Here is a 57,008-nt window from a genome sequence, read left to right as displayed (position 1 = left end):
GCGGGCGCTGAAACTGTGGGCCTGCACCGCATGCGCCACGCTGTCCAGCAGCGCTGAGGGGAAGTCCGGAAAATCCTGTTGCAGAATGCGGCGCGTCTCTTCCGCCGCGTAAGTCGAAGCCAGATGGCGCTCCGGATGGTTTTTCGGCAGGTTCACCACATCGTGGAAATAGCAGGCGGTCAGCACCACCAGCGGATCGGCATTGGTGTTTTGCATAATGCGGGCCGCGCTCATCCAGACGCGGCGCAGGTGCGCGATATCATGGGCTTTATCATCGTGCAGCCAGTTCAGCTGCAGCCAGCTTTCGTAACGGTGTTGCCAATGGGTCAGTGACATCGTGCTTCTCCTGTTATTGCTATTATTTCGCACCGGGTACGGCTTGCGCCCATCATAGCGGCCCGGTGATGACACTTTCTTTACACCCTTCCCGGATGTCCAGCGCAAAAAAATGCGATCCCGATCATGTTATAGCGCTGTTAAAGCCGCTTGCCCAGTCGCGATGCGGTTTTCAGTATTTCCTTAACCTGTTTTAGTTAAGCCACTCTGTTTAATTTCGGTGATGCATTTCCCGCTGGGTGAATTTCCAGCATCGCCAAAGGTCCAGTTTAGCCTGTCGCAACCCCAGCATTAAAACGCCCTTTTGCATAGCGACATAATCTGAAAAGATTCCCATTGCGGCCGTTATAACGTACTGTATAGGGGAAATTTACGGCTCTCACCTGTACCCGAAGCCTTCGTCAGCACACTGTTTGCTTATGAGCCATTTTTAATACCGGAAGCGGCAGTTATTGCCCGATAATAAGGCGACAAATTATTAAGCAAATTGATTCAAACCCATTATGCTAATGCTCTCATCCGAGGATACGGATGTTTCGTCGAAGTTCTCCGGGTACGTGATACAACATGAGGTACATAATGAAAGAACGGCCGATTCTTTTTTCCGAACAGCGGGTGCGCGCCCTGCTGGTTGGCCAGCAAACTCAGACCCGGCGCATTATGAAAACTCAGGCGTTTGGCCCGGGACAGGATCATCATGAAGGCGTGCACGCGTTTGATGTCAGTGCTAATCATCTGCACGGCTACAAGCTGATGTCGATGGCGGACATTGGCGCCCAGTGCCCGTTTGGCCAGGTCGGCGATCGCCTGTGGGTGCGTGAAACCTGGCGGGGTCCGATTGTGCCTGAGGCGCATCTGGCGGAATACGAGCGCGATCCGCTGCCGTTCCGCAATCCGGCATTTTGCCAGTATCGCGCCGACAGCCATGAACTTGGACAACAGGAAGACAATCAGCAGGTCGCCGAGCAGTTTGGCTGGCAGACCGCCATCCATATGCCGCGCTGGGCCAGCCGCATCGATCTGGAAATCACGGCGGTACGCGCGGAGAAAATTCAGGACATCAGCGAAGACGACATCATGGCGGAAGGCGTGCAGACCGATTCGCACTTCCTCAATAATTTCTTCACTATGAACATGAATTCCGAATCGCCGAAAGAAGCTTACCGCAAGGCGTGGCAGAAGCAGTACGGCGCCACCAGCTGGGAGGTGAATCCCTGGGTTTGGGTCATCGCATTCCAGCGTGTGGAGCGTGAAGGCTAACCGTTTGCCCTCTTCCGCACGGAAGAGGGCGTCGTCTTTTGCGCGATTCAGTGAATCACCAGCCCTTGCCCCCTCGCCGGCGGCACAGCGCGCCCCCTTTCCCACCTTGCCAGTTTGCAATCCCTGTCACAGACAAATCCGCCGCTAACAGGTTGAATAAGCGGCTTTGATTCCACGCTGGCAATTTATCGTCTGCCGCGTCAGGATATGATTTCCGCCCTGCAGAGTGAGTGACGCAATGATCAAATGGCCGTGGCGTGCACAAAAAGATGCTGCCGTGACTGCCCTGCCCTGGCAACAGGCGCTGGGGCAGCCGATCTTTTCTCTGCTGAACAGCGACGAACAGCAGGCACTGGTGGCGCTGGCGCAACGCTTCCTGCTGCAGAAAAAAATCACCCCGCTGCAGGGTCTGGAACTCAGCGAACTGCGCCTGACTCGCCTGTCGTTGCTGTTTTGCCTGCCGGTATTGAAGCTGGGTCTGGAATGGCTCGACGGCTTCCACGAAGTGCTGATCTACCCGGAGCCGTTCAGCGTTGACGATCGCTGGGAGGACGACAGCGGCCTGGTGCACCACGCGCCGGCCGTGCATGCCGGCCAGAGCTGGACGCAGGGACCGGTGGTGCTGAACGCGCTGGACATCCAGGACTCATACGATCTCTCTGGTTACAACCTGGTGATTCACGAAGTGGCGCACAAGCTCGACGCGCGCGGCAGCGGTTACACCAGCGGCATCCCGGCCATCGCGCTGCGCGATGTGGCCAGCTGGGAGAAAGATTTACTGCAGGCGATGGCCGAGATTGAAGCGGAAGTGGAGCTGGTGGGTGAACAGGCCGCGACCCTCGATCCTTATGCCGCCAGCGATCCGGCGGAATGTTTTGCCGTGCTGTCGGAGTACTTTTTCAGCGCCCCCGACCTGCTCGCCAGCCGTTTTCCGGCCATGTATCGCCACCTTCAGCAGTTTTACCATCAGGATCCGCTGGCGCGGCTGGCGCAGCAGGCACCGGAATCTGCTTAAATCACGATCGCTTTGCCGCTTTGCTAGCCAGTTGAATACAAATGTGTTTTTAGCGGTTGACACCCACAGGGGCTGCCATTAATATTCGCCTCGTTCCAACGATTCCTCTGTAGTTCAGTCGGTAGAACGGCGGACTGTTAATCCGTATGTCACTGGTTCGAGTCCAGTCAGAGGAGCCAGATTTAAAGAAGCCCGCTCAGGGAAACCTGAGCGGGCTTTTTGTTATTGCGTGACGGCTAAACTTCCGTCCAGCCACGCAGCAGGTTGTGGTACATATTCAGCAGCGACAGCAGTTCTTTGCTGTCACCGTGGCGCGCTTTCAGGCTCTGAATGTTGCGGTCCAGTTCAAACAGCATCGCGCGTTGCTTATCATCGCGCACCATCGACTGAATCCATAAAAACGAGGCGACCCGCGCGCCGCGCGTGACCGGCGTGACGCAGTGCAGGCTGCTGGAGGGATAAAGCACCAGATCGCCCGCTGGCAGTTTTACGCGGTGCTGACCGTAAGTATCCTCGATCACCAGTTCCCCGCCCTCGTAGCTGTCGGGTTCACACAGAAACAGCGTGGCGGAGAGATCGGTACGCATCCAGCCGGCCGCGCCATTGTGGCGTACCGCACCATCAACGTGAAAACCGTAGGTTTCCCCCTGCTGATAACGGTTGAACAGCGGCGCAGAAAGCGTGCGCGGCAGCGCGGCGGCAAAGAAGAGCGGATGGCTATTCAGTGCCTGAAGCACTGCAGCCTGCAGCCGATCGTAAAGTGGCGTGCCGGTGTCAATCTGCTGGTTATTTTTTACGGTCGCGCCCTGGCTGCCGACCGTCGCCCGTCCGTCAACCCAGTCAGCCTGCTGCAGCTGGGCGGTAAAGTGCGCCAGCTGTTCAGCGTTAAGCACGGCAGGAATGTGATACATCATCGCGGAGTTCTCGCCATTAAGCGTGGAGCGCGAACGCCCCACGGTTGACCATCAGAAATGCACGTTAGCCGTCAACAGGAAGGTACGCGGCTCGCCCGGATGATAGCGATAACCACTCTTGTTGATCGATGCCACATAGTTGGTATCAAACAGGTTATACACGTTGAGCTGCAGGTCGAGGTTGTTGTTGACCTTATACCCGAGCTTCGCGTCAGCCACCCAGTAGCCCTCGGTGTGATCCGGCGTGCCCACGGCCCCATCGCTGCCGCGACGCAGGCTGCCAACGTAACGTGCGCCCGCGCCCACCGACAATGCATCAGTGGCCTGATAGTTGGTCCACAGCGTAAAGGCGTGCTTCGGCGTATAGGCCAGCGCGGATGAGCCATCCTGCGCCACGCTGGCACCTTCACGCACCGACGCGTGCTGCATGGTGTAACCGGCAATGATTTCCCAGTCCGGCGTTATGTTGCCGGTTGCTGAGAGTTCATAGCCTTCCACGCGCTTCTTGCCGGTTTGCGAGTAAGTGCCGTCATCGTTGGCATCGACCTCATTTTCGATGTCGGTGCGAAACAGCGCGGCGTTCAGCAGCAGCCGCTTGTCCAGCACCTGCCACTTGGTGCCCACTTCGCTGGATTTGGCCTTCTGCGGTTTAAAATCGGTACGGTTGGCGCTGTTGCCGCTGCCACCCGCCGCCAGTGCGAAGCTGCTGCCACCCGGCGGCTGCTGGGAGATGGCGTAGTTCACATACAGGTTGCCCTGTTCGGTCAGACGATAGAGCGCCCCCGCTTTCCAGTTCACCAGATTGCCGGATTTCGCCGTATCCACCGTGGTCACCGGCGTATTGCGCGCCACGCCCGCCGGACAAGCCAGCGCGCCGCGTCCGGTGCCGCCACAGGCCGTCGCGCTGTCGTACTCGGTGTGATAGTTGTCGAGACGAATGCCGCCGTTCAGCTCAAAGTCAGGGGTAATCGCCAGCGTATCAAATGCATAGATGCCAAACGTATCAGTCTGCCCGTTAGCGTTCGCACCGTTGCGGTCCAGACCGCCAATCGAAATGCTGCTGATGGGATGGTAGATATTCACCGCAGGTGGCGTCAGCGCGTTGACGCCATAGGTGGTCTGGTTTTCACGCGTGAATTCTACGCCCGCACTCACATCATGCCCGACGGAACCGGTGGTAAATTTCGAGGTGATATTGGTCTGGTTGGTGAGAATACGGTTGCTGATATCTTTGGTGTTTGCCAGGCGCGACCAGCGCCAGCTGCCCACATCGTTCGGGTTGGGTGCAGTAATGTTACTGGCTCCGCCCATCACCGCCGTCAGCAGATACTCCTGCTTCACCCGCGACCAGCGCGTGGTGTTGCGCAGCGTGGTGTTATCGCTCAAATCGTGTTCAAAGCGCAGCGTGGCACTGTCGGTGGTCGACTTGTCGAAATCAGAATCGGTGCCGTAGTAGTTGCTGGTGGCGACCTTGCCGGAATTGTTCAGCGCAGCATACGCGGCAGACGGTGCCGAATAGCCTGGCAGGCCAACGGTCGGAATACCGCCGTCCGGTGTGTTGTTCTGGTGGACGTGCAAATAGTTGACGTACAGCCGCGTTGCGGTGTCCAGCCCCAGCGCCAGCGAAGGCGCGACGCCATAACGCTCGTTCTGGATGTTGTCACGCGCCGCATCATGGGTTTTCTCACCCATCAGGTTAAGGCGAAACGCCGCATTGTCGTTGATTGCCTGGTTGTAATCGAGCGTGCCGCGGCGCATCCACGCGCTGCCGGCGCTGACTGACGCGTCAAGCCCGGTATCCAGCCGCGGTTGTTTGCTGATCATATTGATTGAGCCGGATGGCGCACTACGACCATAGTCGGTGCCGGAAGGCCCTTTGATCACTTCCACCTGCTGCGTGTTGAAGGTGTCACGCGTGACGCTGGCGATGTCGCGAATGCCATCCACGTAAATGCTGTTGGAGGTATCGACACCGCGCATGTACACCGCATCGCCGGTGGTTGAGCTGCCGTTTTCCCCGGCATAAAACGCCCCGACGCCCGGCACGTTTTTCAGCGCGTCGGTCAGATTGGTGACGCCCTGATCTTTAATAACCTGATCCGGAATCACCGTCATAGTGCGGGTGGTATCCACCAGCGGACGGGTAAATTTGGGATCGGCCGAGGCATTTGGCGCGTACAGCGAAGGCGTGCGCGCTTCAACCACCAGCGTATCATCAGATTTTTTGCCGGAGTTATCGGCCCCCAGCGCCGCAGCCGGCGAAATACCAATACAAAGCCCGGTGAACAGGGTCAGCGAATTGAAGCTACCAAACGGCAGCTGGCGATTTTTATCCATGTTAAAAGGTGAGTTTCTTATCGTTATTAACGCACTCATTGTCTTAACCGCACCTGCCATTCAGGCATAGCACTGAATCAACACGGTTTTCCCAGACAACACCTAAATGATAACGCCAATGGTTATCATTTACTTTTATATTCTTACACGCGCACTGCCGCTTGGGAATACTTTTCTTTACGTTAAAATTACGAAATCAATACAATTGAACAAACCGGCGGGACGTTACGGCAATTTTTTCATCAGGCGGGTAAACAGCATAAAAAAACCCGCTCGGCGTGAGCGGGTTTTTAGTCTGGCGTGCACAGTTCATTCCAGTAGCAATAGCGCATGCGCTGGTGGCGGCGGTTATCGTTCATAGTAGCGATACACGGAAGGATGAAACTCCACGCCGTACAGCTGGCTGATCGGGATCAGCAGATCGATATGCTCACCGGGGTCGAATTCGCGCCCGTCAGGGGTGGCGGCTTTGCTGGCTGCCAGACGCGCCAGCCACTGCTGCAGGATCTTCTTCATTGTCAGCTTCTCCAAAAAAGGTTAACGCTGACAGTAAACCCCAGCCTGGACGCGGAACCAAACGACAAGTTATGCGTAGGATTACTGCATTTTGCATATCGGGGTGGCAACGGTGGCTGCGCCATGACGGTCACACTGAAGAATGCCCCTACGGGCTGGGAGGCCCCCGGCAATGCCGCACGCTGTTTACCTGATAGTCCCTGTGAAGCCCCCGGTTTTCAAAGTCATACTCCGCGAACCACTACCTAAATGAGAAGCAGTGGCGGCCCGGGCGGGCCGCCTGACCTGTCATGCACGCGCCTCTTTCAGCAACTGCTGAATCACCCTCTCCTGCTCTTCATAGTTACCTTCACCAAACGCGGTGTAGCGCAACTGGCCGTGTGCATCAAAGATGTAGTGCGCGGGCCAGTACTGATTACCAAAACGGTTCCAGATGCTGTAATTGTTATCCGCCACTACGGTGTAGGGCAGCTGCCAGCGCGTAATCGCGCGCTTCAGCGCCTTTTCATCGCGCTCCCACGGGTACTCCGGCGTGTGCACACCCACAACGACCAGCCCGTCACGTTGATACTTACTGGCCCAGTCGCGCACGTATGGCAGCGTATGCTGGCAATTAATGCAATCCCAGGTCCAGAAATCGACCAGTACCACTTTGCCCTTTAACGTGGCAGGCGTCACCGGTGCCCCGTTCAGCCACGCTGTGCCCCCCTCCAGCGACGGCAACGCGCTGCTGGTTTGCGGCAGGCTAACCGGCTCCAGGCGCACTTTGGGTGCCGGCGTGGTCAGCCACTGGCTCAGCTGCTGCTCCAGCTTCAGGGCAAAAGCGGGCGCTGCCTGCAGCTGGCTCTGTGAGCCGGTAACAATCACGCCCACCGAGGCAAGCATCAGCACGCCCGCCGCCTGACGCAGCCGCGCACTCATCGCCAGCCCCGGACGCAGTCGCGCCACCAGCGATCTTCCGGCGAAATAGAGCAGCGCCAGCATCAGCGCGGCACCGCTGCCATACGCCAGCAGCAACACGCCAACCGACAGTGGATGATCGCCCACCACGGCCAGGCTGAGGATCGCACCCAGCACCGGCCCGGCACAGGGCGACCACAGCAGACCGGTTGCCAGGCCCGCCAGCAGCGCGGCGAGCACCCCGCTACGTCGCTGGCTGGCATCGTTGAGGCGATTACCCAGCGCGACAAACGGCCGGGTGACGCGTTGGGCGATACGCGTCGAGATTAACGTCAGTGCGGCTATCGCCAGGAACAGCAGCGCCAGGTCGCGACCAATGCGGGTGACCTGACTGACCCAGTGGCTGGTAAGCGATACCAGCAGTGCCACCAGCGTGAACATCAGGACCATGCCGCTCAGCAGCGCCAGCAGCTGTCCGCGTCGGCCGCGGACGCTGGCAAATACAAAAGGAATAATCGGTAAGGTACAGGGGCTGAGCAGCGTCAGCATCCCGGCGAGAAAAGCGATAAGCAGTGTCATAAGGAACCTCATACGGTGGATAAACGTCTGCGCGTCCGGCAGTACGTCTATTACATCCACCGCATGTGTTCAGGCTGTGTCGGGGAAACGCCGTTTTGTCGGGTTATGTGTGTAGCGGGCAGGCAGATACATCGGGTTACACATCCTGCTGCTGCAGGATGATGCACGCTTCCAGCCCGCCAGCTGCCCGGTTACGCAACTGCAGGCTACCCGACATCTGGCTCACCAGCTGGGTGGCGATCGCCAGGCCGAGCCCGGTCCCGCCGGTGTGGCGATTCCGTGAACTCTCCACGCGGTAGAAGGGCTCCAGCACCGCCTGTAACGCCTCCTCCGGGATGCCGGGCCCGTTATCACGCACCAGAATCTCTACGCTGTCACCCTGGGGTGAACAGAGTTCAACCTCCGCTTCGCCGCCAAACTTGAGCGCATTGTCGATCAGGTTGGTCATGATGCGCCGGAGTGCCTGCGGCCGCACGGCGAAGGTGTCATGACCTGTGCACGGCACAAAGTTCACCGCTTTACCGACATCCTGATAGTCACAGACGACGCTATCCAGCAGCGCGTTGAGGCTGACGCTCTGGCGCTTCTCCTCCAGCACTTCCGATGAGCGTGCATAGGCGATGCCCTCGCGCACCAGACGGCTCATGTTATCGAGATCGCTCAGCAGTTTGTCGCGCAGCTCAGGCTGCTCCGCCATCTCCACCCGCAGCTTCATGCGCGTGATCGGGGTTTGCAGATCGTGGGAGATGGCCGCGAGGATTTGCGCACGCGCTTTGAGGTGATCCTGAATCCGCAGCTGCATCGCGTTAAACGCACGCGCCGCCTGCTGCACTTCATCCGGGCCGTGCTCTGCCATCAGCTGTGCGTGGCTGGCGGCCGGTTTGAGCGCATCCACCGCCTGGGTAAAGCGCACAAACGGTCGCACTACCTGCCGCACCGCCAGCCATGCGCAGCACAGCAGCAGCAGCAGCTGACCCATTAGTACCAGCGGCAGCCAGCGCGCAATCGCCGGCATGCGCGGCCAGAGATCGAGCGTGAGCGGCGCGCCGTCATGCAGCGTCAGATGCACCTGAATATGCTCCCGCGGCCCCGGAATCGCATGAATGCTCATCTGATAGCGCCCGCCAAGCGCCTCCTGCAGTGAGCGTACCGCGTCGCGCGTGCGCCAGCTGGAGGGATACGGCCCCGCTTCGCCCGGCGACAGACTGTAGCGATAGTTGCCGCGCGCCAGCTTCGCCAGCCAGCCCGGACGCTCGTCCGCTGGCAGACGATCGAGGATTGCCACGCTGGTCGCCACATCGTACTCCAGGTTGCCCAGCATCACGCTTTTAGCGCTGCTCATGCGTTCTATCAGCAGGCTTGCCAGCGTGAGAGTATTCGCCAGCAACAACCCGCCCAACACGATAATCAGCAGGCGTGACAGCAGCGATCGCGGCCATAGCCTCATTGATGCGCCTCTTTAATCACCACCGTGCTCGCCAGTACGTAACCTTCGCTGCGTACCGTTTTAATGTAGGCCGGTTCACGGGCATCTTCGCGTAACCGCTGGCGCAGCCGGCTAACCAGCAGATCGATCGAGCGTTCAAACAGCTCCGCGTCGCGGCCCTGCGTCAGGTTGAGCAGCTGATCGCGATTCAGCACGCGCTGCGGATGGTCGAGAAACACGCGCAGCAGGCGGTACTCTGCGCCACTCAGCGCCACAATCACGCCGTCGCTGTCCAGCAGATGGCGCGCGGAGGTATCCAGCTGCCACTCGCCAAAGGCAATGATGCGGCCGGCCCCGGTAATATGTAAATTCGGCGGCAGCGCCCGGGTACGGCGCAGGATCGCTTTGATGCGCGCCAGCAGCTCACGTGCCACAAAGGGTTTGATCAGGTAATCATCCGCCCCCATCTCCAGCCCGAGAATGCGATCGGTCTCTTCGCTGCGGGCAGTAAGCATCAGTACCGGCAGGTTCTGCCGGGGATCGCTGCGCAGCTGACGGCACAGCGTCAGGCCATCGTCACCCGGCATCATGATATCCAGCACCACCAGATCCACCAGGCTGCTGCTCAGCACGGCGCGCATTTCGCGGCCATTGGCCGCACCGGTGGCGCGGTAACCGGACTTAATCAGATAGTCGGTTATCAGTTCGCGGATATCCCGGTCATCATCCACCACCAGAATGTGATCAACGTGCTCCAAAACAGCCTCCTGTCAGCCACTTATGCAAAAAAGACCGGCACGCGATGGCCGGTCCGGGTCGTGAATTACTCCGCTACAGTGCGGCCGCATCCTCAACGGCTTGCACAAACGCCTGCGGTGCTTCCGCTGGCGGATTGTGTCCGATATTGCCCGTGAAGGTGCGATGCTGGTACCCGGCGCTGAAACTGGTGCGGTACGTCTCCGGTGCCGGGTGCGGCGCCCCGTTATTATCCCCTTCGATGGTGATGGTGGGGACGTGAATTGTCGGTAACGTGGCTAATGTTTTCTCATAAGCGGCATATTTTTGCTCGCCTTTTTCCAGGCCCAGGCGCCAGCGGTAGTTGCTGATAGTGATCGCCACCTGATCCGGATTATCCAGCGCTTTGGCGCTCTGGTTAAAGGTGGCATCGCTGAATTTCCAGCCGGGCGATGCCTGCTGCCAGATCAGTTTCGCAAAGTCGTGTGTATGGGCGGCATACCCCTGCTGACCGCGCTCAGTGGCGAAATAGAACTGATACCACCACTGCTGTTCGGCCTGTGGCGGCAGCGGTTTTTTTCCCAGCTGCTGGCTACTGATCAGATAGCCGCTGACCGACACCAGCGATTTTACCCGTTCTGGCCATAGCGCCGCGACGATGTCCGCCGTACGTGCGCCCCAGTCAAAGCCGCCCAGCACGGCCTGTTTGATATTGAGCGCATCCATCAGCGCCACGACGTCCGCTGCGATTGCCGAAGGCTGGCCGTTACGCGGCGTTTTATCCGACAGGAAGCGCGTGCTGCCGAAGCCGCGCAGATACGGCACGATCACCCGATACCCTTTTGCCGCCAGCGCCGGTGCCACCTGAGCATAGCTCTGGATATCGTACGGCCAGCCGTGCAGCAAAATCACCGCCTGACCATCACGCGGACCGATGTCCACATAGCCTGTGTTCAGCACGCCCGCGTTGATCTGCTGCACGTGGCTGAAGTCAGCGGCGTAATCGTGTGAGGCCGGGGTGGCGGCAAACGCGGTGCCTGCCGCCGTGAGAACCAGCGTTGCCAATAGAGTCTGACGTAACAGTGTTTTCATAATTTATCTCCGGGTCATCAGTGCGGTGCAATCTGTACGGGCACGTTAAAGGTGATGGTTTTGCTGTCGATCGGTTTATGCGTAGGATCGGCAAGAATAAGGGTGACCTTGTGCGGCCCGACAGGCAGACCGACCAGAATCACTGGCTCACCGCTGGTGTCCGCCCAGTGCCACGGGTTGTCATCCACGATGACGTGAATGTGGCCGATGCGCGGCGTGATTTTCAGCGCTTCCTGGCCAAACACTGGCTCGATGCGCAGGTTTTCTGCCCGGTACTGGATAAACACCGCGCCCTTGCGCAGCGGTCCGGCCAGCGGCGCATCCACAATTAATCGAGCAGGCGGCTGGGGATGATCCAGTGGCGCCACGGCCGCCGGGCCGAGCACGTCAGCAGCGCTCAGTCGCTCCGCCCAGGCGCAGGTCGCAGAGGCGCCCATCAGTAACGTTGAAATAAACAGTCGGGTTAACATCGTGGTATCTCCATGCATTCGGTTGATGCGTACAGAAGACCACGGCGATGTATAGCGGATATGTACAGACTGGCGGGTTATGCAACGGCGTGTGTGCTGTGTGGCGGGAGATACAGTGTGATACAAATTGGTGTTTACCCCGCCCGGGGGAAAATCAAAGCAGGATTTTCACAGGCCCGGGGGCGGGAAAATTGATGAGATAAGTGGCCCTTCGTCGTGGAAATAATTCGTCCGCCTTAATCACGCAGGCGGCGAAATGATATGGCGCGCAAAGCGGCACGCGCGAGAGCTTCGCTCGAATCAATTAACGTCATTTCCTGCCAGATCGCGCTGTGTTTTAACAAACTCAACTCTGTGCAAGCCAGAATAATGTGCGTAGCGCCCTGTTGCTTCCAGCTACTTACGGAGTCCGCTAACTGCCGCATTGAGAGTTCAGACACGCTTTTTGTCGCTTTTATCTCGTTAATGCAGCGTGTCAAAAGCTGTTGGGTGGATGCAGCTACATTGACGATCTCGGCGTGCTGTTGCGTAAGCGCATTCTGATACAGCCTGCTCTGGTACAACATTTGCGAACCGAGCACAACAACCCGCTTGCCCTGAGGCGCAATATGCTCAAGTGTGGCATCAATAATATTAATAACCGGAATAGCTGCGTCCTTGCTCCAGCGCGACCAAAGGAGGTGAGCGGTATTACAAGGCACAACGGCAACCGTCGCACCCGCAGCAGCGAGTTCTGTAATAGTTGCGTGAATCCAGGGAGAAGGATCACGTTCACCCAGTTGCAAATGACGCCCACGGCTGGGTATTTTACTATTATTATCAATAATAAGCCGCGGATATTGCCACTCTTTATCTGCCTGAACCAGGCCATACAGCTGCTGGCAAAAATCCAGTGTTGCCCAGGGGGCTACGCCCACGACGCCTAAAACACCTTCATCTGCCGGCCAGCTAACATCGTCATAGAGAGGTGAGATATTAACCATTTTTTTGCTCAAAGTGATAAAGGCGTAATCGGGTTTCAGGATACTTATTAAGCATATGACCTTCAGGGAACATATTTTCACTCCTGATTAAGCTGAAACCATGCCGCGCAAATATGTTTTCGTATTGCTCAGCGGTTCGATATGTAGCGGAATACTCTGCTTGCAGATTCGCAGAATAGCGGTTATTGATTTCGAATCTTTCACCGACACCCGTACCATCACGCAATAATATAGTGCTTTCTGGTTTACTGTAAGCACGCAAATTACTTAACATTTTTTCAGCTTGCTCATCATTAAGGTAGATCATCAGGCCAGATATGAAAATGACATCGTACTGCTCTGAGCTACAATAATTCTCGGCAGATGAAAGAATGAAATCGACATTATTAATATTGCGTTTGCTGGCTTCAAGCTTACCCACTTCAATCATTGCAGCTGAAAACTCTACAGCGGTGATTTTTTTTGCGCCCTCATGCTGAAAACGAAAAGCCCACTGCCCGACCCCGGCGCCGAGATCAAGTACCGTTTTCCCTGTCAGGTCAGGCAACCAGGCAAAAACTTTTTGCATCTCTGTGCGAATTTTAATATCGAGAAACTTTGGATCGTTTTCGAGGTTTGCTAAACTTTCTAACGATAATTTATTGTAATCATTCGCTCGACGATCCCAAAAATTCTTCACTTTTTTTGCATCTAACATTTCATTAAGCCTGATTTTAGCGATACGTCCAGCGTTCATTATCAGCAGAAAAATCAACATCACTTTTCGCGACACTCATAATGCGGCTGTTGCAGAGGAAGTCATAATTAAAGCGTGTAAATTCATTTACCTCTCCGCCAGGAATAGGTAATAAACGTACACCGAGCGGTTTCGTTAACCGCACCGCGAGTGCAGCCGTATCAAGAATAATCGCGGCTATATCTTCAGGCAGAGTCGAACCTGGCACCGGAAGCATATCTAATCCACAACCACAAACAGTTGACCATGCATTAAGCGTATCAATGCTTAATGCACGACGATTATTGGTACTCGCCAGGGCATCATCTTCCAGTACTGAGAACATGACGCCATTGAAACCCGTTGCGCGAGCACCACTGATTGCGACTGCGCTTTTAATCGCATTCGTCAGAATACTGGTTATAAAGAGTGATCCCTGAACGCCACCAGGACGCGCACCAAGATTTTCAACTAACCTGCCGACAGAAATACTGCCATCCGGAAAAGGCGCCAGTGAGGCATCCAGACCGGCATAGTCAAGCCCTGAATCAGACGCCAGCTCATGACCGAATGCATCAATTTCGCGTAAGCGTGCGCAGAGTCGAAGAATAAACTGGTCAGCAAAGTCCGCCAGCAGCATGTTGCCTTCCCGCACCTGCTCACTCAATTCCAAAGCAATATCGGTAGTTTCGAGGGCAAAACTAAACTTCAGTGTCTCACCTTCATGCCGGGAAAAGGGAAAAAACGGGGCATTTGGTGGACAGCGCAATGAGGCACCCAGGCGAAAATTATCAAAGCCATTATTACTGCGATGTGCTACCTGTAACATGAAACGGGCAACGTCATGGCTGGCTCGAATATTTATACCCTGCTCATCGGCAACCATCAGATTCAGAAACATACGCGGTTGCCTGAAGAGTAAAGCAAACGCGGCATCTAACCGTCCGCGGTAATTATCGCCATGCGTTAAGTCCAGCGGTAAGCAAAACCAACGAATATCAAGTCTTTCAGCCAACGCATTGATTGAATTTATTCGTGCTGGCAGGGTATAAATCTCATCTTCATCACGATCATTCAATGGTGGCAGGGTTAAACGTAATGTTCGCAGTGGCCAACGACGAGACTGGAGTTTATCAATCACTAACGTGCGAAAGTGATGTAAACGTGACTCAGAATGCCCGTCGGAAATAGCGGAGTAAGGCAAGCCCAGCGTAATAGCTCGTATCATTAACCGTGATCCTCTTGCATCAGACGCCAGTAATCTGCCAGCGTATTAATTTCATTAAATGCATGCTCCCCCAGGTCGTGAGCGTAGAGTGCTGTCGTTTTCTGACACGGTAACGTTTGGGCGGCATACAAATTACCATAACGCAGGCATTGCTTATGCCACTGACTCAGGAGTGCCATGTCACTGACTTTAAACAGACCCATAGCCTCAGGGTGCTCTGCGGCGCGTATCGGTCCCAGATACGTCTCCTCCACGATGCCCTGGCGATTAACGTCACAATGAATGGAGGTCAGCATGCGATTATGCCGCTGGTGAGTCAAAACGAGATTTCCCTCAGCGTGATCCATTTCATGGATAAGTTGAGGAGAAAAAAACATATCTCCCGAGACAACGTACGTGGGGCTATTAATCTGATTCAGGGCCAACCCCAGACTCATTGCATTATTAGTCGTTGCCCAGTTGTCATTGATAACGTAATTGAGATCAGGGTAGGACTCCATAATCTGTAACGCACCAAAGCCAATCACTACGGTGATTTTTTTCCCATGAAAGGCATCAATAGCATAGTCTAGAATCGTTTTCCGCGTTTTGGGATGGCGAATTAAAACTTTATTTTTACCATCCAGTTGCAGGCTTCTGCCGGCGGCCAGAATGATGGCATTTTCAACCATGATAGCCTAACTCCTGCAGCGAAAATTGACATACCGGCATGGGTACAACGAAATCATGCTTTACCGTTTTATAAGGGTAGATGTCATTGATTAATGCACGCCTCGCCACTTCCTGCCAGTCAAATTGATGATTTTCGCGCAACGATCTTAATGGCACCGAGGCGTAATCAAATCGTACGACCGGTACTCTTTTTAGTCCCAGACTGAGCGCGACTTCCATACGGTGCTGGCCGTCCAGTACCAGATTATGGTGTAGATCAAGCGCCAGAGGTTTTACCCATACGCCTTCCTGAATAATTTTATTACGCAACCATTCAACGCGACGTGAACTGAATTTTTCAATATGACGCAATTTTTGTGGTTCAAAAAACTCTACATTCATTTTAGTGCCTCAAAATTTTCTAATAATAAATGATAATCCGCAACCGCCTGCCGGTAATCGACTTCTTCGTTGAAAGATCTTGCAAACAAATCCGTAATATCTACAGCACGGCAGGGTAAGCAAGAGCGGTGTACAATCCAGGGTGCCATGTAATATTGCTGGGTGCTTTGCTGTAAAAACGTCTGCCGCAGGCGTCGATCGTTTTCCACCTGTTCCGGAGAGACACTTAGCAAGCCGACCATTTTCATCCAGCCATCAAATGCGGAGTCGTAATCGGGCACATAGGCAATTTTCTTTATAGCAGGTTCAGCTTTACTGGCTTCGACAATACCGCCAGTAAGGCAAGAGTTGTAATAACCATGGGTGAGCCAAAAACTGTCACTGCCCATTTCAGCTTGCGTTAATCGCGGCCATACACGTGGATCCAGCAGAACATCCGTTTCGATAATTGTATAGCCATATTCAGGATGATTAAGCGCGCTGACACCTTTTTCAACGGATAATATGTTGACATCATTTTTATAATTATCATTGTGCGCTAACTTAATATTAGCATCAGCATAATTATCTTTAATCCAGCGTTCTACAACTGATGACTGATGACCGGTAACCAGTACAATTTCACGCTCGCCGCATTTTAACAGCTCAGTCAGCAACGTATCCAGCACGGTGATTTCACCGACCGGTAGCAAGCATTTAGGATAATTTAGGGTCAGATGCCCCATTCTCGTTCCCTGACCAGCAACCAGTAATATTGCGGCGCGTTTAGAAGACATTGTGATGAACTCCAGCGGGCATAAGGGTTTTTTCAATGATTTTTACAATCTCACTGCCTGCGCCCTGCTCTGGCATATGAAGTTCATCACGTAAAACCTGCAGTCGCTTATCACGCATGGGATCCTTGCCTGAAACAAGATTATCAACGAAAGTTTTAATATCTGCGGATTCATTCGCAACGTCATAAGCGTCATAAATAAATTCAGCGCTACTGTTAATACCGAGGCAATTTTCATGAGTCAGGAAAAGGATTGGCTTACGCGAAGGTAAATACTCCAGCAAAAACGATCCTGCATCTGCCATCAGCGCATCTGATTGTGAAAAGGCGTAGCGATAATCTGCAGAAAAATCCCACTCCACATGTGATTTGAGATGAGAGTATTCGCGCAGCATTTGCCAGTTCTGAGCAGTTTCGCTGTGTGTTCCGCGCTCTTTACGAATATCCAGAAATTGTTTAAAAAGCGGATGTGGCCGAATAATCAAATTGACGTCATCACGTTTGATGATATCGAGCATTGCCTGTGTATATAAATTAAACGTAGACCACATCTTTTCATCATCAGGCATGACGAAATGCGGCGCCCATAATAGCGTTGGCTTGCCTTTATTAACTTTGCCATCCGTCTGGACGCCAAAGCGTGATGGATAGTTATCTAGCTTTGGATGTCCGCTAACATAGACGTGATGATTGCCATTTCCGCAATATTTAGCAAACTCATCTTTATGCCGCTGAGAGCGAACGAATATCCACCTGGCAACATTTTGACAGGGAAGATTATACTGATAAACACGGTTTCTCTCACCATCACCCATATCTAATCCATAAGGAATATAGGCGATAGAAATATTGCGTCGATTAAGCGTCAAACTTTGCAGTTCATTGGGACGTGCATCATCATAAGGATTTTGTAAAAAAACCACATGCGGCTTACGCGCCGTAATCTCATACTCGTGATACTCGGTATACCGGATACCCTTATCATTTAATAAATCACGCTGTGCAGTGTAATCCGGTGCTTTTGCGCCCCGACTGAAATAGGGCGCAAGGATAATCTGACAATCAAAATGCGGTTTGGCCTGCATAGCGCGATATACCGACTCAAAGTTAGTCCAGCCGGGGGCCCACTGGAAAAAGATATCCACTTTTATCTTTTCTTCGCCAGGTTGATAGGCTGGCCAGACTATTTCTTCTAATTTTTTAGCGAAATGAGCTCGATAATCAACAGGTTGGTTTTCAATATCACTTTTATCAGCGGCCTGATAACCCGCATTGGGAAAGATACCCAACCAGCGGTCACGTTTTATCAAACTATTCCAGCGTACATCTAAAGCCCAGCACTGAGGAACGCCACCCGCCAGCAACCCCTGCAAGCTTTCTGCATAATTATCAATGAGAGTGGAGTAGTAATCACCGTTCACAATGTAAGCGCAAGCGCACCATGCATATTGCGGCTTAACAATATAATCCACACTTTTTAACGGCACGACGTTATCATAGTTGGCAGCGAGCAGCGCGACATGCCAGTTGATCTGCTGTAAAGAGGAGAGAAATAGATCAATTCGCTGTTTGGTCTGAATATCATCATGGAAAACCATATCGTCTTCCAGAATCAATACATTTTTCCAGCCGTTTTGCTGAGCCATTTGCAGCACGAGAATATGTGATTTAATACAGCCGATATAGCCTGGCGCTTCTTCAATAGCCTCAAAACGGACAATCTTTTCACGTGGTACGCCAATTGCTTTTAATTGACGAGCAATGCGCACCCTGCGATCCTTGCGTTTGTTCAGGTTGATGTATACAACCTTATCTATCGTCTGCCAGTTGACTGTCATCATCTCTACACCCATCGCACTAAGAAAGCTCTCATTTTCAGGACGGCGCAATAAAGACGATTCTTAAGGAAAATAAAAAAATTTTTTAGGTTTACTGGCAAGGTGCACAGTTGTCGCATCACGTTCGAATGCACGAAAGCGCTGAGTAAGGTTGCCAGCGGAAAGGCAGCGGTCAGCGCGAAAATAGCCGTGCGGCTTGAGACGGGGCCGGGTATGGCAGGCATAGGGTGCGATCTGTTTTTGCTGGCGCAATAACCTGATCATAAAACCCTATGCCTTTCTTTTTTTGTGGGGATTCCTCAGCCCTGTGGGCCACTGCTCTTCGCGAGCATTTTGCGGTAATTGTTCAGCCATTTGCCGCTGGTTAAACGCCACCAGAAACAGATACCGCGCACCGTCCAGTCGAGGAACATGCCGAGCCAGACGCCAATCACCCCCATGCCCAGCACAATGCCGAGCAGATAACCGGCCACCACGCGCGCACCCCACATACTGAACATCGATACATACATGGTGTACCGCGCGTCGCGCGCGCCCTTCAGCCCGGCCGGCAGCACCCAGGAGGCGGTCCAGATAGGCATAAAGGCAGCATTCAGCCAGATCAGGTGTTTGGTTACCTCAATCACCTGCGGATCGCGGGTGTAGAATCGCGCCAGCGTGCCCGCCAGCGGCACGGTGATAAACGCCAGCGTGCACAGCCCAATCATCGCCAGCCAGAATACGTGCTTGATCTGCCGCTCCGCCTGCATCACCTGATTTTTCCCTAAGCGTCTGCCGGTGATAATGGTCGACGCCGAACCGAGCGCGTTGCCCGGCAGGTTGATCAGCGTGGCGATGGAGAAGGCAATAAAATTACCGGCGATCTCATTGGTGCCCATGCCGGCGACAAAAATCTGCGTCAGCAGTTTGCCGCCGTTAAACAGCACGGATTCGATACTGGCCGGTACGCCAATCCCCAGCACTTCCATCAGGATGTTGCGATCCCAGCGGCGGAAATAGCTGGCCAGCGTGATTTTCAGCGCCGGGCTGATGCCGCGATACAGCACGTAAATGGCCGCCGCCGCGCCGATATAGCGTGAAATGGTTAATCCCAGCCCGGCACCGACAAATCCCATCCCTTCCCAGCCGAGCGCACCGTAGATCAGCACGCTACTGATGATGATATTCAGGATATTCATGCCGCCGTTAATCAGCATCGGAATTTTAGTGTTGCCGGCACCGCGCAACGCGCCGCTGCCTATCAGCGCAATCGCCGCCGCCGGATAGCTCCACGCCGAGGTTTGCAGATAGCTGAGCGCCAGTTCTTTGACCTGCGGCTCGGCGTTGCCGGCAATCACGTCAACAATCAGATGCCCCCAGAACTCGATGGCGATGACCAGCACAAACGCCAGCACCGTCATCAATCCCAGCGACTGCCGCGTCGCCGCACGCGCACGCTTGCCGTTGCGTTTGGCCAGGCTGAACGCGACCACCACCGTGGTACCGAGATCGATGGCGGCAAAAAAGGAGATGATCACCATGTTAAAGCTGTCAGCCAGCCCAACGCCTGCCATCGCCTCTTTGCCCAGCCAGCTCACCAGAAAAGTACTGAGAACCCCCATCAGCATCACGCACAGGTTCTCAATAAAGATGGGCACCGCCAGTGGGGTGATTTCACGCCACAACAGCGTGCGATAAGCACGGCGTTTGGGATACCACGCCGTGTTTCTGATCGCCCGCATTACTGCTACGCCAGGATTTTGCAAGGGAGTACCAAATCACTTTGGTTAAGAAGTAGAGTAATAATGATGATAGGCTGCTAACGATTATGCAAAGTGTTTCCCGTCACCATTTAATCATTATTACAAACTTTTTGCTTACTCCCCGCCCGCGCCGACGCTGCCGCCCAGATAGGCGCTGCGCACCTCTTCGTTGTGCAACAGTTCGCTGCCGCTGCCGCTCAGACGAATTTCGCCATTGACCATTACATAACCGCGATCCGCCAGTTGCAGCGCGTGGCGCGCGTTCTGCTCCACCAGAAACAGCGTCATGCCCTGCTGCGTCAGCTCGCGCAGGATGCTGAAAATTTGCTTTACCACCAGCGGGGCCAGCCCAAGGCTGGGTTCATCCAGCAGCAGCAGACGCGGCCGGCTCATCAGCGCGCGGGCGATCGCCAGCATTTGCTGCTCGCCGCCGGAGAGCGTCATTGCCCGCTGTTTCCGCCGCTCCAGCAGGCGTGGAAACAGCGTGTACATGCGTTCTTTATCCTGCTTCATGTAGCGCTCGCCGATGGCGATGGTGCCCATCAGCAGGTTCTCTTCCACCGTCATATCCGGAAAGATGCGCCGTCCTTCCGGCGCCTGGGCAATGCCGCTGGCGGCGATAAAATGGGTCGACCGCTGGCTGATGGCTTCTCCGCGCAGGCGAATTTCACCGCTGGCAATGCGCGGCTGACCAAAAATCGACATCAGCAGCGTGGATTTTCCCGCACCGTTGGCCCCAATCAGCGCGACGGTTTCCCCTTCCGCCACGGTCAGCGACACCTGCTTCAGCGCCTGCACCGGGCCGTAAAACACATCCACCTGTTCAAACGCCAGCATTGCTTCAGCCATGCTCGCTCTCCTCTTCCGCGCCGAGATAAGCGGCGATCACCTTCGCATCGTGTCGAATCTGCTGCGGCGTGCCCTGGGCGATCACGTCACCGTGATCCAGCACCACGATGTGATCGGAAATGCGCATCACCATCGGCATATCGTGTTCAATCAACAGCACGCTGATGCGATGATCGGCGCGCAGCTGATGCAGAATCTGGCTCAGCGCCTCGGTTTCGACCGGATTAAGCCCCGCTGCGGGCTCATCCAGGCAGATCAGCTCCGGCCGGGTGCACATGGCGCGCGCAATCTCCAGCCGGCGCTGCTGGCCGTAAGAGAGCGTACCGGCCAGCCGGTTGGCACTGCTGACCAGATCAACGCGCTCCAGCCAATAAAAAGCGCGATCGAGCGCGCGACTCTCCGCTGCCCGATAGCCACGGGTATTGAGAATGCCGGCCAGCAGCTGTCGGTTGACCTGCATATGCTGCGCCACCAGCAGGTTCTCCACCACCGACATCTCGCGAAACAGGCGGATGTTCTGAAAGGTACGCGCCAGACCGGCGCGGTTGACCAGATGTGCGCCGCCAAACATCTTGTACCAGATACGCGAGCCCAGCCGCGCCGGCCGCAGCCAGTCACCCGGCTGTATTTTCTGGCCCAGCACCTGAATCACATCGGTGCTGCGCTGATGGGCATTGAGCACAATGCGCCCGCCGCTGGCGCGATAAAATCCCGTCAGGCAGTTAAATACCGTGGTTTTGCCCGCGCCATTGGGGCCAATCAGCGCGGTGACCGAGCCGCGCTCCACGCGCAGGCTGACATCATTCAGCGCTTTGATGCCGCCAAAGCGCATCATCAGGTTATCAACCTGCAGGATGGCATCACTCATGGCGTACTCCTTTTCTCAGCGGCACCCCGACGCGTGCGGTGCGCACCAGGCCGCGCGGACGCCAGATCATCATCAGCACCATTAACATGCCAAACAGCAGCACGCGGTACTCGGCAAAGCTGCGCAGCAGCTCGGGCGCCACCGTCAGCACAAACGCGGCCAGCACCACGCCAAGCGTCGAGCCCATCCCGCCCAGCACCACGATGGCCAGAATCAGCGCGGACTCAAAAAAGGTAAACGAGGTGGGATTAACGAACCCCTGGTAACTGGCAAAAAACACCCCGGCAATACCGGCGGTTGAGGCGCCGAGCATAAAGGCTGACAGCTTCACCAGCACGTGATTCAGCCCCATAGCGCGACAGGCGATTTCATCTTCGCGCAACGCTTCCCACGCCCGGCCAATCGGCATGCGCGTCAGCCGGTGCTTGATAAACAGCACCAGCAGCACCACCATTACCAGCACCACGTAGATAAAGATGAACTTCATGTTGGGGTTGTAATCGAGATGCAGAAACTGATGGTACGGTATGCCGCCCTCTTTTGCCCGGCGGGCGAATTCAAGGCCGAGAAAGGTCGGTGACGGCACCGAGACGCCGTTCGGCCCCCCGGTGAACGACAGCCAGTTATTCAGCACCAGCCGGATAATTTCACCGAAGCCGAGCGTGACGATAGCCAGATAGTCACCGTGCATGCGCAGCACCGGAAAGCCCAGCAGCGCACCGGCCAATGCCGCCAGCAGCGCAGCGATGGGGATCATGCTCCAGAAACCCAGCCCGAGATACTGATAGCCCAGCGCCAGCCCGTAAGCACCAATGGCGTAAAACGCCACATAGCCCAGATCGAGCAGCCCGGCGAGGCCGACCACGATATTGAGCCCGAGTCCCAGCAGCACATAGATCAGCCCGAGAATCGCTACCGTCAGCAGATACTTGCTGGAGAGAAACGGAAACGCCAGGGCCACAACCAGCAGCAGCGGTATTATCCAGCGCAGGCGCGAGCGGTACCCGGGTTCACGCACGTATACGCCGTCATCGTTGCCCTCAAACTTGCGCAGAAAACGGCGCCCCACGGCGGTATGCAGAAACAGTCCCAGCAACAAACGTCCTGCCATCACCACCGCCACCAGCAGCGCCACGCGCAGCGGCGACAGCGTAAAACTGTAGCCGCTGAGCACCACGCCCACCACCGGGCCGAACACCACCAGCGCGACGGCACCGGCCAGCAGCGTGTCGAGCAGCACCTGACGGATGCCGCTTGTTTGCGTCATTGCATTCATTCTGGCTTCCTTACACTTTGGCGACCAGCGGCCGGCCCAGCAGTCCCTGCGGACGGAAGATTAAAATCACCACCAGCAGCGAAAACGAGAACACATCTTTGTAATCGGAGTTCACCAGCCCGGCGAACTGCGCTTCGGCCACGCCCAGCAGCAAACCGCCCAGCATCGCACCGGGCAGCGAACCGATGCCCCCCAGCACCGCCGCGGTGAAGGCTTTGATGCCGATAATGAAGCCGGCGTAGAAATCAAACGTGCCGTAGTTCATGGTAACCAGCACCCCGGCCAGCCCGGCCATCGCCGCGCCGATGACAAACACCAGTGAAATCACCCGGTCGGTATTGATACCGAGAATCGACGCCATGCGCCGATCCTGCTGGACCGCACGGCAGATACGGCCCAGTTTGGTGTACTGGATAATCCAGGTCAGCAGCGCCATCCCGCACAGCGCCGCCACCAGGATAAACACTTTGGTCCAGGTGATTTGCACCACGCCGCCGTCGATCTCCATACGCAGCACGCCACTGAGCAAGGTGGGAATGCCCTGCTGATTCGGTCCCTGACTGAGCTGCACATAGTTTTGCAGAATCAGCGACATGCCAATGGCAGAGATCAGCGGTGCCAGTCGGGTGGAATTGCGCAGCGGGCGATAGGCAATGCGCTCAATGGCCCAGCCGTAAGCAGCGGTGACCACGATGGTGAACAACAGCGTGCCAAAGATCAGCAGTGGAAAGGAGTGAATGCCAAAGTAGCTGAGCAGCGCCAGCCCGATCGCACACAGATAAGCAGAGATCATGTACACCTCGCCGTGGGCGAAGTTAATCATGCCGATAATGCCGTAAACCATGGTGTAGCCGATGGCGATCAGCCCGTAGACCGCGCCCAGCGTCAGCCCGTTAATCAGCTGCTGTATAAAGAAGGCGTCCATATTGTCTCTCGCAGGTAGAAGGCGTGCACAGGACACGCTCAGATGCGAACGGCCCCGCTGCGCGCGGGGCCGCAGAGCGAATTACAGCTGGTGATATTTGCCTTTGTCATCCCATTGATAGACCACGTAATCCGAGACTTTCAGGTCGCCTTTTTCGTCCCACGCCTTCTTGCCCATCACGGTGTCAACGCTGTTGGCCTTCAGCCAGTCGCTGGCTTTGGCATTGTCTTTACCTGCCGCTTTGTAGGCGGCGGCCAGAGCCTGAATGGAGGCGTAGGCGTACAGCGTATACCCCTCCGGCTCAAAACCGCTGGCGCGGAATTTTTCAATCACCGCTTTGCCATCCGCGATGGTGCGCGGGTCATTGCCGAAGGTCATGTACACGCCTTTAGTGAACTGCGGACCGCCGGCGGCAGTCACCAGTTCTTCCGTCACGATGCAGTCGCCGGAGAAGAAAGCCGCATTGACGCCCTGCTCACGCATCTGCCGCACCAGCGGACCCGCCTCCGGATGGCAGCCACCGAAATAGACCACATCCGGTTTCACCGCGCCGATTTTGGTGACCAGCGCGTTAAAGTCTTTTTCACCGCGCGACAGCCCTTCATACAGCACCTCTTTGACGCCGCGTTTCTCCAGCGCCGCTTTGGTGGCATCCGCCAGCCCCTGACCGTAAGTATCTTTATCGTGGATCACCGCCACTTTCTTCGCTTTCAGCGTATCGAGAATATAGTTCGCGGCGATAGTTCCCTGCTGGTCATCACGCCCGCACATGCGGAACAGGGTTTTCATGCCGCGCTCGGTAATTTGCGGATTGGTTGAACCGGGCGTAATCGCCAGTACGCCCGCCTCGTCATACACCTCTGAGGCTGGCATGGTCGAAGATGAGCAGAAATGGCCCACCACCGCCATCACTTTGTCCTGATCCACCAGCCGGTTGGCAACAGCCACCGCCTGCTTGGGTTCGCAGGCGTCATCGCCCTGCACCAGCACAATTTTTTCACCGTTTATGCCGCCCGCCGCGTTAATGTCCGCCGCGGCCTGGCTGGCGCCCTTCCAGTATTGCGTACCGTACGTAGCATTCGGTCCGGTAAACGGACCGGCCACGCCAATCTTTATGTCAGCCTGCGCGTAGAACGCCATGCTTAAACAACCTGCCATCACCACCTTCAATGGGTGTTTTATGAATTTCAAAGACATGCTTTCAATCCTCAACGGGTCAGGAACGGAGCCATACCACGGCCTGGGAGAAATCAATCTGAAACACTTCGAGAGCAGTGTGGTCAGCGCGACCACGGTTGAAATTTAAGCAAAAAGCTCGCCAGAGAAGACAATCGGTGACAATTTTTTTGCAGCGGCATCGCAGCCGGGCGGAAAACGTGCGATGTGGCCTCCCTGCACCTGATAAACATAGCCAGCCTTTTGCCACCTACCAGCACCGTGATGGTGCAGAATGCGGTCGATCACAGATTCTTCATCGTGATGAGAGGTTTATCCGCTATGCTCTGGTCAAATCGGTCCAAATTGCTGAAGGAGAATCTATGAATACGCAACGGAACGGATTGACCACCGAACAGGCGCTGGATCAACTGGAGCGTCTGTATGACGACGCGGTTGAAGCGCTGCGCAACGCCATTCGCACGTTTACCGCCAGCGGCACACTGCCGGACGCCGGACTGCGCCAGCAGGGGCTGTTTGTCTATCCGGAGCTGCGCATCACCTGGCAGGGTGAAGGCCCGCAGCAAAATCGCACCCGCGCCTGGGGACGTTTTACCCACACCGGCCGCTACAGCACCACCATCACGCGCCCGGCGCTGCTGCGTCACTATCTCAGCGAACAGCTGCAGATGATCGAAAAAGAGTACGACGTACTGATTGAGGTGGGTCCGTCACAGCAGGAAATCCCTTATCCCTATGTGATTGATGGCTCCGACCTGTCGCTGGACCGCTCCATGAGCGCCAGTATTGCGCGCCATTTCCCGACGACCGAGCTATCGCAGATTGGCGATGAAACCGCTGATGGCCTGTTCAACGCCGACGCGCTGTTCCCGCTGTCGCATTTCGACGCGCTGCGCACCGATTTCTCCCTGGCGCGCCTGCGTCACTACACCGGCACTGCGGTAGAACACTTCCAGCCGTTTGTGCTGTTCACCAACTACACGCGCTACGTCGATGAGTTCGTGCGCTGGGCGATTGAGCAGGTGCAGGATCCCAGCACGCCGTACGACAGTCTCGCCTGCGCCGGCGATGTGGTGATCACGGCGGAAACGCAGGACCCAACGGCGATGATGTCGGATCTGGCGTGGAAGAAGCATCAGATGCCCGCCTGGCATTTAACCTCGCCCAATCGTCGCGGCATCACGCTGGTGAATATTGGCGTCGGTCCGTCGAACGCCAAAACCATCTGCGACCACCTCGCGGTGGTGCGCCCACATGCGTGGCTGATGATTGGTCACTGCGGTGGCCTGCGTGAAAGCCAGAGCATCGGCGATTACGTGCTGGCGCACGCCTATCTGCGTGACGACCACGTGCTGGACAGCGTATTACCACCGGATATCCCGATCCCGAGCATCGCGGAGGTGCAGCGTGCCCTGTACGACGCCACCAAAGCGGTCAGCGGTATGCCCGGCGAAGAGGTGAAGCAGCGCCTGCGTACCGGTACGGTCGTCACCACAGACGACCGCAACTGGGAGCTGCGCTACTCCGCATCTGCGTTACGCTTCAACCTGAGCCGCGCGGTGGCGGTGGATATGGAGAGCGCCACCATTGCCGCACAGGGCTATCGTTTCCGCGTACCGTACGGCACCCTACTGTGCGTCTCGGATAAACCGCTGCACGGTGAAATCAAGCTGCCCGGCCAGGCCAACCGTTTCTATGAGGGCGCGATCTCGGAACATCTGCAGATTGGCATCTGCGCCGTTGAGCTGCTGCGCGCCGAGGGTGACAAACTGCACTCCAGGAAACTACGCACCTTTAACGAACCGCCCTTCCGCTAAATCCGCTGTTCCGGCCCATGGACGGGCCGGATTTCTGCTGGCAACCTTAAATTTTCAGCACCGCCACTTTTACAAACCATGCCAGTACGGCGAGGATAGCCGGCAACATGAGGGTCCAGATCAGTCTGTCATTTAACCGTTCGAACTTTTTATCGATGCGTTTCTCCACCTGACCGATATCATTCATCAGTTGATTGCACATCAGCCCCTGTTCGGTACGCACGCGTTCCACGTCCGCTCTGGTGGCAAGGTTTTCAAAACGCGCGGTCAGGACCGCAACATCCTGCTGTAACAGCTGGGTGGTGTTCGCAAGCTGTTCTACGTGTTGGGTTAATCGTACCATTAGCGGTGCTCCCTGATTTCTTAACGCCAGAAGGCGAGGCGGCAACCGATGCGGCAGCGTGCAAACGGGATAATCCATTATCTTGTCCTTCTTCAGCAACCTTGTGTCATCGCCTCACTCCACCGCTATTTAAGCAGAGCGGCAGCGATTAAACATTCCACGATCCCGCCACTGCAGGCAAAAAATTTGCGCATGGCAGAATTTACGGAAAGACAGTAAACAACAGGCCTGAAAGAGAAAAGTGGCGACGGGCAAGAATTGCGAGACATCACGCAAACAATCATTGCGCGAATGTAACAACTTACACGGAAGCCCGGGCGGGCTTCCGTTACGCAGTATCAGGCACTCAGCCAGCCGAGTTTAATCACAAACAGAATCGACAGAATCACCAGCGCCGCATTGACCTCTTTGGTGCGGCCACTCAGCAGTTTCACCACCGTCCAGGTAATAAAACCAAAAGCGATACCGTTAGCGATCGAGTAAGTCAGCGGCATGGTCAGCGCGGTCACGGTGACCGGTGCCGCCGTGGTGACATCTTTCCAGTCAATTTCTGCCAGACCGGAAGCCATCAGCACCGCAACGAATAGCAGCGCTGGCGCCGTGGCGTAGACCGGCACGCTACCCGCCAGTGGCGAGAAGAACAGACTGAGCAGGAACAGAATGGCGACCACAATCGCCGTCAGACCGGTACGGCCGCCGGCGCTGACGCCCGCAGCGGACTCCACATAGCTGGTGGTGGTTGAGGTACCCAGCAGTGAACCGAACAGCGCAGCGGCGCTGTCGGCGATCAGCGCACGGCCCATTTTCGGCACGTTGCCCTGCTCATCGGCCAGACCGGCGCGTTTCGTCACGCCCAGCAGCGTGCCGGTGTTATCAAACACGTCGACAAACAGGAACGCAAAGATCACGCTCACCAGGCCAACGTTGAACGCGCCGGCGATATCCAGCTGCATAAAGGTCGGCGCAATCGACGGCGGCGCAGAGAACACGCCCGCGAACGGTGTCAGGCCAATGCCCATCGAGATAAAGGTAACAACCAGAATGCCGATCAGTACGGCGCCGGTCACGCGACGCGCTTCCAGCACCACAATGATAAAGAAGCCAAGCAGCGCCAGCAGCGGACCCGGTTTGGTCAGGTCGCCCAGACCGACCAGCGTAGCCGGGTTATCCACCACGATGCCCGCCCCTTCCAGCGCAATCAGTGCGAGGAACAGGCCAATGCCTGCCGCAATCCCGGCACGCAGCGGCAGCGGAATGCTGGCAATAATCCATTCGCGAATTTTAAAAATCGACAGTGCAAAGAAGATCACCGCCGAGAGGAACACCGCACCCAGCGCGATCTGCCAGGTGTAGCCCATATGCAGCACCACGGTGTAGGTGAAGAAGGCGTTCAGGCCCATGCCCGGTGCCAGCGCGATCGGATAGTTGGCGATCAGGCCCATTAGAATCGAACCGATGGCTGCAGCCAGACAAGTGGCGACAAACACCGAGCCTTTATCCATACCGGTCGCCCCGAGGATGCTGGGGTTCACAAACAGGATGTAGGCCATTGCCAGAAAGGTCGTAATACCGGCAATGATTTCGGTGCGCACCGTGGTGTGGTGTGCTTTTAACTTAAAAAGTTTTTCTAACATCATCATCTCTCATCAGCGGAGACGGCCCGCAGGCCTGCTCTCTCTTGCCAAGGCGTTTTCCCGCTATTCCGCGCGTGGTGGCTAAGCTGACGCGGAAAAAGTGAGGAAAATTATTTTTTTATGCCGGCGTTTTGCCACCGCTGGCAGCAGAACGTCGTGTGCTATCCCCTGTCCACATAGCAATTGCTATGCCACTCCCTGACGCAATCGTTTCCGTTTTAGCGTGCCGTTGCGGCTAAGAAAATTCTGAACCAGAACGAGGCGCGATTATGGTGCATTGCACCACCTGCGCGCAAACGTTTTCCCGCCGTGCGCAGCCGGGGGTGAAATATTGCGGTAACGCACGCTTTCACACTCTGCCAGGCGATGGCGCTCACGTTTCTGCTGCGCGTTTCAGCAGCTTAAAAACGCCGGGTTACACTGCGTTTAACCCTTTCGCAACAAAAGAGGCAGTGCAATGAAGCCCGCGATTCTGGTCGTTGATGATGATCGTGCCATCTGCGAATTGCTCCACGATGTGCTGAGCGAACATGTGTTTACCGTTTATAGCTGTCATCAGGGGCGCGACGCCCTGGCGCTGCTGGCGCAGCATCCGGAAATCTCCCTGGTGATGCTGGATATGATGCTGCCCGATACCAACGGCCTGCTGGTATTACAGCAGATGCAGCGTCAGCGCCCTGAGCTGCTGGTGATCATGCTGACCGGCATGGGATCGGAAGCCGATATGGTGGTTGGACTGGAGATGGGTGCCGACGACTATATCGCCAAACCCTTTAATCCCCGCGTGGTGGTGGCGCGGGCCCGTGCGGCGCTACGCCGCTGCGGGCGACTGGCGCAGCCGGAAACGGTGATTGATGACGGCTGGCAGTTTAATGGCTGGCGGCTGGATGATGTGCGTTGTCAGCTGTTCAATCCGCAGCGTGAAAGCGTACCGCTCACCCAGGGCGAATACAGCCTGCTGCGCGCGCTGGTCGGCCACGCGCGTAAGGTCCTGACGCGCGACCAGCTGCTGGAGCTGACCCACAGCGAGAGCCTCGACGTGTTCGATCGCACCATTGATGTGTTGATCATGCGCCTCAGACGCAAAATCGAGGCTAATCCGCATCAGCCGATCCTGATCCGCACCATTCGCGGACTGGGCTATGTTTTTTCCGCCGATGTGATGCGCCCGTCCGCCGCGGCGCGCGAAACGCAAATCGCCTGATTCATCCAGCGCTGCATCTCGCTCAGTGGCCGGATGCCGTCCAGCGCGTTGGCCGCATGCAGATTAAAGCTGGCGCAGGTATGGGCCAGTTTTAACGTCTGCTGCAGGTTGTAGTTTTGATGGCTGGCGTAGAGCACGCCGGCGCAGAAGGCATCGCCCGCCCCGACGCTGCCGACAATCTCCTCTGCCGCTAAGCACCAGGCGGGCTGCCACAGGCCGTCGCCCGCTGGCTGCTGGCCCCATGCGCCTTCCGGTGCATGAATCACCACGCGCTGGCGCACACCCTGTGCCAGCAGCCAGCGTGCCGCAGCAGCAAAAGCCGCCGGTGACGCCAGCGTGCCACTGCTGCGCAGCTCGATGCCGGTGAGCGCCTGCGCTTCCAGTTCGTTAATCACCAGATAATCGAGCCAGCGCAGTGCCGGCTTCACCAGCGCCTGATACTCGCCGGCGCGCGAAACCAGATCGAGCGAGGTGAGATAGCCACGCTGCTGCATCTCCGCCAGCAGCCGGGCACTGCGGGTACCGTACTGCACATCGGGCTGGTCGAGCTTATCCAGTAACAGCAGATAGCCGAGGTGGAAGATGCGGTGCGCGGTGGCGAGGTGAGCAAAGTGCGCCACATCGAGCTGCGCATTGGCCCCGCGCGCGTGAAAAAAGGTGCGCTGACCGTCCGGCGCGGTCATCACCTGCGTCATCGCCGTGGCTGCCGCACCGGTGCGCTGCACGTGCTGATGATCCACATGATGTTCATCCAGCAGCTGCAGCAGGTAATCGCCGTCGCTGTCCTCGCCCAGCATCCCCACGGCGGCCAGCGGCAGACCGACCTGCATGCGCGCCAGGGTAAACAGCACATTCAGCGCCGCACCGCCGCTGCATTTCTCGCTGTGGCTAATCTCGGCCAGCCAGCCCTGTTCTGGCCAGTGGCTGATGCGCTGCACGTGATCCACCAGCATATTACCCGCCGCCAGAATGCCGTTGCGTGCTGCCATGTCAGGCCCTCCCGGCGCTGCCAAACACCTGCATCTGCTGGGCCACAACGCTGGCGATGTCGCGTTCAACCGCCATTAACAGTTCGGCAAAAGAGTCGTAGCGCGCGTCGCGCTGGGTGATTTGCGTTTCAATCGCCCCGAGCGCCGCCTGCGACATCCCGGTGTAGAAGTTGATTTTGTGAATGCCGAGGCTGATGGCGCGACGGAAATCGGCGTCGCTGATGCCGGAACCGCCGTGCAGTACCAGCGGAATGCCGGCCGCTGCGCGAATCGCCGCCAGACGGTCAAAATCCAGCTTTGGCTCGCCTTTGTATTTGCCGTGCGCGTTGCCGATGGCCACTGCGAGGCAGTCGATGCCGGTTGCCTGGACAAATTCCGCCGCCAGCGCCGGGTCGGTGAATTTATTACTGTCCGCTTCGCCAAACAGCGCGCCACCCTCATCGCCGCCCACGGCGCCCAGCTCAGCCTCGACCGAAATGCCCAGCGCGTGGCACATCTTCACCACTTCCCGCGTCTGGCGAATGTTCTCGTCATAGCTCAGGGTTGAACCATCGAACATTACCGAGGTGAAGCCGAGACGAATCGCCTGCATCACCGCATCAAAATGCAGGCCGTGATCGAGGTTGAGCACCACCGGGATGGCGTGCAGCGCCGCTTCGGCACGGATAGCGGCGATCAGCGGTTCCAGGCTGACGTATTTAAAATGCACCTCGGCAATGTTGATGATAAACGGTGAACGCTGCTGCTCCGCCGCATGGAACAGCGCGCGCAGAAAGTGGGTGTCGAGAACGTTGAACGCGCCGAGCGCGTAACCGTGCTGCTGCGCATGGGCGAGGCCCTGCGCCAGAGAGATCAGTGCCATGGAACACTCCTGTTATGCCAGCCAGCGGTGATATTCGTTACACAGCAGCCAGCGCGGCGCTTCATCCTCATCAATCGGATTAAAGCGCGCCAGCGGGGTAAGAAAGACGTTGTCGTGCTCATCGTCATTGGGCATGGAGACTTCGCCCACCAGCACATCGCCGTAGCCGGTTTCGCCCCAGAAGCTGTGCCAGACACCGGGCAGTAACGTGACGCTTTCGCCGGGTGACAGCCGCAGCTGGGAGCCGGCGGCATGGGTCTGGCAGATGCCATCCAGCGTGACCTGTACCGGCGAATCCGCCAGCCGATCGCCGTCGCGATTGTGTAGCGTGACAATCAGGTTGCCACCGCCGCGGTTGATAATGTCTTCCATTTTTTGCGGATGATAATGCATCGGCGTCACCTGCCCTTCGCGCACGTGCATGATCTTCTCCGCATACGGTTTGCCCCACGGCTGTCCGCCGCGTGAACCGTTGCGCAGGGTAAACAGCGTCAGGCCGGTCTGGCTGAAATCATCGGCACCAAAACTGGTGACATCCCAGCCGAGGTGCAGCGCCAGCAGTTCGGCAGCGGCTGAGGTGTCCAGCGCACGCCACTGGCTGAGACCGTAATCGGCCCACGGCGGCAGATGCACATCCTGCCGCAGAAAGAATTCACGGGTCAGTTGCAAAATCGCGTTAACTTCGGAACGTTGCATAGCTGCATCTCCGGCGGGCGTCGCGGCGCGCATGTGCACCGCGACGCCCGTGTGGCTTATTTCACCGTCCAGCCTTTGTAGCTGCTGACATTGTTACGATCGATCAGCGTTACCGGAATCAGCACCGGCTTATCCGGCGCTGGCTTGCCCTGCAGGATGTCATAGCCAATCTCAACTGCTTTAGCCGCCATCACCTGCGGATCCTGGGCTGGCGTTGCGACAAAGAGCGAGCCTTTGCGCTTCAGCGCCTCTTCGCCGTCTGGCGATCCATCGACGCCGACGATAAAGAATTCGCTACGCTGCGCCTGTTTCGCCGCCAGATCGGCACCGATAGCGGTAGGATCGTTGATGGCGAACACGGCATCTATCTTCGGATTGGCCGACAGCAGACCGGTCATCACTTCCAGTCCGCCTTCGCGACTGCCTTTGGCGTTCTGGTTGTAAGAGAGCAGTTTGATATCCGGGTGGGTTTTCAGCTCATTCATGCAGCCTTCCACGCGGTTCTGCACCGCTGACACCGGTGGTCCGTTGATGATGACCACGTTGCCTTTGGCTTTCAGGCGGTCGGAGATGTATTTACAGGCCATGGCCCCGGCCTGGGTGTTGTCAGAGGTGATGGTGGCATTGGCACCGTCCGCGGCCACGTCCACCGCCACTACCACGATGCCGGCATCACGCGCACGCTTCACCGCCGGCGCGATGCCTTTGGAGTCGGCAGCGTTGAGGATGATCATGTCCACTTTAGCGGCAATGAAGTTGTCAATCTGCGCTACCTGCTGGCCAAGATCATAGCCGCTGGAGACCAGCGTCACGTTGACCTTATCGCCCGCCAGCTGACGCGCCTTGAGCTCCGCCCCTTTGGTGATCTGGACGAAGAGCGGGTTAGCCAGATCGCCCACCGTCACGCCGATGGATTTCAGTTCTTTGGCCTGCACAAATGGCGCACTGAACAGCGTCGCGGCCAGCAGTCCGGTGATAATCGGATTAAAACGCATAGTCGATGTTCTCCTGCTTTTTTGGTTTTATGCCCTGATTGCCTTTGCCCTCACCCTGGCCCTCTCCCGCCCGCGGGAGAGGGAACCGTTCAGCATGGTGTTCAGGTGAAGCACTTGTTTTCTAAATCTTCTCTCCGGATAGCCTCCTCTCCAGCAAGCGGGAGAGGGAACCGTTCAACATGGTGTTAAGGTGAAGCTCTTGTTTTCTGAATCCTCTCTCCGGACAGCCCCCTCTCCCGCGAGCGAGAGAGGGAACCGTTCTGCATGGTGTTCAGGTGAAGCACGTTAGTTACCTCTTCGCTCCGGACAGCCCCCTCTCCCGCAAGCGGGAGAGGGTTGGGGTGAGGGCCAAAGCCAGCGCCCGCCCCTCACCCCACGTGATGCCGCGTACGGTACTTATCGATCAGCACCGCAATAATGATCACCCCGCCCTTAATCACCAGTTGCCAGAAGTACGACACGCCCATCAGCGTCATGCCGTTGTTCAGCGTGGCGATAATCAGCGCGCCAATCAGCGTGCCGGTAATGGTGCCAATGCCGCCGACGAAGCTGGTACCGCCAAGAATCACCGCGGCGATCGCGTCCAGCTCATAGCCCACGCCGAGGTTGCCGTTAGCGCTGTACAAACGCGATGCGCTCATCAGGCCACCCAGCCCGGACAGCAGACCGCTCATGGCGTAGACAAACACCAGCACCGCACCCACTTTGATGCCGGTCAGGCGCGCTGCCTGCATGTTGCCGCCCACCGCATAGATGTGCACGCCAAGCGTGGTGCGACGCAAAATAAACCAGCACAGCGCAATCACCGCAAAGGCAATGATAATCAGCCACGGGATCGGTCCGAGATAACCGTTGCCTATCCACTCAAAGTTGATATCCGAATTGATCACCGTGGTGCCGTTAGCCAGCAGATAGGCCGCCCCGCGCAGCGCGGTATAGGTGCCCAGCGTGACGATAAACGGCGGCAGGCCCGCCCAGGCGACCAGAATGCCGTTGAACAGCCCCATGATCAGCCCGGCTCCGAGCGCGGCGGGGATGGTCAGCCCGGCAAACGCCGGATCGAGCGACACCACCATCGCCACCACCGCCGTGGTACCCAGCATTGAGCCAACCGACAGGTCAATGCCGCCGGTGAGAATGACAAACGTCATGCCCGCCGCCAGCACAATGTTGATGGAGGCCTGACGCGTGATATTCAGCAGGTTAGCTTCGGTAAAAAAGTTCGGGGCGACAAAGCCAAATACCGCCACGATCAGGATCAGAATCGGCAAGATACCCACGGTTTGCAGCAGGTCACTCATCAACGCACGTTTTAGCGTTGGACTTTTTACGCGTGCGGTTTCACTCGTCATTCCCGTCTCCTCAGGCCTGGACCGGCTGCGCGCCGGTGGCCAGTGTCATTATGTTTTCCTGGCTAATCTGCTCGCCGCTCAGCTCGCCGGCGATGGTGCCTTCGCGCATCACGTACACGCGGTCGCTCATGCCCACCACTTCCGGCAGCTCGCTGGAGATCATCAAAATTGCCACCCCCTGCTGCGCCATCTGGTTCATCATGCGGTAGATTTCACTCTTGGCGCCGACATCCACGCCGCGCGTCGGCTCATCCAGAATCAGGATGCGCGGCGCTATCGATACCCAGCGCGAAATCAGCAGCTTCTGCTGGTTGCCGCCGGATAAGCCGCCGGCGCGCACCTGGGCGTGCGGCACGCGGATATTCAGTGATTGAATCGCCTCGCTGGCGATCTTCTGCCCTTTGCGCCGGTTAAGCAGGCCGTAGCTGGCATCGCGCTCAAGCGTGGCCATCACGATGTTTTCCTGCGCCGCCAGTTCCAGAAACAGCCCCTGCTCTTTGCGGTTTTCGGTCAGGAAACCGATGCCGCGCGCAATGGCGTCTCGCGGCGAGTGAATCTGTACTTTTTCACCGTCGATCCAGATTTCCCCGCCGGCTGGCTGATGCACACCAAAAATCAGCTGCGCCAGCTCGCTGCGGCCGGCACCGACCAGCCCGGCCAGCCCGACAATCTCCCCGGCGCGCACCGCCAGGCTGCAGGGATGCACTTTGCGGTTGTCGGTCAGATGATTTACCGCCAGACGAATTTCGCCGAAGCTAATGGCGCGATCTTTGTTGAACAGATCGCTAAGCGGACGGCCAACCATCATGCGCACCAGTTCGCTGGCGTTCAGCTGTTCGCGCGTCAGGCTGCCGACGTACTGGCCGTCGCGCAGCACGCTGACGCGATCGGAGAGCTCATACACTTCCGCCATGCGGTGGCTGATATAGATGATCGCCATGCCTTCGCTGCGCAGGCGTTTGATCAGCGCAAACAGCTGTTCGGTTTCGCGATTCGAGAGCGCAGCGGTGGGTTCGTCCATCACCAGGATGCGGCTGTTGCGATGCAGCGCGCGGGCAATTTCCACCTGCTGCTGCTCGGCGATGCTCAGGCGGCTCACCAGATCGGTGGCGCTGAACTGCGCGCCAAGGCGGTTAATCACCTGCTGCGCTTCTTCCGCCATCTGGCGACGCTTCACCAGCCCGCCACGGGAAATTTCACTGCCGAGAAAGATGTTCTCTGCCACCGTCAGATTCGGCGCCAGGTTGATTTCCTGATAAATCAGGGTGATCCCTGCCGCCAGCGCCTCTTTCGGGCCCCGGATGGCGTAGGGTTGACCATCGATAAGAATTTCCCCGCTGCTGGCGGTATACGCGCCGGCCAGAATCTTCATTAAGGTACTTTTACCGGCACCGTTTTCGCCCATCAGCGCGTGCACTTCACCCGGCCAGACGGTCAGGTCGACGCCTTTCAGCGCATAGAAGCTGCCGAAGCGCCGGGTAATTGCCCGCATTTCTAATATCGGTGTCGCCGCCATCTTCAGGCTCCTGCTGCCAGTGGATAGCCGCGAGTTAAGCAACGCCAGATAAATGGAAAATGTCAGACGCCGTTCATATTTGTCATATTGCGCCCCGGCCGCGCTTCTATACTCGCCGGAGTTGAGCGGTAAGGAGCGGCAGCAATGAGTCACAGTCTGCACTGGCACGCCGGCGCGCGCGGGCGCCTGCTGATGTTTAACCTGCTGGTGGTGAGCGTTACGCTGGCGGTGAGCCTGGTGGCTATTTTCGGTTTTCGCCACGCCGGTCACATTCAGGAGCAGGCACAGGCACAAACGCTGGCCGATATGAACGGCAGCCTGGCGCTGGCGCGTGATACGGCCAATGTTGCCATCGCCGCGGTGCGGCTGGCGCAGGTGGTGGGCGCGCTCGAATACCAGAGCGAATCGGCGCGTCTGCAGCAGACCCAGCAGGCGCTGCAGCAGTCGCTGAGTCAGCTGGCCAGCGCGCCGCTGGCCGCACAGCAGCCGGCGCTGCTGGCACGCATCCGCGAACGCAGCCAGATGCTGGAGCAAAGCATCAGCCAGCTGCTGCTGGAGGGGCATCAGCGCCATTTACAGCGTAACGTGATGCTCAGCGGCCTGTGGCAGGCGCAGCTGCTGCTCAACCGTATCGACCTGCTGGCCAGCGACGGTGCGTTTCTGCCGCTGCGCCAGCAGACGGCCGCGCTGTTAACCGTGGCAATTCAGTCCGCCACGCCGCAAGCCGCAGTGCAACAGCTCAACAGCGTGCTGCCGATCTGGTCTGCGCTGCCGCTGCAGGGCGTGCTGGCGATGCAGCGCGCGCGGCTGGTCAGCACCAGCCAGCAGCTGCTGCCGGTGACCGGTCAGCTGGAGCAGAGTGACATCGCCATCGCCTACGCCACGTATCGCATCAAGGCGCTGGTGGCGATGCTCAACGAAGACATCACTCACTATGTTGAGCTGGTAGCGCAGCAGAGCGATGCGCGCAGCGCCACCGCCCATCAGGAACTGGATTCAATCATCGGTTTCATCGGTCTGTTTATGCTGCTGGCGCTGCTGATTACCGGTTACGCCGGTTACTACATCTACCGCAATCTCGGCTCCAGCCTTACCGCCATCGCGCACGCCATGACGCGGCTGGCGCAGGGGGAGAAAAGCGTCAGCGTGCCCGGCCTGGCACGGCGCGATGAGCTGGGCGATCTGGCGCGCGCCTTTAACGTGTTCGCCCGCAACACCGCTTCGCTGGCGCACACCTCGCAGCTACTGAAAGAGAAAAGCAACCAGCTGGAATCGACCTTCCTCGCCATGCGCGACGGCTTCGCGCTGTTTGATAACAGCGGTCAGTTGGTGGTGTGGAACGCGCAGTACGCCGAACTGCTGGGCTTCGCGCCGCGCGAGCTGCATCGCGGCATGCACTATCAGCGTTTGCTCGATCGCGTCGATGTGCAGCTCAGCAGCCTGCATGACGCGCAGGAAGTCAGGTTGCCGGATGGCCGCACGCTGGAACTGCGCTTCAGCCCGGTGCCGCGGCGCGGCATGGTCAACACGGTGCTGGAGCGCACCTCGCGTAAGGCGCTGGAAGCGGCGCTGCTGCACAGCCAGAAGATGAAAGCGGTCGGTCAGCTGACCGGCGGCCTGGCGCACGATTTCAATAATTTGCTGGCGGTGATCATCGGCAGCCTGGCGCTGACCGTCGATCAGCTGCCGCCCGGCACGCTGGCCAGCCGCATTGAGCGCGCGCGGCTGGCCGCCGATCGTGCCGCTCAGCTGACGCAGCGTCTGCTGGCCTTCTCACGCAAACAGGCACTTTATCCGCGTGCCGTTGCAGTGGTGGAGCTGGTGGAAAATCTGCAGTCGCTGCTGCAGCACTCCCTGCTGCCCGGCCAGCATCTGGTGGTGGATGCGCAGCGCCCCGGCTGGCCGGCGTGGATTGATGCCGGCCAGCTGGAGAACGCCCTGATGAATCTGGTGGTGAACGCGCGCGATGCCATGGAGCGCCAGAGCGGCGAAATTCGCCTGCGCATCTGGAATCAGCGGATTCAGGAGGCCGATGGCAAGCGCGACCGCGTCACCATTGAAGTGATTGACCACGGCTGCGGCATGTCCGCCGAGGTGCGGGAACAGGTGTTTGAACCCTTCTTTACCACCAAAGCCACCGGCAGCGGCAGCGGGCTGGGGCTGTCGATGGTGTACGGATTTGTGCGCCAGTCCGGCGGACAGATCGAACTGGAAACCGCGCCGGGCCAGGGCACCACGGTGCGTCTGCTGCTGCCGCGCGCGCCGGAAGCCGCGCAGCCGCTGGTGAGCGCGCCGGTGCTGACGCCGCGCGCCAGCCGCGATCGCCTGATACTGGTGCTGGATGACGAGCCGGCGGTGCGCCAGACGCTGTGCGAACATCTGCATCAGCTGGGTTATCTGACGCTGGAGTGTGCTGACGGCGAGAGCGCGCTGACGCTGCTGCGCCAGACGCCGGATATCGATCTGCTGATCAGTGACCTGATGCTGCCGGGTGCCCTGAACGGTGCGGATGTGATTCGTCAGGCGCAGCAGCAGTGGCCACAGCTGGCCACCCTGCTGATCAGCGGTCAGGATCTGCGCCAGACGCCGGTGACGCTACCGCTGTGTGAACGGCTGGCGAAACCCTGGCAGCAGGCGCAGCTGGTGCAGGCGCTGGAGCGCGCCTGGCAGCGCAGCGAACGGCTCAGTCGCGCGCGGCAGGCTGCCACAGCGGCACCCCTTTCCCGGTGATGTAGCGTTTACGCAACCGGCTGGAGATGGCGTCCATCACCATCACCACCACCACCAGAATCACGGTGAGAAACATCACTACATCCCAGTTCCACAGGCGCATGTTTTCGGCGTAGACCAGCCCGACGCCACCGGCGCCGACAAAGCCCAGCACCGCCGCCGAGCGGGTGTTGGACTCAATCTGATACAGACTCAGCGCGAGAAAGGTGGGAAACGATTGGGTAAAAATGCCGTAACGGTGTTTTTGCAGGCTGTTGGCCCCCACTGCGCTCAGGCCGCGACTGGGTGAGCGTTCAACCGCTTCATGCCCTTCGGCATACAGCTTGCCCAGCAGGCCGATGTCCTGCATCACAATCGCCAGCACCCCGGCCAGCGGCCCCATGCCTACCGCCCGCACGAAGATCAATCCCCAGATGGCCATGTCGATGCCGCGCAGCACATCCAGCAGCCGGCGCACCAGCAGCGATATCGGCCGCGTCAGCGGATCGTGCATCACATTGCGCGCCGCCAGAAAGGAGACCGGCAGCGCGATGACGGTGGCGGTGAGCGTGCCGGCAAACACGATAGCCAGCGTGATGCCGACCTGCGAGAAATAGTAGCCAAACGGCCAGTTGACGAAATCCTGCCAGACGAACATGCGCAGGAAATAGCGTCCGAGCTGCTGGCAGCCGATGACAAAGCGCTGCCAGTCGATGCCGAACACGCTGAAGAAGAACAGATAGTAGAGCACCAGCGCCAGTGCAATCAGCGCGATGCGCCGCAGATAACGGTTTTGCGCGGCAAACAGTGCAGCATGCTGCTGTTTCAGTTTCGCCACATCGGGCGCTAAGGCGATCATTTTACGTCTCCTTCTACCACACGGCGGCGCAGCCAGCCGGATAGCGTATCCAGCAGCGACACCACCACGATGATCAGCAGTAGCGTCATGCTGACCTGATCGTAGCGATCCAGTTTGATGTTGGTCATCAGCTCCTGACCGATGCCGCCCGCGCCCACCAGCCCGAGGATGGTGGAGGAGCGGAAGTTAATTTCCAGCCGCATAAAGCTGTAGGAGAGAAAGGTCGGTTTCACCTGCGGCCAGAAGGCGAAGCGCATACGCTGCAGCTTGCTGGCACCACAGGCGGCGAGACCGCGCACCGGTTTGTTGGAGGCGCTCTCAATCGATTCGTAGAACAGTTTGGTCAGACTGCCGATGGTGTGCAGCGCCAGCGCCAGAAAGCCGGGGATGGCACCGATGCCGAACGCCATCACGAACATTACCGCCCACGCCAGCTCCGGCATGGTGCGCAGGAAGGCAACAAAGGCGCGAATCGCCACGCGCAGGCTGCGCGGCGTCTGAGTGTTATCAGCTGCGAAAAACGCCAGCACGGCGGCGATCAGTACCGCAATCAGGGTGGAGGACAGCGCCAGCTGCAGGGTTTCCCAGATCAGCGGCAGCTGAAAGTGCAGGCGATAGCCCCAGTAAGCCAGCGAACCTTCGGTTTTGACGTCCGCGAACAGCAGCGGCAGGTGCAGCACCGGCAGCGTCGCGCCGATGTAGTCAAAGAAGTGAGGCAGCGATTGCCAGACCGTGACCAGGTTGAATTCCGCCACGTTGCCGGCCGCGAGATAGAGCGCCACCAGCAGCAGCGACCACAGCAGCGTGTCGCGCTTTTGCTGGCGGCGAATACGTTGGTAGTAGTGTTCGAAATCGGTCAAGGGAGAGATCCTTTGTTGATGGCGAGGGATTGCCCTCACCCTAACCCTCTCCCGCCAGCGGGAGAGGGAATTGTCCGGTAGCACGTGCGGCCCCCTCTCCCCCCGGGAGAGGGCTGGGGTGAGGGAAATACCGCACGGAACCACCCGCTCGTTACCCGCGAGCACCCTTCATCAGGTCGCGCTTCATATCGATGATATTCTGGTAATCCGCGACGCTGGCGGCGCCGATGTGCTGGGCGCCGCCCACCGCTTTAACAAAGCAGCTGTGATCTTCTTTATCCAGCTTTTTGATCGCGGCCACCACTTTCGCTTTGAAGTCAGCGGGCAGGTTATTACTCACCAGAATCGGGCCGTTAGGAATCAGCGGCGACTGCCAGATGATGCGAATCTGCTTCATCAGATCCGGGTGATCCATACGAATCAGACGACCAAAGGCCCCCGAGGTATAACCACTGTTGTAATCGCCAATCAGCGACGTCCAGGTCACCGCGCCGTCGAACTGGCCATTCAGCACGCCGAGGATGTCCTGCTCGTGGCCACCGGAAAACGTCACGCTGGAGAAAGTGTTGTTGTACTTATCATCCACCGTACCGCCAAACTCTTTCTTAAAGGCCTGATTGGGCATCAGGAAGCCGGAGGTGGAATCCGGATCGGCCATGCCAAACGATTTACCTTTCAGATCTTCCAGCTTCTTATACGGGCTGTCGGCTTTAACGATCACCACCGAGTGGTAGCCTTTCGAGCCATCTTTGTCATCCACCACGATACCGACGATATCCACGGCCTTCGGGTTTTGCAGATAGACCGAGGCGTAAGATGCCGGCGACATGCTCAGCACCATATCGATCTTGTTGCCCAGCAGCCCCTGAATCACGCCGGCATAGTCAGACGAGTTGCGCAGTTGCGTATCCACGCCCAGTTCTTTGTCGAAGAAGGTTTTCACACACTGGTTATCGCCAATCTGCTGGGTGGCGTTCTGCCCGCCCAGAATTCCCAGGTTCAGCTGTTTCGGTGCATCCGCTGCGTTAACGCCAAAAGCCATCAGAGCGCCTGTCAGTAAAGCTAAAGCAGTCAGTTTCATTGTGAGATTTTCTCTTGCCGTGGGAGTTAGTGGAGTTGGTTAATTTCGTCGCCGTACAGCGCATGCAGCAGGCTGTCGGTCAACTGAGCAGGATGGCCGTCAAACAGCACTTTGCCGCGCTGGATGCCGATCACCCGGGTGCAATACTGCTGCACCAGTTCAATCGAGTGCAGGTTGACCATCACGCTGATGCCCTGCTCGCTCACCTGGCGCAGCACATCCATGATGCGTTTGGTATTTTTGGGATCGAGCGACGCCACCGGCTCGTCGGCCAGCAGGATTTTCGGGCGCTGCATCAGCGCGCGGCAGATGGCGACGCGCTGCATCTGGCCGCCGGACAGATTCTCCGCCCGCTGCAGCGCCTGCGGCAGCATGTTCATCCACTGCAGCAGTTCAATCGCCTGCGCACGGTCGGTGTCAGAGAAGATTTTGAAAAAGGATTTCAGCGTTGAGGTCTGGCTGAGCCGGCCCAGCAGCACGTTGGTCAGCACGTCGAGGCGCGGCACCAGGCAGAAGTCCTGAAAGATCATGCCGCACTCGCTGCGCCATTCGCGCATCTGCCGGCTGTTGAGCGTCACCACATCGCGGTCCGCCTCGCCGTGACGCATACTGAGAATCGCGCCTTCGCTGCTGGCAATGGTGCCGTTCAGCATATGCAGCAGGGTCGATTTGCCTGCGCCCGAGCGGCCGATTACCGCCACCAGCTCGCCCGCATGCAGATCGAAACTGACATCATCCAGCACGCGGTTATCACCGAAGGCTTTGCACAGCCCCTGCACCGACAGCACCTTGTCGCCATGGCGCTGGGCAGGATGTGCATTGTCGACGACGGTTTTGAGTAGTGCCTGTGCCATGTTGCGCTCCATCTCTTCTGAGGTGTTGATTGCCCGTTATTACGGACACTGGCGATGAAGGTCTGATGACAGAACCATGATTAAACGGTGACAGCGTCGCGCAAACCGACAGCAATCTGCTGGCCATCGAACGGTACGCTGACGTTTTCCGGTAACCCATTGTCCAGCAACCAGTTATCCATCTCATGTGACAGGTGCACCAGCCATGCCTGGCGCGGAGCCAGCCGGGCCACGATGTCCAGTGCGCGGGTAACGTCGTTGTGATTACCCACCGCGGCGCGCGGCGCATCGTTACAATCGATCACCAGCTGATCGAGCGGCTGGCCCTGCAGGAAATCGGCGGTGTCCGGTGGCAAACCACAGGTGTCGCACAGCCACGCCAGCCGCGTGCCATGCCAGTCGAACAGGTAGCCGTAAGTCAGCCGCGAATGCTGCAGTGGCAGCGCCGTCACCTGCAGGGCGCCGAAGCTGTGCGCGACAAAAGGCGTCAGTGCCGGGCGAAACGCCAGCAGGCCGGGATGTTTAAACAGATCGTCGCAGCCCTTTTCATCCGGTGGCGCCCACACCGGAATCGGCGCGCCGCGGCCCCAGCGCAGACTGAACAGGCCGGCCACGTGATCCATGTGGAAATGCGTCAGCAGAATGCGGCTCAGCTCACCGGGCTGGAAGCGCTGATGCAGATCGGGCAGACCGGCATCGAGCAGGATGCGCTCGCGCCCGGTGTCGATCAGCGCGCTGGTGGCGTGACGTGCATAGCGTGGCTGCTGCCGGGCGCGTTCACAGGCGCGACAGTCGCAGCCGAACAGCGGCGCGGCCTGCACGCCGCCCGTACCGAGAAAGGTCAGATTCATGGCGGATGCTCCAGTAACTGGCGCAGCTGATGGAGCGTGTCGATCAGCGCGCCATCGTTGTTGAGGGCGTGGCAGTGGGCAGGCAGCGGTTCTGCCGCGCGCGCCAGCCGTCGCTGAATGTCGGCTTCACTTTCGCGCCCGCGCTGGCGCAGCCGTGCCGCCAGCACGGCCGGCGAGACCTGCAGCACCAGCGGCAGCAGCTGCTCGCCGTAGTGCTGACGCACGACTGGCAGATGCAGACGTGAACCGTTGACCAGCACGTTGAGACCGCGCGCCAGCCAGTGGTCAATCTCCTCGCCGAGCGCGTAGCTCAGGCCGTGTGCGCGCCAGCTGATGGCGAACAGGCCGAGCGCTTCCCGCCGGCGGAATTCGGCTTCGCTCAGCGCCACGTGGTTTTCACCGCCGGCATCGGCCGGCCGCGTGATATAGCGATGGGCGATCACCAGCTTGTCCGGCGGCGCCTCGCGCAGCGCGTTCAGCAGGCTGTCTTTACCCGAGCCTGAGGGCCCGGTCAGCCAGATGAGGCGCGCCATCAGAACACCAGCCTGCCCTGTGACCAGACGTGGCGAATGTGCACATGACCGTGATCGGTGTGTGCCAGCACCAGGTCGGCGCGCAGCCCTTCCGCAATCGTGCCGCGATCGTGCAGGCCAATCGCCTGTGCCGGGTTGCGCGTGACCAGCGCCGCCGCCTGCGGTAGCGTCAGCGCATTACGCTCGTCGGCCACCAGGCGGAATACCGCATCCAGCAGGCTGGCCGGATAGTAATCCGACGAGAGGATGTCAAGCAGGCCGTGGCTGGCCAGCTGCCACGCCGCGACATTGCCGGAGTGCGATCCGCCGCGCACAATGTTGGGCGCGCCCATCAGCACCCGCATGCCGCAGTCGCGCGAGGCGCGAGCCGCTTCCAGCGTGGTGGGGAACTCGGCAATGGCGCTGCCCACCGCGTGTGACTCCGCGACGTGCGCCGCCGTGGCATCATCGTGGCTGGCAACCGGAATACCGCGCGCCTGGCACAGGCCAGCGATGGCGTTGCGGTTCGGCGTGGAGAATTCGGCAGCCAGCGCCAGCTGTTCGCGCTCAAACTGATCCATCTGCTCATCGTTGAGCTGATATTTGCCTTGATAGTAGGTGCGGTACATCTCCAGCGACGCATACTGGCGCTGGCCGGGTGAATGATCCATCAGCGACACCAGCGACAGCTCCGGGGTGCTCATCAGCGCTTCAAACAGCGGCAGCGTGGTGTGATGGGGTAGCTCACAGCGCAGGTGTAGCTGGTGGTCGGCGCGGTTGATGCCCTTGCGGTTGCTGTCCTGAATCGCCGTAATCATTTTGCTCAGATTTTCGAGGCGGTGACCGCCGTCGCGTACATCACCGACGCCGATGGCGTCCAGTACCGTGGTGATGCCGCTGGCGACCATCAGTGCATCGTGGCTGCTCATCGCCGAATGCGCCGGCCAGTCGACTTTGGGCCGTGGCGTGAAAAATTTATCGAGGTTGTCGGTATGCAGCTCGACCAGCCCCGGCAGCAAAAACGCGTTCCCGCCGTCCAGCGCGCCCGGCTGCTGACTGCCGCTGTCGCTGAAGCTGGCGATCCGGCCACCACGCATCTCCAGCGATCCGCTGACGACCTCATTTTCCAGCACCAGCCGGACATTATTCACGATCATGCCTGTTCTCCTGTGTGCAGCGGCTGCATGACGTGCAGGCGGTCGGCCACCCGGGCGCGCACCGCTTCGTCATGGAAAATACCTACGATAGCGGCGCCGCGGGCGCGCGCCTGTTCAATCAGCTCCACCACCGCCGCGCTGTTAGCGCTGTCGAGTGACGCCGTGGGTTCATCCAGCAGCAGCACCGGATAGTCAGCGATAAAGCCGCGTGCGATGTTGACGCGCTGCTGTTCCCCGCCGGAGAAGGTCGAGGGAGCCAGCGACCACAGGCGCTGCGGCACGTTAAGACGCGTCAGCAGTTCGCGGGCGCGCTGTTCACAGCGGGCGCGTTCAACGCCGCGCTCCAGCAGCGGCTGCATGACAATCTCCAGCGTCGGTACGCGCGGAATCACGCGCAGAAACTGGCTGACCCAGCCGACGGTGTCACGGCGGATCGCCAGCATCTGACGCGCTGGTGCCTGTGCCAGATCGACCCACTGGCCGTGATGCTGCAGCCAGATGTGGCCGCTGTTGGCCTGATAGTTACCGTACAGCGCACGCAGCAGCGTGGATTTACCGCTGCCGGAGCGCCCGTGCAGCACCACGCATTCGCCGGCGGCCACTTCAAGGCTGGCGTGCTGCAGCACCGGCAGCTCGGCGCTGTTCTGGTTGTGCAGCACAAAGGTTTTGCTGAGATTCTCTACGCGCAAAATGGGTTGCATGTTGATGTCCTGATAATGATTCGTGCAGCCGCACGTAACCGTAGCGGCGCGATTTATCGCGCATTTAACAGCAACGCTCGCTGTTCAACTGAGCGCAATAAATTGCGCCGCTACGATTGGTGCACACCTCGTGAGTAGTGCGCATTAATGCGCACCGCCAGCGTGTTCTATGCCAGCACCGATGAAACCAGCAGCTGGGTGTACGGATGGTGCGGATCGTCGAGCACCCGGTCGGTGAGCCCGCTCTCCACCACTTTGCCCTGCTTCATTACCAGCAGGCGGTGCGCCAGCAGACGCGCGACGCCCAGATCGTGGGTGACGATAATCACCGCCAGATTCAGCTCACGCACCAGCGTGCGCAGCAGATCCAGCAGGCGCGCCTGCACCGAAACATCCAGCCCGCCGGTCGGCTCATCCATAAACACCAGCGTCGGCTGCGTCACCAGGTTGCGCGCAATCTGCAAACGCTGCTGCATGCCGCCGGAAAAGGTGGTGGGCAGATCGTCGATGCGGCTGGCCGGAATTTCGACGTCCTGCAGCCAGCGCAGCGCCTCGTTGCGGATGTCGCCGTAATGACGCTGTCCAATCGCCATCAGACGCTCACCAATATTGCCGCCCGCCGTCACCTGCGGACGCAGACCATCCAGCGGATGCTGATGCACCACGCCCCACTCGGTGCGCAGTAAGCGCCGGCGCTCGCTCTCGCTGAGCTGATACAGATCGCGGCCGCGATAAAGAATGTTGCCCTGCTGGGGCACCAGACGCGCCGACAGGCTGCGCAGCAGCGTGGTTTTCCCCGAGCCGGATTCACCGACAATTCCCAGCACTTCTCCGGGATAGAGCGCAAAACTGACGTCTTCAAAACCTTTGCCCGGCGCGTAGAGGTGCGTCAGGTTATTGACCGCGAGCAGCGGCTGTTCACTGTGCATGCTGTTGTTCCTGCTGCTGGTGGCAAAAATCGGTATCGGAGCAGACAAACATGCGCGTACCGGCATCATCCATCACCACTTCGTCGAGATAGCTGTGGCGCGAACCGCACAGCGCACAGGGTTGTTCCCAGCTCTGCACGCTGAACGGGTGATCGTCGAAATCAAGACTTTCCACTTTGGTGTAGGGCGGCAGCGCATAAATGCGTTTTTCACGTCCGGCACCAAACAGCTGCAGCGCCGGCATCATGTGCATCTTCGGGTTGTCGAATTTGGGAATCGGCGACGGATCCATCACGTAGCGATCGTTAACCTTCACCGGATAGGCATAGGTGGTGGCGATATGGCCGTAGCGGGCGATATCTTCATACAGCTTGACCTGCATGATGCCGTACTCCTCCAGCGCGTGCATGGTGCGGGTTTCGGTCTCACGCGGCTCAATAAAGCGCAGCGGCTCCGGGATCGGCACCTGGAAAATCAGCACCTGATCCTCTTCAAGCGGCGTCTCCGGAATGCGGTGCCGCGTCTGGATCAGCGTGGCGTCCTTAGTGGCTTCGGTGGTTGCCGCCCCGCTGACGCGCTGGAAGAAGCGCCGGATAGAGACCGCGTTGGTGGTGTCATCCGCGCCCTGATCGATCACTTTCAGCACGTCGCTGTCGCCAATAATGCTGGCAGTGATTTGAATGCCGCCGGTGCCCCAGCCATACGGCATCGGCATTTCGCGGCCGGCAAACGGCACCTGATAGCCGGGGATCGCGACCGCTTTCAGAATGGCGCGGCGGATGGTGCGTTTAGTCTGCTCATCCAGGTAGCCGTTGTTGTAGCCGGTTAACTCACTCATCATTCTGCTCCTGATGCTGTTGGCGCAGCCGCTGCAGCAGCTCCAGCTCCGCCTGGAAATCCACGTAGTGCGGCAGTTTCAGGTGCGAGACAAAGCCGGCGGCTTCGACGTTATCGGCGTGCGACAGCACGAACTCTTCGTCCTGTGCCGGCCCGGCAATGCGCTCCTGATACTCGGGTGCCTGCAGCGCACGGTCCACCAGCGCCATCGCCATCGCCTTACGCTCTGCGCGTCCGAACACCAGACCATAGCCGCGGGTAAAGTGGGGCGCGCTGTCGCCCTGGGTGGTGAAGCCGTTGACCATTTCGCATTCGGTCAGCAGGATCTCGCCAATTTCAATCTCAAAACCCAGCTCTTCGGGGCAGATCGACACGCTGAGATAGCCGGTGCGGATTTCACCGGCAAACGGATGGTTGCGGCCATAGCCGCGCTGGGTCGAATAGCCAAGCGCCAGTAGAAACCCCTCGTCGCCGCGCACCAGCTGCTGTAAGCGGGCGGCGCGTGACGCCGGATAACCGGGCGGCTGGCGCGTGATGTCGCACGGCTCGCTGCCGTCATCCTCTTCACGCGCTGCCAGCCCTTCACGCGTCATCATGCTGAACACATGCGGGCAACGCTGCGCCAGCGCCTGATCGTCACGCGCGGCGGCCGGCGTTTCGCCGTTGGCCAGCAGGGTAAAATCCAGCAGGCGGTGGCTGTAGTCATAGGTCGGGCCCAGCACCTGGCCACCGGGCAGATCTTTGTAAACTGCTGAGATGCGGCGCTCGATGCGCATTTCCGCGGTTTCCAGCGCCAGGCTGTCCGCGAGGCGCGGCAGCGTGGTGCGGTAGGCGCGCAGCAGGAAAATCGCCTCGACCAAATCACCACTGGCCTGTTTGATAGCTAAGGCCGCCAGCTGTGTGTCAAAGATGCCGCCTTCAGTCATCACCCGGTCCACCGCCAGTCCCAGCTGTTGCGCCACCTGATCGCAGCCCAGCTCCGCAACGCTGCGATCGCCACGGCGCAGATCGGCCTGCAGCTGATGGGCGCTGGCAATCGCCTTTTCGCCCCCTTTCACGGCTACATACATCAGCACACCTCCACGTCGGTGGTGCGTGGCAGCGCCATCATCGCTTCACCGCAGGTGAAAATCAGATCCACCCCCTGCGGGAACGGATGCGGGCGCTCACGCAGATAGGTCAGAATGGCGGCCGGCAGTTGCGGCGCGATGGCGCGCGGCTCACGCAGGCCGGGCCCGGAGAGGCGCAGCGTCAACCCGCCGTTGAGCGACGGCACTTCGACAATCAGCGTGGTGCTCTTCTCAGGGGACAGATTGTCACCGGCAGCGAAGCAGGCGGGATCGGGATTGGCCGCCGCGTGGGTCAGCGCAAACGGGGCATCGCGCTCATCGACAATCGGTACGCCGGTGTGAAAGCGCAGGTTGCTGCGCACGATATCGCTGTCCACGCGGCGATCCAGCCACAGCGCGCTCTCCTGATCGACCAGCGTCAGCAGCACCGCCGTTGCTGCCGGGGAGAGATCGCCCCAGCCCTGCGCCAGCGGCAGCGAGACCATCACGCCAGGCTCGCTCATCGCTTTGAGAATGCGGCGGAAGGCGCGCTGGGCGTCGGCAACCGGATGGTTAAAACTTGCCAGTAATGTCATTCGTTATCTCCGCGAACCAGCGTAAAGAAATCCACTTTGGAGCTGGCGATTTCCCGCGCGCGCAGCTGGCGCTGCTCTTCACGCAGTGCCGCCAGCGGGGCAATAATTTTTTCCTGCAGCAGCGCCCGGGTTTCCGGCTGTTGCAGCAGCGCATCAATCAGCGCGCAGCGTTCGGCATGCGCCTTATCGCGCCCCAGCACATAGCTAAAACCCAGCGTGCCGTCGTGCAGTCTGATCACCGCGCGGGTGACGGTGGCATCGCCCATAACGAAGCGTTTCCCGCTGCCGCCCATGCGCGCCTGCAGACGGGTTAAACCGGTTTCCGCCGGGCGCAGGCGCTCGAAGGCGGGTGTAAGCTGTAGCGACTGCCAGTGGCTGGCCAGCGCGCTGGCTTCACTGTGCGCCAGCACCGAAAGCCAGTGCTGACGGGCGGTTTGCTGTTTCATTGGTGCTCCAGGGTGAGTTCAATCATGTCGCCACGCGTCAGGCTGACGGAGTATTCCGCCACCTGACCGTCCGGCTGTGTATTCAGGGTGCGCACGCACAGCAGCGGCGCGTGCAGCGTAATCTCCAGCTGCTTGCACTCTTTGGCCTGTGCGCGGCGGGTACTGATGCGGGTCTGACGGCGGCTCAGCTGCAGGCCGAGCTGCTGCTGCATGAAGTCGTGCAGGGAACCGTGCTGGAACGTTTGCAGCGCCGGCCACCAGCGCAGGTCGGCCAGATAGTGATTGATCACGCACACCGGCACGCCGTTGACGCGGCGCAGGGTGCGTAAATGAATGACGCTGGCGCCCTCGTCACTGCCCAGCGCGGCGGCCACGTCGCTGCTGGCCGGACGCAGTACCGCCAGCAGCCGTTCGCTGGTGGGATGACTGCCCTGCTCCAGCAGGTTCTGGCTAAAGCGCGCCTGGGCATGCAGCGGGTAGTCGTACGGGCGCATCAGCACCAGGATGCCGACGCCATGGCGCCGCTGCAGCAGGCCTTTGTTCACCAGCTCATCTACCGCCCGGCGCAGCGTGTGGCGATTGACGGCGTAGTGATCGGCCAGCTGCTGTTCTGACGGCAGATAATCGCCGCAGCGATAGCGTTCCTGCAGCGCCTGCTCCAGCTGGGCGGCAACCGCCTGATAGACAGTGGTCGGATGTCTGGATATCTCCATCACGCTCAATACCTCATTCGCTTCAGGTTAAGGGGCGCAGCGGAAGAGGCTGCGGAATGGCGACTACAGTGCGGGAGACAGATGACAGTGCCGTGACGGCTCAGTGACGTGCGGATGAATTTGCTTTAAGGCAGCAGGATGGCAGCCAGACGGCGACCAATTCAATAAAATCCACTTAACTGTTACCTTTGTGACTATGCGCAAAAAAATCGCGTGCAGTTTCACGCCTTTAACGCTTCCCTTACCGGATGCAGGCTGCGTAAATTCTGCTAATTTAATCAGTAAGCCCTGCCCGGAGCGCGAAACCTTAAAATGATAAACACCTTCAAACTTTCGCACGGTTTTCGCCGCAATTTTTTGCGCGAAGTGATCCTGCCGCTGGTGGCGATTTTGCTGCTGACTTTTCTCGGTGCCGGTTTCGGCCTGTTCTGGAGCACCTCGGCCACCAACCATGAGGCGCGCGAGCAGCAGCAGCGGATGATCGCTGCCTCGTTCAATCAGAGCCTGAGTGAACATCTACGCCAGCTGCGCAGCCTGACGCGCTGGTCCCCGCTCGCCGATCAACTGGCGCAGCCGCAGCCGGACAGCGACTGGCTGAATCAAAACGTCGGTAGCTGGCTGTACGATATGTTTGATCATCAGCTGATTGTGCTGCTTGACCGCACCAATCAGCCGACCGCCGTGTGGCGCAACGGCCAGCCGGTGGCGGATCTGCGCATCGGGCCGTACCTGCGCGATCTGTTGCAGACGCCACTGGTGCAAAGCAGTGATGAGGTACCCGGTCCGGCCGACCGCGCGGATTTTGTGCGCATCGGCCAGCGTGCGGCAGCGCTGGCGGTGGGCGATATCAGCAGCACGCGCGAGGCCGGGCGCTACCGGTTGGTGAGTATTAAGTTTCTTGATGATGGCTATCTGCGCAACCTGTCTGAACGCAGTCAGCTGCGGCAGCTCTTCTTTAGCGATGGCGTACCGCAGAACGAACACAAAGCGCGCTATTCGCTGACCTCGCGTCAGGGCGATATCGTCGGCTACCTCAGCTGGGATCCGGACAAGCCGGGCGCGCAGATGTTGCGTACCCTCGGTCCCTCCACGCTGATTTCGGTGCTGCTGATCACCCTGCTGTGTCTGTTTATGGTGCGGCGTATCTGGACTTCCTCGCTCGATTTATCGCAGTCGCTGCTGAAGCTCGGGGCCAGCGAGGCGCAGGCGCAGCATCTGGCGTTTCACGATGTGCTGACCGGGCTGCCGAACCGGGCGCTGGTTGAAGATCGGCTGACTCAGGCACTGGCCGCCGCCACCCGTCACGACCAGCGCGTGGCGTTACTGCTGCTGGATCTGGATCGCTTCAAAATCATTAACGATACCTGGGGCCATCACGCCGGCGATGATCTGATTATCGAGGTGGCGCGCCGCCTGAGCCACCTGGTGCGCGCCAGCGATACCGTCGGGCGTATTGGCGGCGATGAATTTATCATCGTGATGCCGGAGGTAGAGAATATCGGTCAGGTGCAGGCGCTGGCGCAGCGCATCATCGCCGCGCTGGGCGAGCCGTATCAGCTGGTGGGCAACGAGCTGTGGGTTGGCGTCAGCATTGGCCTGGCGCTGGCACCCCGCGATGGCATTGACCGGCTGGAGCTGATGCGCAAAGCCGACATTGCGCTGTACGAGGCGAAAAATGGCGGACGCGGCCAGTATCGCCAGTTTGAAAAGGTGATGGATGAATCGCTGCGCACGCGCCAGCAGATAGCGGCGGATCTGCGTCAGGCGCTGGTCACGTACGACGGTCTGGCGGTGTGGTATCAGCCGCTGATGGAGATCAGCGGCCAGCAGATTGTCGGACTGGAAGCGCTGCTGCGCTGGCATCATCCGCAGCGCGGCGATGTGTCGCCTGCCGACTTTATCGCCATCGCCGAAGAGACCGGCATGATTATTCCGCTGGGCGAATGGGTGCTGCGCGAGGCCTGCAAAACCGCCCTGAAGTTACCGCAGGTGATTGTGGCGGTGAACGTTTCGCCGGTGCAGTTCCGCGCCAGCGGGTTTGTCGAACGCATGATTGAGATTGTGCAGTCGGAAGGTGCCGATCCGCAGCGGCTGGAGCTGGAAATCACCGAAGGCGTGTTGATTGAGGATGAACACGAAGCGCGCAACAGTATCATCGCGCTGCGCGACGCCGGGTTCCGTATCGCGCTGGATGATTTCGGCACCGGCTATTCGAGCCTGAATTATCTCAGCACGTTTCCGGTCGACAAGATTAAAATCGACCGGTCGTTTACCCAGTCGCTGGGCGTGGCGGAAAACTCCACCGCGATTGTCGAATCCGTGGTGCGCCTCGGCCACGCCATGGGCCTGACCGTCACCGCCGAAGGCGTCGAAACCGAGGGCCAGAAAAACGCGCTGGCCGATGCCGGGTGTAATGAGCTGCAGGGATATTTGTTCAGCCGGGCGGTGCCGTTGAGCGAGATTGAGCGGATGGTGTGAGGGTGCAGAAGAGACGCAATAAACTGCGGCGCTACGATTTGTGCGGGAATGTATTTACGTGCTGGTCTATAACGGAAATCGTAGCGGCGTCATTTTTCGCGCTTTTTTGAATCTGGATCGGAGAAGTTAAAAAACAATCTGAAAAATTGATTCGGATAGCAGATGCTCTGTGAAAGGAGGCTGTTATGCAATTCAGAAAACAATTACGACTGTTGCATTACGATTACGCTGCAGCTGGAGCTTATTTTATTACCCTCGTTACGCGACAACGGTTATGTCTGTTTGGCCGTATCAGGCAGGCGCAACTGATTCCCAGTAAAACAGGGAGTGTTGTATATCAGGAGTGGCTTAATCTGTCGTTACGTGTTCCAGGATTGATGACAGATGCATTTGTTGTGATGCCAAATCACCTACACGGCATTTTGTGGCTGTGTGGCGAGAACAATAATTCCTTAAGCAGAATCGTAGCTGGTTATAAGGCAGGCGTTAGTCGGGTTATCGCAAACAGAGTGTGGCAACACAATTTTTATGAGCGGATTATACGCAATGAAAAAGAGCTGTTTTTCGCACGGCAATATATTGAGCAAAACCCGTTGAGGTGGGAGCTGGATCATTATTATCAACAAGAGTGATGCCGGTTATAAAGCGCAATAAATTGCGCCGCTACGATTCGTGCGGCATTGTATTTCTGCACCACCATCCTGCTCACATTGTAGCGGCGCGATTTATCGCGCTGAGTTAAACACTGCACAGCTGCCGGAATGCGCAATGAATTGCGCCGCTACGATTCGTGCGGGATTGAATTTTTGCACCATCATCATGCACACATTGTAGCGGCGCGATTTATCGCGCTGAGTGAAACACTGCACAACTGCCGGAATGCGCAATGGATTGCGCCGCTACGATTCGTACGACAATTTATTTCGGCACCACCATCCTGCACATATTGTAGCGGCGCGATTTATCGCGCTGAGTGAAACACTGCACAACTGCCGGAATGCGCAATGAATTGCGCCGCTACGATTCGTGCGGGATTGAATTTTTGCACTACCATCCTGCACACATTGTAGCGGCGCGATTTATCGCGCTGAGTGAAACACTGCACAACTGCCCGGATGCGCAATAAATTGCGCCGCTACGATCCGTGCGGCATTGTATTTCTGCACCGCCATCCTGCACACATTGTAGCTGCGCGATTTATCGCGCTGAGTTAAACACTGCACAGCTGCCGGAATGCGCAATGAATTGCGCCGCTACGATTCGTGCGGGATTGAATTTTTGCACTACCATCCTGCACACATTGTAGCGGCGCGATTTATCGCGCTGAGTGAAAGATTGCACAGCTGCCAGAATGCGCAATGAATTGCGCCGTTACGATTCGTGCGGGATTGAATTTTTGCACCTCCATCCTGCACACATTGTAGCGGCGCGCTACCCCTTGCTGTGCAGCAACTGACTGGCGGTGTCGCTAATCACCTGCGCCATGCCGCGGTCTCCCTTCGCCATTGACGACATAAAAGCTTTGGCCTGCTTAAGCGTGATATGCGGCGGCAGCGGGGCTACTTCCGGATCGGTTTTCACCTCCAGCACTACCGGTCGGGTGGCGCTGAGTGCCTGCTGCCATGCCGCCGCCAGATCTTCGGGCCGGTCGACATAGATGCCCTGCAAACCGAGGCTGTCGGCAAAGCGCGCATACTGCACATCCGGCAATTGCTGCGAAGCTTCAAAGCGCGGATTGCCTTCCATTACCCGCTGCTCCCAGGTGACCTGATTAAGATCCTGATTATTGAACACGCAGACAATCAGGCGCGGATCGGCCCACTGCTGCCAGTATTTCTGAATGGTGATCAGTTCGGCGAGGTTGTTCATCTGCATCGCCCCGTCGCCCACCAGCGCCACCACTGGCTGAGTGGGAAAGGCAAATTTCGCGGCGATGGCAAACGGAACGGCGGCCCCCATGCAAGCCAGCCCACCCGACAGCGTGGCGCGCTGGCCCTGCTTCACCCGATAATCGCGCGCAAACCAGTTGGCGCAGGAGCCCGAGTCCGAGGTGACAATCGCATCTTCCGGCAGCTGCGGGGACATCTCCCACACCACGCGCTGCGGATTGACCGGGTTGGCGGGCGCCATGGCGCGCTGTTCCATCAACGTCCACCAATCGCGCACCTGCACCGCGATCTCCTCCTGCCAGTTGCGATCCGCTTTATGGGTCAGTAACGGCAGCAACGCGCGCAGGGTTTCTGCCGCGTCGCCGTGCAGGTTGACCTCGCACGGATAGCGCAGCCCCAGCATCGCCGGATCGATATCGATTTGTACCGCGCGCACTTTACCTTCCGGCGGCAGAAATTCGGTCCACGGAAAACCGCTGCCAATCATCAGTAAAGTGTCGCAATTCTGCATCAGCTCCCACGACGGTTTGGTGCCGAGCAGGCCGATCGAACCGGTGACAAAAGGCGCATCGTCCGGCAGCACGTCTTTGCCCAGCAGCGCTTTGGCCACGCCCGCGCCGAGCACATTGGCAATCTGCACCACTTCAACCGCAGCACCGCGCGCACCAGCACCAATCAGTACCGCGACTTTTTTGCCGGCGTTAAGCACTTCTGCGGCACGGCGCAAATCCTCGTCGTAGGGCACAATCTTTGGCCGCTGATAGCCCGGGCCGGAATGGGTAAATCCGTGCGCATGCTGCGGTGGCTGCCAGTTCTCATCCTGCAGATCTTTCGGCAGGATGATCACCGCGACGCCGTTCTGCGCTTTGGCAATGCGCACGCCACGATCGACCAGATGCTGGACCTGCGCCGGGGCTGCCGCTTCCTGCACGAAGTTCGCCACATCGGCGAAGATGCGGTCTAAATTCATCTCCTGCTGATAGCTGGCGCCGCGTGCGGTGGTTTCTGCCTGGCCGGCAATCGCCAGCACCGGCGCGTGATCCATTTTGGCATCGTACAGGCCGGTCAGCAGATGGGTCGCGCCAGGTCCGCCGGTCGACAGACAGACGCCGAGCTCCCCGGTAAATTTGGCGTGACCGGCAGCCATAAAAGCCGCCATCTCTTCATGTCGCACCTGAATAAATTCGATGCCTGCACCGGCTTTATTGGCCCGCTGGATAGCGCCCAGCACGCCGTTGATGCCATCGCCCGGATAGCCATAAATGCGCGTGACGCCCCATGCCTGCAGGCGTTCAACAAAGAAATCGCTGGTTTTCTTGCTCATGACGGGCTCTCCCTTAGACGTTTGCAATAAACGTTAAGGGTAGCCGACGAAATGGAATGTGACAGATTACACCTGTTCGGCGACGTTCGCCGCGTCTGGCTTAGAAATCACCGCCGTTACGCTTAGTTAACCCAGGGCAGGCGAGACCAGCGCAAAGGTCTGCGGCCCGTTCGGTGCCGCCCGCCACGCTGTGCCGTGTACCATCGCGAAAGGCGCATCGACCTGCGCCAGCCCAAGGTTGAGCAGCCACGCGCCGAGCCGGGCATCGGGCGTATCTAGCCGGACAAACTGCTGCGTCAGATCCTGCATCAGCTGCGACACCAGCGCCTGCGCCGCCGCAACATCGTCAGCAATCACCGGACCGATGGTCCAGCCGTGTCCAAAGCGGCGGCGACTGGCAAACCCCTGCAACCTGCCCTGTGCATCCTGCAGCACCACGCTTTGCGCCAGCAGCTGCTGATGCAGACGCATGCGCCGCAGCCCGTTCGCCTGATAATCCAGTGCGTCGATGGCGGCCGCATCCGCTTCAACGGCCGGCCGCAGCGTCAGGCCATCCGGTACGATTACCGCAGGCTGCTGCGCCAGCGCGCGCGTCTGATGCTGCGCCACGCGATCGCAGGCCTGGAAGCCGAGCTTCTCATACAGCACCTGCCCCATATCGGTGGCGTGCAGCCGCACGTTGCAGCCGGAGAATTTTTCCAACATGGCCTGCATCACCTGGCGGCCAATACCGCGTCCGCGCGCCTG

At 58.5% G+C, this 57,008-nt stretch carries 54 protein-coding genes and 1 tRNA gene (2 of these 55 cut by a window edge); 8 read left to right on the top strand and 47 right to left on the bottom strand.

Features of this window, described 5'->3' with window-relative positions:
- Positions 1–336, bottom strand: the start of a protein-coding gene (locus ABVR31_RS07840; protein WP_058757381.1) for a phosphohydrolase. The gene continues 369 nt to the left of window position 1, outside the view; only the first 336 of its 705 coding nucleotides appear in the window; it begins with the start codon at positions 334–336; its stop codon lies off the left edge, out of view.
- 579 nt (positions 337–915) lie between these two features.
- Between ABVR31_RS07840 and ABVR31_RS07835 the strand changes: the two genes are divergently transcribed.
- The 3 genes from ABVR31_RS07835 to ABVR31_RS07825 all read left to right on the top strand — a co-directional run bounded on the left by ABVR31_RS07835 (position 916) and on the right by ABVR31_RS07825 (position 2,790).
- Positions 916–1,596, top strand: a complete 681-nt coding sequence (locus ABVR31_RS07835) for a hypothetical protein (RefSeq protein WP_222951900.1) — start codon at positions 916–918, stop codon at positions 1,594–1,596.
- A 238-nt stretch (positions 1,597–1,834) separates the two neighbouring features.
- Entirely contained in the window at positions 1,835–2,611 is a 777-nt protein-coding gene (gene mtfA, locus ABVR31_RS07830; RefSeq protein ID WP_058757379.1) for a DgsA anti-repressor MtfA, read from the top strand.
- Between the two features lie 103 nt (positions 2,612–2,714).
- Positions 2,715–2,790, top strand: a tRNA-Asn gene (locus ABVR31_RS07825).
- A gap of 57 nt (positions 2,791–2,847) precedes the next feature.
- On the opposite strand, the gene ybiX is transcribed toward ABVR31_RS07825, so the two are convergent.
- The 22 genes from ybiX to ABVR31_RS07715 all read right to left on the bottom strand — a co-directional run bounded on the left by ybiX (position 2,848) and on the right by ABVR31_RS07715 (position 25,296).
- Entirely contained in the window at positions 2,848–3,525 is a 678-nt protein-coding gene (gene ybiX, locus ABVR31_RS07820; protein WP_372772336.1) for a PKHD-type hydroxylase YbiX, read from the bottom strand.
- Positions 3,526–3,576: 51 nt separating this feature from the next.
- Positions 3,577–5,862 (bottom strand): catecholate siderophore receptor Fiu, encoded by a 2,286-nt coding sequence (locus tag ABVR31_RS07815; protein ID WP_059012197.1) that lies wholly within the window; start codon positions 5,860–5,862, stop codon positions 3,577–3,579.
- A 348-nt stretch (positions 5,863–6,210) separates the two neighbouring features.
- Complete coding sequence (locus tag ABVR31_RS07810; protein ID WP_021313248.1) at positions 6,211–6,378, bottom strand: hypothetical protein; 168 nt, start codon at positions 6,376–6,378, stop codon at positions 6,211–6,213.
- A 288-nt stretch (positions 6,379–6,666) separates the two neighbouring features.
- Positions 6,667–7,857 (bottom strand): cytochrome c biogenesis protein/redoxin, encoded by a 1,191-nt coding sequence (locus tag ABVR31_RS07805; RefSeq protein WP_372772333.1) that lies wholly within the window; start codon positions 7,855–7,857, stop codon positions 6,667–6,669.
- A 136-nt stretch (positions 7,858–7,993) separates the two neighbouring features.
- On the bottom strand, positions 7,994–9,304 hold the full coding sequence (locus tag ABVR31_RS07800) for a sensor histidine kinase (protein ID WP_372772331.1): 1,311 nt from the start codon (positions 9,302–9,304) through the stop codon (positions 7,994–7,996).
- Positions 9,301–10,041, bottom strand: coding sequence for a response regulator (locus ABVR31_RS07795; RefSeq protein ID WP_021509836.1), 741 nt, complete (start codon positions 10,039–10,041; stop codon positions 9,301–9,303). Before ABVR31_RS07795 ends, ABVR31_RS07800 begins: the two co-directional genes overlap by 4 nt.
- Positions 10,042–10,114: 73 nt before the next feature.
- Positions 10,115–11,110: an alpha/beta fold hydrolase gene (locus tag ABVR31_RS07790; RefSeq protein ID WP_372772329.1), complete on the bottom strand. Its 996-nt coding sequence runs from the start codon at positions 11,108–11,110 to the stop codon at positions 10,115–10,117.
- A gap of 17 nt (positions 11,111–11,127) precedes the next feature.
- Positions 11,128–11,580 (bottom strand): DUF6130 family protein, encoded by a 453-nt coding sequence (locus tag ABVR31_RS07785; protein ID WP_021509834.1) that lies wholly within the window; start codon positions 11,578–11,580, stop codon positions 11,128–11,130.
- A 236-nt stretch (positions 11,581–11,816) separates the two neighbouring features.
- The gene (locus ABVR31_RS07780) at positions 11,817–12,563 is read right to left on the bottom strand and encodes an aspartate/glutamate racemase family protein (RefSeq protein WP_372772327.1); all 747 of its coding nucleotides are present in this window, start codon (positions 12,561–12,563) and stop codon (positions 11,817–11,819) included.
- Complete coding sequence (locus ABVR31_RS07775; protein ID WP_372772325.1) at positions 12,556–13,260, bottom strand: class I SAM-dependent methyltransferase; 705 nt, start codon at positions 13,258–13,260, stop codon at positions 12,556–12,558. Before ABVR31_RS07775 ends, ABVR31_RS07780 begins: the two co-directional genes overlap by 8 nt.
- A gap of 16 nt (positions 13,261–13,276) precedes the next feature.
- Positions 13,277–14,506 carry a DUF711 family protein gene (locus ABVR31_RS07770; RefSeq protein WP_072209931.1) on the bottom strand — a complete coding sequence of 410 codons (1,230 nt, stop codon included), beginning with the start codon at positions 14,504–14,506 and terminating at the stop codon, positions 13,277–13,279.
- Positions 14,506–15,177, bottom strand: a complete 672-nt coding sequence (locus tag ABVR31_RS07765) for an NTP transferase domain-containing protein (RefSeq protein WP_058757368.1) — start codon at positions 15,175–15,177, stop codon at positions 14,506–14,508. The genes ABVR31_RS07770 and ABVR31_RS07765 overlap by 1 nt, the downstream gene beginning before the upstream one ends.
- Positions 15,170–15,559, bottom strand: a complete 390-nt coding sequence (locus tag ABVR31_RS07760) for a hypothetical protein (protein WP_058757367.1) — start codon at positions 15,557–15,559, stop codon at positions 15,170–15,172. The genes ABVR31_RS07765 and ABVR31_RS07760 overlap by 8 nt, the downstream gene beginning before the upstream one ends.
- Positions 15,556–16,335 (bottom strand): NTP transferase domain-containing protein, encoded by a 780-nt coding sequence (locus ABVR31_RS07755; protein ID WP_372772322.1) that lies wholly within the window; start codon positions 16,333–16,335, stop codon positions 15,556–15,558. Before ABVR31_RS07755 ends, ABVR31_RS07760 begins: the two co-directional genes overlap by 4 nt.
- Positions 16,325–18,175 carry a glycosyltransferase family 25 protein gene (locus ABVR31_RS07750; protein WP_336698339.1) on the bottom strand — a complete coding sequence of 617 codons (1,851 nt, stop codon included), beginning with the start codon at positions 18,173–18,175 and terminating at the stop codon, positions 16,325–16,327. Before ABVR31_RS07750 ends, ABVR31_RS07755 begins: the two co-directional genes overlap by 11 nt.
- A 296-nt stretch (positions 18,176–18,471) precedes the next feature.
- A complete protein-coding gene (locus ABVR31_RS07745) occupies positions 18,472–19,893 on the bottom strand; it encodes an EmmdR/YeeO family multidrug/toxin efflux MATE transporter (protein ID WP_058781328.1) in 1,422 nt (473 codons plus the stop codon).
- A 135-nt stretch (positions 19,894–20,028) separates the two neighbouring features.
- Positions 20,029–20,763, bottom strand: a complete 735-nt coding sequence (locus tag ABVR31_RS07740; RefSeq protein WP_372772320.1) for an ABC transporter ATP-binding protein — start codon at positions 20,761–20,763, stop codon at positions 20,029–20,031.
- The gene (locus ABVR31_RS07735) at positions 20,756–21,631 is read right to left on the bottom strand and encodes an ABC transporter ATP-binding protein (protein ID WP_021509824.1); all 876 of its coding nucleotides are present in this window, start codon (positions 21,629–21,631) and stop codon (positions 20,756–20,758) included. The genes ABVR31_RS07740 and ABVR31_RS07735 overlap by 8 nt, the downstream gene beginning before the upstream one ends.
- Entirely contained in the window at positions 21,624–22,907 is a 1,284-nt protein-coding gene (gene livM / locus ABVR31_RS07730) for a high-affinity branched-chain amino acid ABC transporter permease LivM (protein WP_104188833.1), read from the bottom strand. The genes ABVR31_RS07735 and livM overlap by 8 nt, the downstream gene beginning before the upstream one ends.
- Before the next feature lie 10 nt (positions 22,908–22,917).
- Positions 22,918–23,832 (bottom strand): branched-chain amino acid ABC transporter permease, encoded by a 915-nt coding sequence (locus ABVR31_RS07725; protein ID WP_021509822.1) that lies wholly within the window; start codon positions 23,830–23,832, stop codon positions 22,918–22,920.
- A gap of 81 nt (positions 23,833–23,913) precedes the next feature.
- A complete protein-coding gene (locus tag ABVR31_RS07720; protein ID WP_021509821.1) occupies positions 23,914–24,972 on the bottom strand; it encodes a branched-chain amino acid ABC transporter substrate-binding protein in 1,059 nt (352 codons plus the stop codon).
- 162 nt (positions 24,973–25,134) lie between these two features.
- Positions 25,135–25,296: a hypothetical protein gene (locus ABVR31_RS07715; protein ID WP_166720674.1), complete on the bottom strand. Its 162-nt coding sequence runs from the start codon at positions 25,294–25,296 to the stop codon at positions 25,135–25,137.
- 74 nt (positions 25,297–25,370) lie between these two features.
- Between ABVR31_RS07715 and ABVR31_RS07710 the strand changes: the two genes are divergently transcribed.
- A complete protein-coding gene (locus ABVR31_RS07710; protein WP_021509819.1) occupies positions 25,371–26,825 on the top strand; it encodes an AMP nucleosidase in 1,455 nt (484 codons plus the stop codon).
- A gap of 46 nt (positions 26,826–26,871) precedes the next feature.
- On the opposite strand, the gene ABVR31_RS07705 is transcribed toward ABVR31_RS07710, so the two are convergent.
- A complete protein-coding gene (locus ABVR31_RS07705; protein WP_372772317.1) occupies positions 26,872–27,246 on the bottom strand; it encodes a hypothetical protein in 375 nt (124 codons plus the stop codon).
- 260 nt (positions 27,247–27,506) lie between these two features.
- Positions 27,507–28,805: an NCS2 family permease gene (locus tag ABVR31_RS07700; RefSeq protein ID WP_021509817.1), complete on the bottom strand. Its 1,299-nt coding sequence runs from the start codon at positions 28,803–28,805 to the stop codon at positions 27,507–27,509.
- Positions 28,806–29,259: 454 nt separating this feature from the next.
- On the opposite strand from ABVR31_RS07700, the gene ABVR31_RS07695 reads away from it, so the two are divergent.
- Complete coding sequence (locus ABVR31_RS07695) at positions 29,260–30,006, top strand: response regulator (protein WP_104188831.1); 747 nt, start codon at positions 29,260–29,262, stop codon at positions 30,004–30,006.
- On the opposite strand, the gene ABVR31_RS07690 is transcribed toward ABVR31_RS07695, so the two are convergent.
- The 6 genes from ABVR31_RS07690 to ABVR31_RS07665 all read right to left on the bottom strand — a co-directional run bounded on the left by ABVR31_RS07690 (position 29,943) and on the right by ABVR31_RS07665 (position 36,416).
- Complete coding sequence (locus tag ABVR31_RS07690; RefSeq protein WP_372772315.1) at positions 29,943–30,995, bottom strand: carbohydrate kinase family protein; 1,053 nt, start codon at positions 30,993–30,995, stop codon at positions 29,943–29,945. The genes ABVR31_RS07695 and ABVR31_RS07690 overlap by 64 nt on opposite strands.
- 1 nt (position 30,996) lies before the next feature.
- Positions 30,997–31,857 (bottom strand): ketose 1,6-bisphosphate aldolase, encoded by an 861-nt coding sequence (locus ABVR31_RS07685; protein ID WP_058757359.1) that lies wholly within the window; start codon positions 31,855–31,857, stop codon positions 30,997–30,999.
- Between the two features lie 12 nt (positions 31,858–31,869).
- On the bottom strand, positions 31,870–32,553 hold the full coding sequence (locus ABVR31_RS07680; RefSeq protein WP_021509813.1) for a D-lyxose/D-mannose family sugar isomerase: 684 nt from the start codon (positions 32,551–32,553) through the stop codon (positions 31,870–31,872).
- A 56-nt stretch (positions 32,554–32,609) separates the two neighbouring features.
- Complete coding sequence (locus ABVR31_RS07675) at positions 32,610–33,548, bottom strand: ABC transporter substrate-binding protein (protein ID WP_372772313.1); 939 nt, start codon at positions 33,546–33,548, stop codon at positions 32,610–32,612.
- Between the two features lie 368 nt (positions 33,549–33,916).
- Positions 33,917–34,900, bottom strand: a complete 984-nt coding sequence (locus tag ABVR31_RS07670; RefSeq protein ID WP_021509811.1) for a COG4158 family protein — start codon at positions 34,898–34,900, stop codon at positions 33,917–33,919.
- Positions 34,901–34,910: 10 nt separating this feature from the next.
- Complete coding sequence (locus ABVR31_RS07665) at positions 34,911–36,416, bottom strand: sugar ABC transporter ATP-binding protein (RefSeq protein ID WP_058771123.1); 1,506 nt, start codon at positions 36,414–36,416, stop codon at positions 34,911–34,913.
- 144 nt (positions 36,417–36,560) lie between these two features.
- Here ABVR31_RS07665 and ABVR31_RS07660 point away from each other — a divergent pair, with 144 nt between their 5' ends.
- Positions 36,561–39,146, top strand: coding sequence for an ATP-binding protein (locus tag ABVR31_RS07660; RefSeq protein WP_372772311.1), 2,586 nt, complete (start codon positions 36,561–36,563; stop codon positions 39,144–39,146).
- Here ABVR31_RS07660 and phnE (ABVR31_RS07655) read toward each other — a convergent pair.
- The 14 genes from phnE (ABVR31_RS07655) to phnF form a co-directional block, all read right to left on the bottom strand.
- Positions 39,100–39,984: a phosphonate ABC transporter, permease protein PhnE gene (gene phnE, locus ABVR31_RS07655; protein ID WP_058757355.1), complete on the bottom strand. Its 885-nt coding sequence runs from the start codon at positions 39,982–39,984 to the stop codon at positions 39,100–39,102. The genes ABVR31_RS07660 and phnE (ABVR31_RS07655) overlap by 47 nt on opposite strands.
- Positions 39,981–40,844, bottom strand: a complete 864-nt coding sequence (phnE, locus tag ABVR31_RS07650; protein WP_372772309.1) for a phosphonate ABC transporter, permease protein PhnE — start codon at positions 40,842–40,844, stop codon at positions 39,981–39,983. The genes phnE (ABVR31_RS07655) and phnE (ABVR31_RS07650) overlap by 4 nt, the downstream gene beginning before the upstream one ends.
- A 151-nt stretch (positions 40,845–40,995) precedes the next feature.
- Positions 40,996–41,925 carry a phosphonate ABC transporter substrate-binding protein gene (phnD, locus tag ABVR31_RS07645; protein ID WP_031280167.1) on the bottom strand — a complete coding sequence of 310 codons (930 nt, stop codon included), beginning with the start codon at positions 41,923–41,925 and terminating at the stop codon, positions 40,996–40,998.
- 26 nt (positions 41,926–41,951) lie between these two features.
- The gene (gene phnC / locus ABVR31_RS07640; RefSeq protein ID WP_021509805.1) at positions 41,952–42,779 is read right to left on the bottom strand and encodes a phosphonate ABC transporter ATP-binding protein; all 828 of its coding nucleotides are present in this window, start codon (positions 42,777–42,779) and stop codon (positions 41,952–41,954) included.
- 80 nt (positions 42,780–42,859) lie between these two features.
- Positions 42,860–43,630 carry a phosphonate metabolism protein PhnP gene (phnP, locus tag ABVR31_RS07635; RefSeq protein ID WP_315658605.1) on the bottom strand — a complete coding sequence of 257 codons (771 nt, stop codon included), beginning with the start codon at positions 43,628–43,630 and terminating at the stop codon, positions 42,860–42,862.
- Positions 43,627–44,163 carry a ribose 1,5-bisphosphokinase gene (gene phnN, locus ABVR31_RS07630; protein WP_104188816.1) on the bottom strand — a complete coding sequence of 179 codons (537 nt, stop codon included), beginning with the start codon at positions 44,161–44,163 and terminating at the stop codon, positions 43,627–43,629. Before phnN ends, phnP begins: the two co-directional genes overlap by 4 nt.
- Positions 44,163–45,299, bottom strand: a complete 1,137-nt coding sequence (gene phnM, locus ABVR31_RS07625; protein ID WP_021509802.1) for an alpha-D-ribose 1-methylphosphonate 5-triphosphate diphosphatase — start codon at positions 45,297–45,299, stop codon at positions 44,163–44,165. Before phnM ends, phnN begins: the two co-directional genes overlap by 1 nt.
- Positions 45,296–46,000, bottom strand: a complete 705-nt coding sequence (gene phnL, locus ABVR31_RS07620) for a phosphonate C-P lyase system protein PhnL (RefSeq protein ID WP_021509801.1) — start codon at positions 45,998–46,000, stop codon at positions 45,296–45,298. The genes phnM and phnL overlap by 4 nt, the downstream gene beginning before the upstream one ends.
- Positions 46,001–46,167: 167 nt before the next feature.
- Positions 46,168–46,929 (bottom strand): phosphonate C-P lyase system protein PhnK, encoded by a 762-nt coding sequence (gene phnK / locus ABVR31_RS07615; RefSeq protein WP_288421874.1) that lies wholly within the window; start codon positions 46,927–46,929, stop codon positions 46,168–46,170.
- Entirely contained in the window at positions 46,919–47,767 is an 849-nt protein-coding gene (locus tag ABVR31_RS07610; RefSeq protein ID WP_021509799.1) for an alpha-D-ribose 1-methylphosphonate 5-phosphate C-P-lyase PhnJ, read from the bottom strand. The genes phnK and ABVR31_RS07610 overlap by 11 nt, the downstream gene beginning before the upstream one ends.
- Entirely contained in the window at positions 47,760–48,836 is a 1,077-nt protein-coding gene (locus ABVR31_RS07605; protein ID WP_021509798.1) for a carbon-phosphorus lyase complex subunit PhnI, read from the bottom strand. Before ABVR31_RS07605 ends, ABVR31_RS07610 begins: the two co-directional genes overlap by 8 nt.
- A complete protein-coding gene (phnH, locus tag ABVR31_RS07600; protein ID WP_058771117.1) occupies positions 48,836–49,411 on the bottom strand; it encodes a phosphonate C-P lyase system protein PhnH in 576 nt (191 codons plus the stop codon). The genes ABVR31_RS07605 and phnH overlap by 1 nt, the downstream gene beginning before the upstream one ends.
- Positions 49,408–49,857, bottom strand: coding sequence for a phosphonate C-P lyase system protein PhnG (gene phnG, locus ABVR31_RS07595; RefSeq protein ID WP_215800866.1), 450 nt, complete (start codon positions 49,855–49,857; stop codon positions 49,408–49,410). Before phnG ends, phnH begins: the two co-directional genes overlap by 4 nt.
- On the bottom strand, positions 49,854–50,570 hold the full coding sequence (phnF, locus tag ABVR31_RS07590; RefSeq protein WP_088518068.1) for a phosphonate metabolism transcriptional regulator PhnF: 717 nt from the start codon (positions 50,568–50,570) through the stop codon (positions 49,854–49,856). Before phnF ends, phnG begins: the two co-directional genes overlap by 4 nt.
- Positions 50,571–50,882: 312 nt before the next feature.
- Between phnF and ABVR31_RS07585 the strand changes: the two genes are divergently transcribed.
- Both ABVR31_RS07585 and ABVR31_RS07580 read left to right on the top strand, forming a co-directional pair.
- Entirely contained in the window at positions 50,883–53,048 is a 2,166-nt protein-coding gene (locus ABVR31_RS07585; protein ID WP_372772304.1) for a putative bifunctional diguanylate cyclase/phosphodiesterase, read from the top strand.
- Between the two features lie 185 nt (positions 53,049–53,233).
- Positions 53,234–53,680, top strand: a complete 447-nt coding sequence (locus tag ABVR31_RS07580) for a transposase (RefSeq protein WP_088518066.1) — start codon at positions 53,234–53,236, stop codon at positions 53,678–53,680.
- 799 nt (positions 53,681–54,479) lie between these two features.
- On the opposite strand, the gene ABVR31_RS07575 is transcribed toward ABVR31_RS07580, so the two are convergent.
- Both ABVR31_RS07575 and ABVR31_RS07570 read right to left on the bottom strand, forming a co-directional pair.
- Positions 54,480–56,261, bottom strand: a complete 1,782-nt coding sequence (locus ABVR31_RS07575) for a thiamine pyrophosphate-requiring protein (protein WP_372772301.1) — start codon at positions 56,259–56,261, stop codon at positions 54,480–54,482.
- A 126-nt stretch (positions 56,262–56,387) separates the two neighbouring features.
- On the bottom strand, positions 56,388–57,008 hold the 3' portion of the coding sequence (locus ABVR31_RS07570; RefSeq protein ID WP_372772299.1) for a GNAT family N-acetyltransferase. 219 nt of this gene lie beyond the right edge of the window; only the last 621 of its 840 coding nucleotides appear in the window; its start codon lies beyond the right edge, outside the window; the stop codon is at positions 56,388–56,390.

The sequence above is a fragment of the Pantoea sp. WEP genome (genome assembly GCF_041678305.1).
GTDB classification, from domain to species: Bacteria; Pseudomonadota; Gammaproteobacteria; order Enterobacterales; family Enterobacteriaceae; genus Pantoea; species Pantoea dispersa.
Note: the sequence above shows the minus strand (reverse complement) of the source record. Positions and strands in the feature narration are given on the sequence as shown.

Excerpts from the sequence above, each read along its gene's own strand:
- ABVR31_RS07765 (WP_058757368.1), bottom strand. The coding sequence starts at position 15,177 with ATGGTTGAAAATGCCATCATTCTGGCCGCCGGCAGAAGCCTGCAACTG.
- ABVR31_RS07790 (WP_372772329.1), bottom strand. The coding sequence starts at position 11,110 with ATGAAAACACTGTTACGTCAGACTCTATTGGCAACGCTGGTTCTCACG.
- ABVR31_RS07690 (WP_372772315.1), bottom strand. The coding sequence starts at position 30,995 with ATGGCAGCACGCAACGGCATTCTGGCGGCGGGTAATATGCTGGTGGAT.
- ABVR31_RS07760 (WP_058757367.1), bottom strand. The coding sequence starts at position 15,559 with ATGAATGTAGAGTTTTTTGAACCACAAAAATTGCGTCATATTGAAAAA.
- ABVR31_RS07720 (WP_021509821.1), bottom strand. The coding sequence starts at position 24,972 with ATGGCGTTCTACGCGCAGGCTGACATAAAGATTGGCGTGGCCGGTCCG.
- phnK (WP_288421874.1), bottom strand. The coding sequence starts at position 46,929 with ATGCACAGTGAACAGCCGCTGCTCGCGGTCAATAACCTGACGCACCTC.
- ABVR31_RS07750 (WP_336698339.1), bottom strand. The coding sequence starts at position 18,175 with ATGATGACAGTCAACTGGCAGACGATAGATAAGGTTGTATACATCAAC.
- ABVR31_RS07580 (WP_088518066.1), top strand. The coding sequence starts at position 53,234 with ATGCAATTCAGAAAACAATTACGACTGTTGCATTACGATTACGCTGCA.
- ABVR31_RS07665 (WP_058771123.1), bottom strand. The coding sequence starts at position 36,416 with ATGGCGGCGACACCGATATTAGAAATGCGGGCAATTACCCGGCGCTTC.
- ABVR31_RS07800 (WP_372772331.1), bottom strand. The coding sequence starts at position 9,304 with ATGAGGCTATGGCCGCGATCGCTGCTGTCACGCCTGCTGATTATCGTG.
- phnE (WP_058757355.1), bottom strand. The coding sequence starts at position 39,984 with ATGATCGCCTTAGCGCCCGATGTGGCGAAACTGAAACAGCAGCATGCT.
- phnG (WP_215800866.1), bottom strand. The coding sequence starts at position 49,857 with ATGAAACAGCAAACCGCCCGTCAGCACTGGCTTTCGGTGCTGGCGCAC.
- ABVR31_RS07605 (WP_021509798.1), bottom strand. The coding sequence starts at position 48,836 with ATGTATGTAGCCGTGAAAGGGGGCGAAAAGGCGATTGCCAGCGCCCAT.
- ABVR31_RS07755 (WP_372772322.1), bottom strand. The coding sequence starts at position 16,335 with ATGTCTTCTAAACGCGCCGCAATATTACTGGTTGCTGGTCAGGGAACG.
- ABVR31_RS07725 (WP_021509822.1), bottom strand. The coding sequence starts at position 23,832 with ATGGACGCCTTCTTTATACAGCAGCTGATTAACGGGCTGACGCTGGGC.
- ABVR31_RS07685 (WP_058757359.1), bottom strand. The coding sequence starts at position 31,857 with ATGGCACTGATCTCTCTGGCGCAGGGCCTCGCCCATGCGCAGCAGCAC.
- ABVR31_RS07740 (WP_372772320.1), bottom strand. The coding sequence starts at position 20,763 with ATGGCTGAAGCAATGCTGGCGTTTGAACAGGTGGATGTGTTTTACGGC.
- phnL (WP_021509801.1), bottom strand. The coding sequence starts at position 46,000 with ATGCAACCCATTTTGCGCGTAGAGAATCTCAGCAAAACCTTTGTGCTG.
- ABVR31_RS07770 (WP_072209931.1), bottom strand. The coding sequence starts at position 14,506 with ATGATACGAGCTATTACGCTGGGCTTGCCTTACTCCGCTATTTCCGAC.
- ABVR31_RS07835 (WP_222951900.1), top strand. The coding sequence starts at position 916 with ATGAAAGAACGGCCGATTCTTTTTTCCGAACAGCGGGTGCGCGCCCTG.
- ABVR31_RS07675 (WP_372772313.1), bottom strand. The coding sequence starts at position 33,548 with ATGCGTTTTAATCCGATTATCACCGGACTGCTGGCCGCGACGCTGTTC.
- phnM (WP_021509802.1), bottom strand. The coding sequence starts at position 45,299 with ATGATCGTGAATAATGTCCGGCTGGTGCTGGAAAATGAGGTCGTCAGC.
- ABVR31_RS07700 (WP_021509817.1), bottom strand. The coding sequence starts at position 28,805 with ATGATGTTAGAAAAACTTTTTAAGTTAAAAGCACACCACACCACGGTG.
- ABVR31_RS07810 (WP_021313248.1), bottom strand. The coding sequence starts at position 6,378 with ATGAAGAAGATCCTGCAGCAGTGGCTGGCGCGTCTGGCAGCCAGCAAA.
- ABVR31_RS07780 (WP_372772327.1), bottom strand. The coding sequence starts at position 12,563 with ATGGTTAATATCTCACCTCTCTATGACGATGTTAGCTGGCCGGCAGAT.
- ABVR31_RS07805 (WP_372772333.1), bottom strand. The coding sequence starts at position 7,857 with ATGACACTGCTTATCGCTTTTCTCGCCGGGATGCTGACGCTGCTCAGC.
- ABVR31_RS07785 (WP_021509834.1), bottom strand. The coding sequence starts at position 11,580 with ATGTTAACCCGACTGTTTATTTCAACGTTACTGATGGGCGCCTCTGCG.
- ABVR31_RS07695 (WP_104188831.1), top strand. The coding sequence starts at position 29,260 with ATGAAGCCCGCGATTCTGGTCGTTGATGATGATCGTGCCATCTGCGAA.
- phnF (WP_088518068.1), bottom strand. The coding sequence starts at position 50,570 with ATGGAGATATCCAGACATCCGACCACTGTCTATCAGGCGGTTGCCGCC.
- phnP (WP_315658605.1), bottom strand. The coding sequence starts at position 43,630 with ATGAATCTGACCTTTCTCGGTACGGGCGGCGTGCAGGCCGCGCCGCTG.
- ABVR31_RS07610 (WP_021509799.1), bottom strand. The coding sequence starts at position 47,767 with ATGAGTGAGTTAACCGGCTACAACAACGGCTACCTGGATGAGCAGACT.
- ABVR31_RS07745 (WP_058781328.1), bottom strand. The coding sequence starts at position 19,893 with ATGCGGGCGATCAGAAACACGGCGTGGTATCCCAAACGCCGTGCTTAT.
- ABVR31_RS07660 (WP_372772311.1), top strand. The coding sequence starts at position 36,561 with ATGAGTCACAGTCTGCACTGGCACGCCGGCGCGCGCGGGCGCCTGCTG.
- phnD (WP_031280167.1), bottom strand. The coding sequence starts at position 41,925 with ATGAAACTGACTGCTTTAGCTTTACTGACAGGCGCTCTGATGGCTTTT.
- ABVR31_RS07705 (WP_372772317.1), bottom strand. The coding sequence starts at position 27,246 with ATGGATTATCCCGTTTGCACGCTGCCGCATCGGTTGCCGCCTCGCCTT.
- phnC (WP_021509805.1), bottom strand. The coding sequence starts at position 42,779 with ATGGCACAGGCACTACTCAAAACCGTCGTCGACAATGCACATCCTGCC.
- ABVR31_RS07670 (WP_021509811.1), bottom strand. The coding sequence starts at position 34,900 with ATGACGAGTGAAACCGCACGCGTAAAAAGTCCAACGCTAAAACGTGCG.
- phnN (WP_104188816.1), bottom strand. The coding sequence starts at position 44,163 with ATGGCGCGCCTCATCTGGCTGACCGGGCCCTCAGGCTCGGGTAAAGAC.
- ABVR31_RS07815 (WP_059012197.1), bottom strand. The coding sequence starts at position 5,862 with ATGGATAAAAATCGCCAGCTGCCGTTTGGTAGCTTCAATTCGCTGACC.
- ABVR31_RS07710 (WP_021509819.1), top strand. The coding sequence starts at position 25,371 with ATGAATACGCAACGGAACGGATTGACCACCGAACAGGCGCTGGATCAA.
- ABVR31_RS07680 (WP_021509813.1), bottom strand. The coding sequence starts at position 32,553 with ATGCAACGTTCCGAAGTTAACGCGATTTTGCAACTGACCCGTGAATTC.
- ABVR31_RS07775 (WP_372772325.1), bottom strand. The coding sequence starts at position 13,260 with ATGTTAGATGCAAAAAAAGTGAAGAATTTTTGGGATCGTCGAGCGAAT.
- ABVR31_RS07735 (WP_021509824.1), bottom strand. The coding sequence starts at position 21,631 with ATGAGTGATGCCATCCTGCAGGTTGATAACCTGATGATGCGCTTTGGC.
- ABVR31_RS07575 (WP_372772301.1), bottom strand. The coding sequence starts at position 56,261 with ATGAGCAAGAAAACCAGCGATTTCTTTGTTGAACGCCTGCAGGCATGG.
- mtfA (WP_058757379.1), top strand. The coding sequence starts at position 1,835 with ATGATCAAATGGCCGTGGCGTGCACAAAAAGATGCTGCCGTGACTGCC.
- ABVR31_RS07585 (WP_372772304.1), top strand. The coding sequence starts at position 50,883 with ATGATAAACACCTTCAAACTTTCGCACGGTTTTCGCCGCAATTTTTTG.
- livM (WP_104188833.1), bottom strand. The coding sequence starts at position 22,907 with ATGAATGCAATGACGCAAACAAGCGGCATCCGTCAGGTGCTGCTCGAC.
- ybiX (WP_372772336.1), bottom strand. The coding sequence starts at position 3,525 with ATGATGTATCACATTCCTGCCGTGCTTAACGCTGAACAGCTGGCGCAC.
- phnH (WP_058771117.1), bottom strand. The coding sequence starts at position 49,411 with ATGACATTACTGGCAAGTTTTAACCATCCGGTTGCCGACGCCCAGCGC.